49 protein-coding genes and 1 riboswitch (1 of these 50 cut by a window edge) are annotated in these 46,532 nt (G+C 36.9%); of the genes, 21 read left to right on the plus strand and 28 right to left on the minus strand.

Annotated elements, in window-relative coordinates; all coding sequences use genetic code 11:
• Nucleotides 1-865, minus strand: the 5' portion of a protein-coding gene (locus PH210_RS02905; protein ID WP_289982859.1) for an ABC transporter permease. 359 nt of this gene lie to the left of the window's left edge; only the first 865 of its 1,224 coding nucleotides appear in the window; the start codon lies at nucleotides 863-865; its stop codon lies off the left edge, out of view.
• A complete protein-coding gene (locus PH210_RS02910) occupies nucleotides 858-1,598 on the minus strand; it encodes an ABC transporter ATP-binding protein (RefSeq protein ID WP_289982860.1) in 741 nt (246 codons plus the stop codon). Before PH210_RS02910 ends, PH210_RS02905 begins: the two co-directional genes overlap by 8 nt.
• Nucleotides 1,599-2,193: 595 nt before the next feature.
• On the opposite strand from PH210_RS02910, the gene PH210_RS02915 reads away from it, so the two are divergent.
• Together PH210_RS02915 and PH210_RS02920 are read left to right on the plus strand one after the other, a co-directional pair.
• Entirely contained in the window at nucleotides 2,194-2,613 is a 420-nt protein-coding gene (locus PH210_RS02915; RefSeq protein ID WP_289982863.1) for an HIT family protein, read from the plus strand.
• Nucleotides 2,614-2,749: 136 nt separating this feature from the next.
• Entirely contained in the window at nucleotides 2,750-3,277 is a 528-nt protein-coding gene (locus tag PH210_RS02920; protein WP_289982864.1) for a tryptophan transporter, read from the plus strand.
• 68 nt (nucleotides 3,278-3,345) lie between these two features.
• Here PH210_RS02920 and yhzF read toward each other — a convergent pair whose 3' ends face one another.
• Nucleotides 3,346-3,537, minus strand: coding sequence for a membrane protein YhzF (gene yhzF, locus PH210_RS02925; RefSeq protein WP_289982866.1), 192 nt, complete (start codon nucleotides 3,535-3,537; stop codon nucleotides 3,346-3,348).
• Nucleotides 3,538-3,759: 222 nt separating this feature from the next.
• Here yhzF and PH210_RS02930 point away from each other — a divergent pair, with 222 nt between their 5' ends.
• Nucleotides 3,760-4,335, plus strand: coding sequence for an HTH-type transcriptional regulator Hpr (locus PH210_RS02930; protein ID WP_289982868.1), 576 nt, complete (start codon nucleotides 3,760-3,762; stop codon nucleotides 4,333-4,335).
• Here PH210_RS02930 and PH210_RS02935 read toward each other — a convergent pair.
• Nucleotides 4,332-4,670: a DUF1878 family protein gene (locus tag PH210_RS02935; RefSeq protein ID WP_289982870.1), complete on the minus strand. Its 339-nt coding sequence runs from the start codon at nucleotides 4,668-4,670 to the stop codon at nucleotides 4,332-4,334. The genes PH210_RS02930 and PH210_RS02935 overlap by 4 nt on opposite strands.
• Before the next feature lie 209 nt (nucleotides 4,671-4,879).
• Between PH210_RS02935 and PH210_RS02940 the strand changes: the two genes are divergently transcribed.
• Nucleotides 4,880-5,059, plus strand: a complete 180-nt coding sequence (locus PH210_RS02940) for a hypothetical protein (protein ID WP_213116688.1) — start codon at nucleotides 4,880-4,882, stop codon at nucleotides 5,057-5,059.
• A 106-nt stretch (nucleotides 5,060-5,165) separates the two neighbouring features.
• Here the strand turns inward: PH210_RS02940 and PH210_RS02945 are convergent, their stop codons facing one another.
• Both PH210_RS02945 and PH210_RS02950 read right to left on the minus strand, forming a co-directional pair.
• The gene (locus tag PH210_RS02945) at nucleotides 5,166-5,258 is read right to left on the minus strand and encodes a YjcZ family sporulation protein (protein ID WP_223592945.1); all 93 of its coding nucleotides are present in this window, start codon (nucleotides 5,256-5,258) and stop codon (nucleotides 5,166-5,168) included.
• A 60-nt stretch (nucleotides 5,259-5,318) separates the two neighbouring features.
• Entirely contained in the window at nucleotides 5,319-5,405 is an 87-nt protein-coding gene (locus tag PH210_RS02950) for a YjcZ family sporulation protein (protein ID WP_223593141.1), read from the minus strand.
• Between the two features lie 207 nt (nucleotides 5,406-5,612).
• Between PH210_RS02950 and PH210_RS02955 the strand changes: the two genes are divergently transcribed.
• The gene (locus PH210_RS02955) at nucleotides 5,613-6,485 is read left to right on the plus strand and encodes a peptidylprolyl isomerase (protein ID WP_289982874.1); all 873 of its coding nucleotides are present in this window, start codon (nucleotides 5,613-5,615) and stop codon (nucleotides 6,483-6,485) included.
• 41 nt (nucleotides 6,486-6,526) lie between these two features.
• Here PH210_RS02955 and PH210_RS02960 read toward each other — a convergent pair whose 3' ends face one another.
• The 6 genes from PH210_RS02960 to PH210_RS02985 form a co-directional block, all read right to left on the minus strand.
• A complete protein-coding gene (locus PH210_RS02960; RefSeq protein WP_289982875.1) occupies nucleotides 6,527-6,721 on the minus strand; it encodes a sporulation YhaL family protein in 195 nt (64 codons plus the stop codon).
• An 83-nt stretch (nucleotides 6,722-6,804) separates the two neighbouring features.
• Nucleotides 6,805-7,749 carry a 3'-5' exoribonuclease YhaM gene (yhaM, locus tag PH210_RS02965; protein ID WP_289982974.1) on the minus strand — a complete coding sequence of 315 codons (945 nt, stop codon included), beginning with the start codon at nucleotides 7,747-7,749 and terminating at the stop codon, nucleotides 6,805-6,807.
• A 51-nt stretch (nucleotides 7,750-7,800) separates the two neighbouring features.
• Complete coding sequence (locus tag PH210_RS02970) at nucleotides 7,801-10,803, minus strand: ATP-binding protein (RefSeq protein WP_289982877.1); 3,003 nt, start codon at nucleotides 10,801-10,803, stop codon at nucleotides 7,801-7,803.
• Between the two features lie 20 nt (nucleotides 10,804-10,823).
• The gene (locus PH210_RS02975) at nucleotides 10,824-12,044 is read right to left on the minus strand and encodes a metallophosphoesterase family protein (RefSeq protein ID WP_289982879.1); all 1,221 of its coding nucleotides are present in this window, start codon (nucleotides 12,042-12,044) and stop codon (nucleotides 10,824-10,826) included.
• 117 nt (nucleotides 12,045-12,161) lie between these two features.
• Entirely contained in the window at nucleotides 12,162-13,415 is a 1,254-nt protein-coding gene (locus tag PH210_RS02980; protein ID WP_289982880.1) for an ABC transporter permease, read from the minus strand.
• Nucleotides 13,408-14,307, minus strand: a complete 900-nt coding sequence (locus tag PH210_RS02985) for an ABC transporter ATP-binding protein (protein ID WP_289982881.1) — start codon at nucleotides 14,305-14,307, stop codon at nucleotides 13,408-13,410. Before PH210_RS02985 ends, PH210_RS02980 begins: the two co-directional genes overlap by 8 nt.
• A gap of 123 nt (nucleotides 14,308-14,430) precedes the next feature.
• Here PH210_RS02985 and PH210_RS02990 point away from each other — a divergent pair, with 123 nt between their 5' ends.
• A complete protein-coding gene (locus tag PH210_RS02990) occupies nucleotides 14,431-14,616 on the plus strand; it encodes a YhzD family protein (RefSeq protein WP_289982882.1) in 186 nt (61 codons plus the stop codon).
• A gap of 38 nt (nucleotides 14,617-14,654) precedes the next feature.
• Here the strand turns inward: PH210_RS02990 and PH210_RS02995 are convergent, their stop codons facing one another.
• From PH210_RS02995 to PH210_RS03015, 5 genes are all read right to left on the minus strand, one after another.
• Nucleotides 14,655-15,446, minus strand: a complete 792-nt coding sequence (locus PH210_RS02995; protein WP_289982883.1) for an enoyl-CoA hydratase — start codon at nucleotides 15,444-15,446, stop codon at nucleotides 14,655-14,657.
• A gap of 146 nt (nucleotides 15,447-15,592) precedes the next feature.
• Nucleotides 15,593-17,212, minus strand: a complete 1,620-nt coding sequence (locus PH210_RS03000) for a long-chain fatty acid--CoA ligase (protein WP_289982884.1) — start codon at nucleotides 17,210-17,212, stop codon at nucleotides 15,593-15,595.
• A 152-nt stretch (nucleotides 17,213-17,364) separates the two neighbouring features.
• Nucleotides 17,365-18,858, minus strand: coding sequence for a coproporphyrinogen III oxidase (locus PH210_RS03005; protein WP_289982885.1), 1,494 nt, complete (start codon nucleotides 18,856-18,858; stop codon nucleotides 17,365-17,367).
• Nucleotides 18,859-18,987: 129 nt separating this feature from the next.
• Nucleotides 18,988-19,857 (minus strand): Cof-type HAD-IIB family hydrolase, encoded by an 870-nt coding sequence (locus tag PH210_RS03010; RefSeq protein ID WP_289982886.1) that lies wholly within the window; start codon nucleotides 19,855-19,857, stop codon nucleotides 18,988-18,990.
• A 127-nt stretch (nucleotides 19,858-19,984) separates the two neighbouring features.
• Nucleotides 19,985-20,335 (minus strand): YlbF/YmcA family competence regulator, encoded by a 351-nt coding sequence (locus PH210_RS03015; protein WP_289982887.1) that lies wholly within the window; start codon nucleotides 20,333-20,335, stop codon nucleotides 19,985-19,987.
• Between the two features lie 348 nt (nucleotides 20,336-20,683).
• Here PH210_RS03015 and PH210_RS03020 point away from each other — a divergent pair, with 348 nt between their 5' ends.
• The 8 genes from PH210_RS03020 (at nucleotide 20,684) to PH210_RS03055 (ending at nucleotide 28,313) form a co-directional block, all read left to right on the plus strand.
• Nucleotides 20,684-22,063 (plus strand): YheC/YheD family endospore coat-associated protein, encoded by a 1,380-nt coding sequence (locus tag PH210_RS03020; RefSeq protein ID WP_289982888.1) that lies wholly within the window; start codon nucleotides 20,684-20,686, stop codon nucleotides 22,061-22,063.
• A gap of 1 nt (nucleotide 22,064) precedes the next feature.
• Nucleotides 22,065-23,168 carry a YheC/YheD family endospore coat-associated protein gene (locus tag PH210_RS03025; protein WP_289982890.1) on the plus strand — a complete coding sequence of 368 codons (1,104 nt, stop codon included), beginning with the start codon at nucleotides 22,065-22,067 and terminating at the stop codon, nucleotides 23,166-23,168.
• On the plus strand, nucleotides 23,146-24,510 hold the full coding sequence (locus tag PH210_RS03030; RefSeq protein WP_289982894.1) for a YheC/YheD family endospore coat-associated protein: 1,365 nt from the start codon (nucleotides 23,146-23,148) through the stop codon (nucleotides 24,508-24,510). The genes PH210_RS03025 and PH210_RS03030 overlap by 23 nt, the downstream gene beginning before the upstream one ends.
• Entirely contained in the window at nucleotides 24,507-25,553 is a 1,047-nt protein-coding gene (locus PH210_RS03035) for a YheC/YheD family endospore coat-associated protein (RefSeq protein ID WP_289982896.1), read from the plus strand. The genes PH210_RS03030 and PH210_RS03035 overlap by 4 nt, the downstream gene beginning before the upstream one ends.
• A 75-nt stretch (nucleotides 25,554-25,628) precedes the next feature.
• Nucleotides 25,629-25,838, plus strand: a complete 210-nt coding sequence (locus tag PH210_RS03040) for a YheE family protein (RefSeq protein ID WP_289982899.1) — start codon at nucleotides 25,629-25,631, stop codon at nucleotides 25,836-25,838.
• A 53-nt stretch (nucleotides 25,839-25,891) separates the two neighbouring features.
• A complete protein-coding gene (locus PH210_RS03045) occupies nucleotides 25,892-26,083 on the plus strand; it encodes a hypothetical protein (protein WP_289982901.1) in 192 nt (63 codons plus the stop codon).
• Nucleotides 26,084-26,199: 116 nt separating this feature from the next.
• Nucleotides 26,200-27,105, plus strand: a complete 906-nt coding sequence (locus tag PH210_RS03050) for a PucR family transcriptional regulator (protein WP_289982902.1) — start codon at nucleotides 26,200-26,202, stop codon at nucleotides 27,103-27,105.
• Between the two features lie 107 nt (nucleotides 27,106-27,212).
• A complete protein-coding gene (locus tag PH210_RS03055) occupies nucleotides 27,213-28,313 on the plus strand; it encodes an ABC transporter ATP-binding protein (RefSeq protein WP_289982904.1) in 1,101 nt (366 codons plus the stop codon).
• A gap of 41 nt (nucleotides 28,314-28,354) precedes the next feature.
• Here PH210_RS03055 and PH210_RS03060 read toward each other — a convergent pair whose 3' ends face one another.
• Entirely contained in the window at nucleotides 28,355-28,597 is a 243-nt protein-coding gene (locus PH210_RS03060; RefSeq protein WP_223592971.1) for a hypothetical protein, read from the minus strand.
• 332 nt (nucleotides 28,598-28,929) lie between these two features.
• On the opposite strand from PH210_RS03060, the gene PH210_RS03065 reads away from it, so the two are divergent.
• Nucleotides 28,930-29,136 carry an alpha/beta-type small acid-soluble spore protein gene (locus PH210_RS03065; protein ID WP_289982906.1) on the plus strand — a complete coding sequence of 69 codons (207 nt, stop codon included), beginning with the start codon at nucleotides 28,930-28,932 and terminating at the stop codon, nucleotides 29,134-29,136.
• A gap of 80 nt (nucleotides 29,137-29,216) precedes the next feature.
• On the opposite strand, the gene fumC is transcribed toward PH210_RS03065, so the two are convergent.
• A complete protein-coding gene (gene fumC / locus PH210_RS03070; protein ID WP_289982908.1) occupies nucleotides 29,217-30,596 on the minus strand; it encodes a class II fumarate hydratase in 1,380 nt (459 codons plus the stop codon).
• 297 nt (nucleotides 30,597-30,893) lie between these two features.
• Between fumC and PH210_RS03075 the strand changes: the two genes are divergently transcribed.
• Nucleotides 30,894-31,514: an NAD(P)-dependent oxidoreductase gene (locus tag PH210_RS03075; protein ID WP_289982909.1), complete on the plus strand. Its 621-nt coding sequence runs from the start codon at nucleotides 30,894-30,896 to the stop codon at nucleotides 31,512-31,514.
• 38 nt (nucleotides 31,515-31,552) lie between these two features.
• On the opposite strand, the gene PH210_RS03080 is transcribed toward PH210_RS03075, so the two are convergent.
• From PH210_RS03080 to thiT, 9 genes are all read right to left on the minus strand, one after another.
• The gene (locus tag PH210_RS03080; RefSeq protein WP_289982910.1) at nucleotides 31,553-33,568 is read right to left on the minus strand and encodes an ABC transporter ATP-binding protein; all 2,016 of its coding nucleotides are present in this window, start codon (nucleotides 33,566-33,568) and stop codon (nucleotides 31,553-31,555) included.
• The gene (locus PH210_RS03085; protein WP_289982912.1) at nucleotides 33,565-35,322 is read right to left on the minus strand and encodes an ABC transporter ATP-binding protein; all 1,758 of its coding nucleotides are present in this window, start codon (nucleotides 35,320-35,322) and stop codon (nucleotides 33,565-33,567) included. Before PH210_RS03085 ends, PH210_RS03080 begins: the two co-directional genes overlap by 4 nt.
• 408 nt (nucleotides 35,323-35,730) lie before the next feature.
• Nucleotides 35,731-36,045, minus strand: a complete 315-nt coding sequence (locus PH210_RS03090; RefSeq protein WP_289982914.1) for a YbjQ family protein — start codon at nucleotides 36,043-36,045, stop codon at nucleotides 35,731-35,733.
• Nucleotides 36,026-36,262 carry a sigma-Y antisigma factor component gene (locus PH210_RS03095; protein ID WP_289982916.1) on the minus strand — a complete coding sequence of 79 codons (237 nt, stop codon included), beginning with the start codon at nucleotides 36,260-36,262 and terminating at the stop codon, nucleotides 36,026-36,028. The genes PH210_RS03090 and PH210_RS03095 overlap by 20 nt, the downstream gene beginning before the upstream one ends.
• The gene (locus PH210_RS03100; protein ID WP_289982917.1) at nucleotides 36,259-36,606 is read right to left on the minus strand and encodes a YxlC family protein; all 348 of its coding nucleotides are present in this window, start codon (nucleotides 36,604-36,606) and stop codon (nucleotides 36,259-36,261) included. The genes PH210_RS03095 and PH210_RS03100 overlap by 4 nt, the downstream gene beginning before the upstream one ends.
• On the minus strand, nucleotides 36,560-37,117 hold the full coding sequence (sigY, locus tag PH210_RS03105) for an RNA polymerase sigma factor SigY (protein WP_289982919.1): 558 nt from the start codon (nucleotides 37,115-37,117) through the stop codon (nucleotides 36,560-36,562). Before sigY ends, PH210_RS03100 begins: the two co-directional genes overlap by 47 nt.
• A 149-nt stretch (nucleotides 37,118-37,266) precedes the next feature.
• A complete protein-coding gene (locus PH210_RS03110) occupies nucleotides 37,267-39,261 on the minus strand; it encodes a transglycosylase domain-containing protein (RefSeq protein WP_289982921.1) in 1,995 nt (664 codons plus the stop codon).
• 60 nt (nucleotides 39,262-39,321) lie between these two features.
• Nucleotides 39,322-39,777 (minus strand): helix-turn-helix transcriptional regulator, encoded by a 456-nt coding sequence (locus tag PH210_RS03115; protein ID WP_223592984.1) that lies wholly within the window; start codon nucleotides 39,775-39,777, stop codon nucleotides 39,322-39,324.
• Nucleotides 39,778-39,899: 122 nt separating this feature from the next.
• On the minus strand, nucleotides 39,900-40,493 hold the full coding sequence (gene thiT / locus PH210_RS03120) for an energy-coupled thiamine transporter ThiT (protein ID WP_289982924.1): 594 nt from the start codon (nucleotides 40,491-40,493) through the stop codon (nucleotides 39,900-39,902).
• Between the two features lie 72 nt (nucleotides 40,494-40,565).
• Nucleotides 40,566-40,670, minus strand: a riboswitch (TPP riboswitch).
• 198 nt (nucleotides 40,671-40,868) lie between these two features.
• Between thiT and PH210_RS03125 the strand changes: the two genes are divergently transcribed.
• The 5 genes from PH210_RS03125 to PH210_RS03145 all read left to right on the plus strand — a co-directional run bounded on the left by PH210_RS03125 (nucleotide 40,869) and on the right by PH210_RS03145 (nucleotide 46,308).
• Entirely contained in the window at nucleotides 40,869-42,029 is a 1,161-nt protein-coding gene (locus PH210_RS03125; RefSeq protein WP_289982926.1) for a histidine kinase N-terminal domain-containing protein, read from the plus strand.
• Between the two features lie 104 nt (nucleotides 42,030-42,133).
• Nucleotides 42,134-42,700: a GNAT family N-acetyltransferase gene (locus tag PH210_RS03130; RefSeq protein WP_289982928.1), complete on the plus strand. Its 567-nt coding sequence runs from the start codon at nucleotides 42,134-42,136 to the stop codon at nucleotides 42,698-42,700.
• Nucleotides 42,701-42,995: 295 nt separating this feature from the next.
• Nucleotides 42,996-44,303 carry a hemolysin family protein gene (locus PH210_RS03135; protein WP_289982930.1) on the plus strand — a complete coding sequence of 436 codons (1,308 nt, stop codon included), beginning with the start codon at nucleotides 42,996-42,998 and terminating at the stop codon, nucleotides 44,301-44,303.
• Nucleotides 44,304-44,462: 159 nt separating this feature from the next.
• Complete coding sequence (locus PH210_RS03140) at nucleotides 44,463-44,894, plus strand: MerR family transcriptional regulator (RefSeq protein WP_289982975.1); 432 nt, start codon at nucleotides 44,463-44,465, stop codon at nucleotides 44,892-44,894.
• A 61-nt stretch (nucleotides 44,895-44,955) separates the two neighbouring features.
• On the plus strand, nucleotides 44,956-46,308 hold the full coding sequence (locus PH210_RS03145) for a hemolysin family protein (RefSeq protein ID WP_289982931.1): 1,353 nt from the start codon (nucleotides 44,956-44,958) through the stop codon (nucleotides 46,306-46,308).
• The last annotated feature ends 224 nt before the right edge of the window (nucleotides 46,309-46,532 follow it).

A 46,532-nucleotide genomic window follows, 5' to 3' on the forward strand; every position in this document is an offset into this window, starting at 1 on the left:
TAAAAAGACCAAGGTAATCAGACGATCGCAGGAACGTTCTTGAAAACAAATAAAGATACGTTTTGTCTTGCGAAAAGCTTATTCCATTAATAATGAAATCAAGCCATTTTCTTCTTTTAACCGTATCCTTTAACTTAGGAACATCGGTAAAAAGATTAGCCAGCCGATAAAATGAAGCCATTCTTTTTTCTTCACCATCAATCAATAAATCCCACTTCAGACCCATTCTTTTTGTTCTCGTATAAAAGGAGTAATAATAAAAGGCCATGATTAAAACGATAAAGAAAAGGAGCAAAACGTTTGCCTGTTTAAATAATAAATAGGTAAAGACCGCATTCAAAAAATAACGGACAAGCCAATCCCATCTATGCACAGACGATTGAACATAATAGTCGATTCTCCAGCTTAAAGCAAGATTCCATGCCTTTAAAGCTAACAAGACCACGAAAAACAGGAAAAAGCGGTGGAATCCGTTGCTGCTTATATGTGCATACATTGGCATTAATATGGAAAGAGCCATTAAAAGAATATATCCTTGAAAAAAAAGACTGGTTATTCCTGAGCGAAAAAAATATCCTTTTAATTTGCTTTCAAGCGGTATTAAAAACACTTTATCCGCTTCCAATAAAAAATTATAAACCGGACTGTAGTTTAAGAATCCACCCAAAATTATGGCCATGATGATTTCTCCCGGAAATCCAGAAGAAAGCCCCTCAATCCATTTTTGATAATAAAAGGCTGCCGTACCAATAAGAAATAACAAAACAATAACAAGATGCCCATTAAAAATATATCTAAGATACCTGCCTAAATCTTTTACTCGAACCCCTGCCCGATCCTTCCAAAGACTTTTTTCATCAAACATATTTTTCTTCCTTCGTTAATTGGATATATAAATCATCTAAGGAAGCGGCAGGCATTGAAAATTGTTCCCTTAATTCCTCTAATGTTCCCTTTGCTCTAATTTTTCCTTCATGGAGGATTACAAAACGATCACAATATTTTTCAGCAGTTGCCAAAATGTGGGTTGACATTAAAATACCTGCACCGCGTTCCTTCATTTTTTTCATTAAATCAAGCAAGGATTGGATTCCGAGGGGGTCTAGCCCGACAAAAGGTTCATCAACAATATAAAGAGCTGGCTGTACTAAGAAGGCGCACATGATCATTACCTTTTGTTTCATACCTTTTGAAAAATGGGCTGGAAACCAGTTCAGGCGTTTTTCCATTCGAAATTCAGATAACAAAGGCGCAACTCTTGATTTATACGTTGATTCATCCATTCCATAGGCCATAGCTGTTAATTTCAAATGCTCGTCCAATGTAAGCTCCTCATATAAAACAGGAGTTTCGGGAACGAAGGTGAACAAATGGCGATATGCCTCTTTATCCTCAGTAAAAGATTTTCCATTAATTTTTATGTACCCCTTGTGCGGTTCCATTAATCCGATGATATGTTTTATGGTTGTACTTTTTCCGGCTCCATTTAGTCCGATGAGACCAACCAATTCTTTTTCTTTTACTTCAAAAGAAACATCCTTTAAAACCGGGTTTCTAGTGTATCCCCCGACAAGATTTTCGATTGTTAATAAAGACATTTTTTAACGTCCTTCCATAGCATGATTAAGGTTTATTTTATCAAAATGCGTTCAATAAAAATAGGAATTCAATTTTTCAATATTTTTTTGTATATTTCTTTCAAAACCGGACATCATAATATTCGAAGGGGAAACAACTTACTTCGGTGAAGCAATTCATCAAAATTTGAAATGAGGTGTCTGTTAAAGACATTTTCCATTCAAACAAGTGAGCTTCTCAATCGTATCAGATAAGGGGATGGTTGTTTTGTACAATGTGCATGGTAACCATTTAGAGTTCAAGTAACACCACTGTTTATCTTAAAAAAATAAACGGCAAATGAGGTGTTTACCGCAGATCGCCACCTGTTTTTATAAGTTGGGAAAACATATAAAAACACATATAGGGGATGGTCAGCTTGAACAATGATGTCTCTTTATAAAAAACACTCTACGAAAAATGAGGTGTTTATCAAAGAACACTCCTAATTGAACGTCAATTGAAGCAGGTCCCCTTCGAGAGGGCAGGATTCCATGCGAATCCTGTTCTTTTCTTTTTTATCAGTCTGTATTATGGTAAAATAAGACAAACATTTTATGAAGGGCTGTGAAATAGGTGAGTGAATGTATTTTTTGTAAAATTGTCAATGGAGATATTCCTGCAGCAAAAGTATTTGAAAATGAACATGTTTTGGCTTTCTTGGATATTAGCCAAGTGACAAAAGGACATACGCTGGTTATTCCGAAAGTACATAAGGAAAATTTATTTGAATTAACACCTGAGATTGCCAGAAATCTTTTTGAGGTTGTCCCTTCTATTGCCAACGCTTTAAAACGTGAATATGAACCAATCGGACTTAACTCGATCAACAATAATGGTGAGCATGCTGGCCAATCCGTGTTTCATTACCATATGCACTTAATTCCGCGCTATGGTAAAGGTGATGGCTTTGGCGCTGTCTGGAAGAACAATCAAAGTGATTATTCGCCGCAGCTATTGCAGGAAATGGCAGCAAAAATTTCAAAACAGCTTTAATTTTTAAATTATCAGAAAATTATTTCTTTATTAATATTATATTATTATGTTATAATGAATTTAAGTTTTTCGCTGCAGGCAATGAGTGCACTGCAGGAGAAACAAATAGCTTAGAAGAGCAGAGGAGAGATGAGAAATGAATACAAAAAATCTTGTTGTTTTAGCATTATTAGCGGGGATTGGGGTAGTTTTACACACGGTAATGCCATCATTCTTTGGAATTAAGCCTGACATGATGCTGGCCATGATGTTTTTAGGAATCGTCCTTATTCCAGAATTAAAAAGTGTCATGCTATTAGCTATTGTTACTGGTGTGCTGTCTGCATTAACAACTGGTTTTCCGGGCGGCCAAATTCCAAATATTATCGATAAACCTATTACTGCATTAATATTTTTTGGTTTATTTTTGGCCTTAAAAAAATACCGAAATTCTGTTGTGAGTGTTGCTGTCTTAACAGCAGTGGGTACAGTTGTTTCAGGGACTGTCTTTCTAACAGCGGCGTATTTCATTGTCGGCTTACCTAATTCATTCGCACTGCTATTCTCGGCAGGTGTATTACCCGCGATCGCACTAAATGCCATCACTATGTTTATTTTGTATCCAGTGGCTCTTTCAATTGTTAAAAGAACTAAATTATCTACAGCTTCCGTCATTCAAAAATAATGGTCGGGATCCTTTTTAAGAAAAGAACCCAACAGGGTTCTTTTCTTAAATTCAAATATTACCAGATTTTATAAAAAATAAGAAAGCATGGAAGCAACGAGAAGGCAGATTCCACACCCTCCAGCTAATGCCGTTATTCTTTTCTTTAAAATTTGTTTCGGTGGATAAACACCAGGTCTTTTATAAGCTAATAAATGTTTAACTGTGCCCGAAAAAAGGATGGCACTAAGGATAAAGAAAATTACAGTTGCACTCTTCATTTTTTGCCCCCTTTAATTATTTAAAATTTTCGCATTATTCTTGTAACTATTTATATGATTGATCGTCCATTCCTATGAACAAGGCATGTTTTTTGCATAAAAATGAAATTTCAAGATAAAATTTTCATAATTTCTAAAAATTTTGTGAATTTATATCTTTATTAATTTTTATTTTATTGGCATAATGATAATAGAGAAATAATAAAGTAGGTGAAAATGGGGATGACAGAGAAACATTATTCAATGAAGGAAGCTTTCTTTTTTAGTCAACGAATTGCTCAATTAAGTAAAGCGCTATGGAAATCGATTGAGAAAGATTGGCAGCAATGGATTAAACCGTTTGATTTAAATATTAACGAACATCATATTCTATGGATTGCCCATCATTTAAATGGTGCTTCTATCTCGGATGTGGCAAAGTTCGGTGTGATGCATGTTTCTACAGCTTTTAATTTTTCAAAAAAGTTAGAAGAAAGAGGTTTGCTTCAATTTTCTAAAAAAGAAAATGATAAGCGGAACACCTACATTCAACTAACTGAAAAAGGCGAAGACATTTTACTGCAATTAATGGAAACCTATGAACCGGATAGCAATTCTGCTTTTTCTGGTGCTCTTCCACTAAGAGAGCTATATGGAAAATTCCCAGATTTTATTGAAACGATGGCAATTGTCCGAAATATTTATGGGGCGGATTTTATGGAGATTTTCGAACGTTCCTTCCATAACATAGAAAGTGAATTTACCGAAGAAAATGGTAAACTTCGTAAGGCTGAGAAGCCCGAACAAGAACTAGCTTAAATATATTTAATGAACTCCAGAAATAATGTCTTGAAAAGATCCTGCTTTATGCAGGCATTAAGAACTTCTTTTATATCAAGTCCACCAGGCAAAGAAGCAGTTAATTCGTCAAAAAGCGGATGAAAGTATACATACCCTTCCGCTTTTTGTTCTTCCAATTTTATGCTCATTTCATCACATAATTGAAAGAAATTTATTACTTCCTGTTTAGATATTCCCCTTTCAATTATGAGCTTATAAAATTCAAGCTTTGGATTGTTAAGGAGTTCTAAAAGCAGCTTTTGATGGTATTCAAGCAGGTTAATTTTTTGTAATAGCAATTCGTAATCTGTCATAATCAAGCCCTCATTTCGGAACTTTAAAGTTAGCATATTAACATTATTCACCTTTTTTAAATAAGGGTAAACCCTTTTTTAAGCATCTGTCTGAAATTTAATGCAAATGAATAAAAAAGTCTAATATTCTCCCACTCTTTTTGACTATCTTTTTTTCGTAATTTTTGATAATGTAAGTATCATAATGAACAACAAGGAGGGAATCGTTGATGATCTCCATTTTTATTGTCTTCGCTATTTTTATCTTGTTTTATGTAAATAAAATGACCAGTTCCCTTTGTATTCAAAAAGAAATTCCTGAAGAACGCCAGCATAAGGTTTTTCGCACCATTAATGTTCTAGTCACTATCCTTCTGATTTCTTCATATTTGGAAATTTTATATACATAATCCAACTGTTATCGTATTGCGGGACAAAGGATATGTAATGGACCATAAACATTAAAAAATAGAAGCGATGAGGAAATCTCATCGCTTTTAGTTTACCATTTTGAAATTAATAAACCCAAGATGCTCCGATAATAATTAATAAAATGAAAAGGACAACGACTAACGCAAATCCTCCACCATATCCACCTGCACCAGACATATCTTTACCTCCTTTCAGCAAACTTTAGATTTTTTAATCAATACAGGAAGCTCCAATTTTTTAGTAAATCCAGGAAGCTCCAACAATAATCAATAGTATGAAAAGTACTACAATTAGAGCGAAGCCAGCTCCATATCCACCACTCATCGTAATACCTCCTTTTTCATTTGCTACCATATACTATTCAACCGGTATTCATTTCGTTTAGGCATTTGCCAAAATTTTTTGGAAAAGTCTAGAGTGGATTTGTGCAATATTCAAAAAACAAACATAGTTTATATTTTTGCAGTAGTTGCCATTTATGTTATAGTAGAATTTGTGGACAAGAATAAACTGTTTAGGAGAGATTTCAACATGAAAAAATGGATATTAGCCCTTTCTTTAGCAAGTGGGGTACTTGCGTTAAGTGCTTGTAATCAAAGCGGATCTGATACAGTTGCAGAGAGTAAGGTTGGTAATGTTACCCAAGAAGATCTTTACAATTCCATGAAGACAAAGTATGGTGAACAAGCCCTTCAGCAACTTGTTTATGAAAAGGTTCTTTCTAAGAAGTACAAGGTAACCGATAAAGAATTAAATGACAAAATTGACCAATTAAAATCAGATCTGGGCGCAAACTTTGAAACTACCCTTGCTCAATATGGGTACAAAAGTGAAGCCGACTTAAAGAAAACGATGAAGCTTGGCATGCTTCAAGAAAAAGCTGCGCTGAAGGATGTCAAAGCAACAGAAAAAGAAATGAAGGACTACTATAATAACTATAAGCCAGAAATTAAGGCACGCCACATTCTTGTTGCTGATGAAAAAACGGCAAATGAAGTAAAGAAAAAGCTTGATGGCGGTGCAAAGTTTGAAGATGTTGCTAAAGAATATTCAACAGATACAGCATCAGCGCAAAACGGCGGTGATTTAGGCTGGTTTGGTACCGGAAAAATGGATCCTGATTTTGAAAAAGCAGCCTATGCATTAAAAGTGAATGAAATTAGTGCTCCAGTGAAAACACAATTTGGCTATCATATTATCCAGGTTACCGACAAAAAAGAGAAAAAATCTTACGCTGACATGAAGAAAGAAATTGAATATCAAGTAAAATCATCTAAATTAACTAGTGATGAGATTAACAAAGCTATGGAGCGCGAGCTTAAAGCTGCAAACGTAAAAATAAATGATAAAGACCTTAAAGATGCACTGAAACCAAAAGCTTCAGCAGCAGCTGCTGGACAATAATAAAAAAAGCGGAAACGCCAAATTTTGGCGTTTCCGCTTTTTTATTCACCTGTGGCCTTTAGTTCTTCCCTCATTTCTTTTTCGCGTTCAAGACGTTTTATATAGATTTCCCCTTCTTGCTCAATGTTTTCTAGTTCAAGCCTTCGCTCTTCTTTGCCTGTTTTAATGGCCATGAGTGCACTTACTACAATTCCAACCACAACTGCATAAATCCAAATAGGAATAGTCAATATCATTTGCTCCTTTCATTAGTGGCTGTCCACGTTTTATTAACAACATATTCATTACAATAAAAAAAAATAACCCATGATGGGTTATTTTATTTATGAAAAACTGGCTTATAGAATGACCGATTATCCAATGCAAAAATTCGCTCCGAAAATTCACCAGGCTTTACTCTTTCGAGAGCTCGGTCTAGCATATTCATTTTTGCATCGAGGTTATCAATATAATGAAGAATCTCCGCCTCTTTAATTAATGGCGGTTTCGGGCTGCCCCATTCAGCTTTACCATGATGGCTTAGAACCAAATGCTGAAGTATAAGCACTTCCTCACCTGTAATTCCCAGTTCTTCGGCTGCTTTGCCGATTTCATTGATCATAATGGTAATGTGCCCTAGTAAATTACCTTGGATTGTATAGACGGTCGAAATGGGTCCAGATAACTCCATTACTTTTCCCATATCATGCAAGATCACTCCTGCATAGAGTAAGTCTTTATCGAGACTAGGGTACAAGGATGCAATTGCCTTCGCCAGGTCCAGCATGCTAACGACATGATAGGCTAACCCTGATACAAACTCATGATGGTTTTTTGTTGCTGCTGGGTATTCCAAGAACGCCTTTTGATGTTTTTTAATTAAATGGCGGGTAATTCGTTGGATGTTTGGATTTTTCATTTCAAAAATATATGAGGTCAGCTTGCTGACCATCTCATCTTGACTAAGCGGAGCTGTTTCGAGAAAGTCATCCAATTTAACGCCATCTGATGGTCCAGATCGTCTAATCTGACGAATTTTCAATTGGCTCTTCCCGCGATAATTTTGTAAATCCCCTTGAATTTTGACAATATTTTGGGCTGCATAGGTTTTTTCTTCCTCTTCACCAACATCCCAGAGCTTTGCCTCTATCTCACCGCTTTGATCCTGAAGGATTAATGTCAAAAACGGCTTGCCATTACTCGCAATTCCTTTTGTTGAACTTTTTATTAATAAAAATAATTCAACCTGTTCCCCAATCTCATAATGTAATACACCTTTAGCCAACATATCCACGCTCCTTCTTATAGTACGAGTATAACATACCTGGCTATAACTCTATGAAATAATCTGAACAGCACCTTTTTCCAACCGAAGAACATTTTCCTTTTTAAAAAAATGAAGGATATGACTATGACACGTGAAAAATAAAATCTGATTCCCATCCAATTGATTAAGAAGCTGAATAACTTTTTCAGTCCTGCCGGCATCAAAATTTACAAAACTATCGTCAATAATGATTGGGAAATGGTAGTTTTCATAAAGTGTAGTTGCCAAGGCAAGCCGAACTGCTAAATAAAGCTGTTCTGTTGTCGCTTGACTTAGTTCATTCGCTTCAAATAAAGTATGGTCTTCCCTTTCAACTAAAAAGCCAGTACCTGATTTTTGCAGATGAATCTTTTGATAGCTGCCATTTGTTAGAAAAGATAGATATCCTTCTGCCTTTGATATCATCCTTGGTAGATGAATATTCTTGTACCTTTCAATTGTACTTACAAGAATATCCTGTGCCAAACTATAAACCGACCACTCTTTGGCTGTCTCTTCTAATTCAAATTTTTTCTGTTTATAGTGATGTAGAATATCAGAATACAAGCCGCCTTCTTCAAGTGCCTGGATTTCGTATTTTATTGATGCCAGTTCCTCTTGGCAGTTCTTTAATTTTGCTTGTAAACCTTGTATTTGGCGATTACATTCAATTAATAATTCCTCACCATTTTGAAGTTGTAAATAGCTGTCTCTTTCCGGCTCTGAAAGTATGGAGAAATGCAGTTGGCTTTGAATGGATTCAAGACGTTCAAGAAGCTTGCCCTGCTTTGCTGCTTTTTCACCAAGTTCATAGTATTTTTGCTCTGAATCTACCTCAGCCTCATCTATGAGCTTTTGGTATTCAAGCTGAAGATGACCTTGTTCTTGCTTTTTTTGCTGCAGTTCAGCTTTAAGGTCGGCTAATTTTGAAACTCTTTCTTGACTCTTGATCTGTTTTTCATGCTCTTCCTTAAGCTTATTTCGCACTAAATAAGCTGTTTTTTGTAATTCCACACTCTTCTCCGGCAAATACCTATTTGCAATTATATTAAGGTCTTTCACAATTTTAGCTTGCTGTTGATTAATGTGTTCAAGTCTTTCAAGTATTTGTTTTTTCTCACGTAATACTGATTTATATTGTTCAATTAAATGGAAGGCTTCCTGCAAAAAAGTATTGGCAATATACTCAGGAATCTTTAATTCACTGCTTATGGAAAACAGCTGTTCCTTATTTTGTGCCGCTTCTAGTTCCCATTCCTCAAACTTAGTAATTACCTTTTCATAATGCTTTTGCTGTTGTTCTAACTTAATTTTTGATTTTTGCAACTGCTCATGGCGGAGATTATCCAGCCTTAATTGTTCCTCCAACTGTGAAAAATCTTTAATTTCAGCTGATTGTAATTTTTGAAGGATTGCTTTTTCCTTTTCTTTTAATTCGGTTAGCATTGGATCAGGAGTCTTTTGTTTGGAATTATTAAGGCCTCTAATTATGAAAAAGGTGATTATCAAGCATCCAAGACACCCAAATGCTAATAAATTAACCTGTTTGGTTAACAATCCATATATAGCTATTGCTAGTAATATTAGATCAAAAATAATAAATTGAAACCTTCTCTGCTTAACAAACCTTGCCTTTTCATTCTTTTCCCGTTCAAGTGCCATTTGGTAAAATTCAAATTTATCTTGTATTGACTTTAATTCTGTCTCTAAACTTTTTTTATCATTTCCTTGGTTAACTTGTTCAACAAGTAGTTCTCTTTTTTGCTTTGGTAAACAAACGGATTCTGTTAAGCGGATTTCTTTTTCAATTTCCTGCAAATTGTTTTTTTCGTCTCTAAATTGCGCCTCCAGGTCTTCTTTCGCTTCCTCTAGTTTTTGCTGTTTTCGCGAGACCCTTTCGACCTGATTTTTCATATAAATATTAGTATTAATCGAGAGAATTTCTTCTTCATTAATATTCAAATGAAGTCTTTCTTTAATGGCCGCAAGCTTCTCTTCAATTTCTAGCAATTTTGTTTCACACTGTTTCTTTTCAAGTTTCAATTGATCATGCAGCGGCACTTGATCCAGTGATGATAAAATTGCTGCTTCATTTTCCAATATAGAATGCTCAGGCTGAATATTTTCTAATTCATTTTTTATTTGAATAATTCTTTCTTCTAGGCTGGCAATTTGGGCATTATAAGGATGAATGAGCTGAGTTAATTTTTCTATTCTTTCTATTCCACGGGTAGGAAAGGCTATTTCTCCTAGTTCACCGAGATCTTTTTTCGTCCATTTTTCCTCTTTTACGATTGCCTCAATTCTTTTCCATTCAGATAGTTTTTCTACCTCTTCATGCATTTCCACAAGAGAATGATTTACATTTTCCATTTCCTGCTGGAGCTTTTCTTTTTTATCGACAAGTAGTTCGTAGTCCTTATTTTTTGCAGCCGCTTTTTTTAATTCTGCACTAATTTCATGAAGTTCTTGAAGTTTTTCATTTATTATAGGTTTCTTTCCTGAGGGTTTAAAGCGGAAATCTAATTCTTTTTGCAAAATGGATTCAGTTTTCGCTAATTTTTCCGTCCCTAAGGTCCCTGCGGAAAATAAAAACCTTCCAATTTCTTCACCCTTCATTTGATGAATATTCTGCAGTCCTTGTAAACTAAAGGAAAAAATCGCTTGAAATAAACCCTTATCGAAATTTAAAAGTATTTCTTTCAGCAGTTCCTCGCCGCCAACCTTCCCATTGTCAATGAGAACCGTTACGTCTCCTGCTGCTTTGCCCTTTACTCGTTCAATGACTGCATATCCGTATTCTTCATGATAAACTTTTATTTTTCCCCCATATTTATGGTGATGTTTTGGCTCGTAGCGAAGTTCAGTTTGTTGTTTCGTAGGGAATCCAAACAAGACACCATGAATAAATGCCATTATCGTCGATTTTCCGGCTTCGTTTTCACCAAAAAAAACTTGGAATTCGGATATGTCATTGATTTTTACATTCTCAAGTTGACCATAGCCATAAATCTGTAGCTCGACAATTTTCAATATGTATACACTCCCTTCTTTTAAGATTGATAAAGTAATTCGATTAATAGTTTTTCAGCTTGTTTGATTAGATTATCTTGCTCTTCCTCTGTTAACTGGGATAAATATTTCCTCCCTAATGGATGATTATATAATGGAGTAATGGCCTGGTTTATTTCTTGGTAATTTTCAATCGTCTCAAAAAGCTCGGCATAAAAATTTGCTTCCGTTTTTAAGTGTTCTTTGTCAATTTGCTGTGACGACATCATCATTAACTCGAAAGTCCATACAAATGATTCTTCTTCTCGTTCATCCTCAATAAGCAGTTCTAATAGTTCTTCGTTTAACCCCCTTTTTTCCTGTTCATCTTGCAAATAAACATTTTCTAAATGAAGAGTTAAAAGCGTTCCTGTTTTTTCTTGTCGGATGTCATTTATTTTTGCATGACACAGCTTTAGGATTTCATCAAAAGTATTTGCCTGTGCAGCATCTAGGAACGCTTCCTGCCACACAATATCAGAGGTTTCTATAAACTTCATATTGACATCCGATTCTGAAAGCTCTACTAAATAGCAGCCTTTTGTTCCTGTTTCCTTCTTATTTTTCCCCTGAATATTTCCCGGATAAATAATAGGCGGGGATTCCGATAAAACTGCCCGCTTATGGATATGTCCTAGAGCCCAATAATCAAAACATTTTTCATTTAGTTCTTGGATGGAGAAAGGCGCGTAGTTATCGTGCTCCGTGCCAGAACTCTCATTGCCATGAAGAATACCGATATGGAAATCGGCCTCTTCTACTTTCATATATTCATCTATTTTTCTATCGAACACGTGTCTGGTTGGATAACTAAACCCATATAGGTGAACCTTTTCACCACTTCTTGTATTTAACTCCTTAACCTCAACCTCACTATCAAAAATATGGACATTTGCCGGCATATCCAAATGAACCCATGAACCATTTAAGTGATCGTGGTTTCCATGAATAACAAAAACAGGAATATTATGCACTAAAAGCTTCTGCATTTCAGTTCGAAACCGTGACTGAGCACGCAGGCTGCGGTCCTCGCCATCAAATAAATCACCGGCTATAATGACAAAATCCACTTGATGGCAGATAGCTGCAGCTGTAAGCTTTTTTAATGCCGTGAAGGTACTTTCTTTAATTCTTGAAAAGATGTCTGGGGGCAAATGTTTTAATCCAACCATTGGGCTATCTAAATGCAGATCCGCTGCATGAATAAACGTTATCTTTTTCATCAACAAAATATTCCTTTCTTCCTCTTTTCCTTCATTTTAACACCTTTAAAATACGAATGCACGTTCTGTAATAAAAATAATAATAAGCCTTACCAAAAACGGTAAGGCTTAAACCTTCTATTTATTCTTAGTTAATTGTAACGCTTTTTTAATATCTTTATAGGAATTTGACTGCCCATACATTAACACTCCACCGCGATATACACGGGCACCAAATACGGCTAAAGCAGCAATTGTGATTACAAGGATGGATATTCCTAATATCGCCTCCCACACTGGAATGGTCAGCATCCCAACACGCAAAAACATAATCATTGGTGTAAAAAATGGAATATAGGATGTAGCCGTAATAAACGCGGCGTCCGGATTTCCAAGCCCAAACATGGCAATCATAAAACCGGCCACCACTAGCAGTGTCATTGGGGTAATCATCTGCTGGACATCTTCAATTCTGCTGACGAGAGAACCTAAAAAGGCCGCGAGTGTAGCATAAAGGAAATAACCAAGAATAAAGAAGATGACAGCATACATAATCGTTACCCCTGGTATATCTTTAAAGCCGTAAACCCCAAAAAAGCCGTCTTTTAATGAATCCATATTCTTGGTTAATGAGTAATAACCCACGATTAAAAATACTGCCAGCTGTGTCAGGCTTAATAAACCGATGCCAATAATTTTGGCAAACATTTGCTTAATTGGCGAAACGCTTGATATTAAGATTTCCATGACCCTTGAGGATTTTTCGGTCGCAACCTCCATCGCAATCATATTGGCATACATAATAACGCTAAAATAAATGATAAAAAGAAGAACATAGACAAGGCCTCTTGCTTGATTCAATTCCTCTTCGGTTTTCGCATTTTTTTCTAGTGCAAATTTTTCAAAAGACACTGGTTCATATAGCTTTTCAAGTTGAGTGGGAGTCAAATTTATTTGCGTAGCGGCAAGCATGGTTTTTACCTGCTGCAAACTAGTCTGCAAGTCCGTATACAAGGACGAATCTGCAATGCTCCTTGCTTTATAGGTTGCTTCCGGAAGCTTTTCATCATTAAAGCGCAATTGAATAAGTCCTTTAAATTCGCCTTTTCCGATAGCTATTTCCGCTTCTTTTTCTGTTCCATTAAATTTAGTAAGTTTTATATCTTTATTTATTGAAGCAGCTTGTTGTTTGAAAGGGTCATAAAGCTTTCCTGTTTCATCGAGCACGGCTACAGTTTCTTTACCGCCATTTTTATCAAATATAGAAATGATATTATTTAAATTTGTGAGGGCAAGCACAATCACAACGGTTAAAAGGGTCGTGACAATAAACGATTTGCTTTTTAGTTTGTTAAGATAAGTATGAAATAAGATAATCCAAAAATTATTCATAGGAATTACCTACTTTCTCTATAAAAATATCATTTAAAGAAGGTTCTTCAAGGGCAAATTTTCGGATGAATCCTTTCCCTACTATTTCTTTTAATATTTTTTCTGCAACTGGCTCCCCTTCAATCTGCAAATGAACTCCTTCCATTGTTGATTTCGCCCTTACAACTCCATGGAAATTTTTTAACTGGTCTAATTCAAAATCAGCATGGATTACAAGATTCTTTTTGCCGAATGCCCGCTTGATTTCTTTTAATGAACCATGTACGACTGGACTTCCCTTATGCAAAATGCAGAGGTGCTCACACATTTCTTCCACATGCTCCATCCTGTGGCTTGAAAACACAATGGTCGCCCCATTTTCCTTTAAAGTCAGAACGGCTTCCTTTAACATTTCCACATTAACAGGATCTAGGCCGCTGAAGGGTTCATCGAGAATTAATAATTTTGGCTTATGTAGAACTGCAGCAATAAATTGGATTTTCTGCTGATTCCCTTTGGAAAGCTCCTCCACCTTCTTATTCTCATACTCTGGTATTTTAAATCGCTCTAGCCATGATTTTAATTCAATTAGAGCCTCATTTTTTTGCATCCCTCTTAATCTAGCTAAATAAACGAGTTGGTCGCGGACTTTCAGTTTTGGGTACAAGCCTCTTTCCTCAGGAAGATAACCAACTAAGTGGCTCGCAGAATAATCAATCGCCTTTCCATCCCATGTGATTCTCCCGCCGGTCGAATCCAAAAGTCCTAGAATCATACGGAAGGTCGTGGTTTTGCCCGCCCCGTTGGCTCCTAAGAAGCCAAACATTTCTCTTTCGGGAATTTCTAAAGATAATTGATCGACAGCCGTAAATTGCCCAAAACGCTTCGTCACACCTTCAAGTTTGAGTACCATGTAAATCACTCCTTCCGATTTCATACGTACCAATCAGGAAAAAGTTTCAAATTTTTCCTTTGAAAAATATTAAGAATTATGTGAAAATAATAGTGATTATTTTTTATTAAAGGGGTATGTACGATGAAAACTTATAAACTAACAGCCTTTGAAGCAAATGGAGAAAAGCTTTTAGATGAAGCCTTTCAGGCAGAAAATGATGATGATGCTAAGAAGCAAGGTGAAAAACTATTATCAGAAAAAAACCTATTAGAAAAAACACATCGCTGCATCTCACCAAGCGGAAAGTTATTGTTATTCCATTCTTAAAAAAACCAAAGAAGCTCGTGAGCTTCTTTGGTTTTTTATTACTTGCCGATAAAATTTGGCTTCCTTTTCTCAATAAAGGCCTTAATGCCTTCTTTATGGTCCAAGGTTTCCCGCATTTTCTGCTGGCCGTATTTTTCTAATTCCAAAATTTTCAATAATTGCGGCCGGTTCTTTTCTGCTAAAATCTTTTTCGTTTTAATCATTGCTTGAACAGGGCGGCCGAGCCAGTCGGTAATTCGTATATGTAATGTTTCATGAAGATCTTCTTCAGCTAATTCTTGAACAAGCCCCAGCTGATATGCTTCTTCCGCACTCATCATTTTACCGTCCCAAATCACTTGCTTTGCCTTCGTTTCACCTAATCTCTTTTCTAAAAAGAAATGCCCGCCGCCATCAGGAATAAGGCCAATTCCAATAAAATTCATTGCCAGTTTGCTTGCCTTGTCTGCGATAATATAGTCGGTTGCTAAGGCTAAACTGAAACCTAATCCGGCAGCAGCACCTGATACAGCACTGATCGTTAATTTTGGGATGCTATAAAGCGTGATAATCAATTCACTAATGTAATCCATAAGTGGCAAGAAATCGCTCTCATTCATGTTGGAGAGCATGGTTTTAATATCTCCGCCAGCCGAAAAGGCTCGCCCCTTGCCTGTCAGGACAACGATATCAATATCATCAGATTCGCTAATTTCCTTTAGTTTATAGATAAGCCCTTTAATAACGTCTATATCCATTGCGTTCATTGATTCTGGACGATTCATTTCTACCGTTGCCACGCGGCCTTCTATTTTTACATTGACCTTATCGGAAACAAAATTCATTGCCAATTTAAACTCCCCCCTAATAGTTTATTCAGTTCCATTATAGCTGGAAATGGAAGGAATAAAAACAAACTTTCTTAATATATTGAATTTTCATCAAGAATTTTTCTGCACAGCAAAAGGACAAAAGGCTGAACCCTTTGCCCTTAATTCTATTTTTTTGGAAGAATATCTTTTTGGACTTGTTCCCTTAATGCCATTTTCAGAAATTTTCCAACTGAAGTTTTTGGAATTTCCGAGACAAATAGGATATCATCTGGAATCCACCATTTAGCAAACTGTGGTCTTAAAAACTCAAATAGCTCATCCTTCGTTGTTTTTCCTTTAAAGCCATCTTTTAAAACAACACAGGCAACTGGACGCTCTTGCCACCTTTCATGAGGAATAGCGACAACGGCTGCTTCAAACACAGCCTCATGTGCCATCAAGGCATTTTCTAAGTCAACAGAGGAGATCCATTCCCCGCCGCTCTTGATTAGATCTTTTGTCCGGTCTACGATTTTCACAAAGCCTTCTTCATCAATTGTCACTACATCTCCTGTATGGAGCCAGCCATCCCTGAATGCATCCAAAGTCCGTTCATCGCGATAATATTCGGAGGCAATCCATGGTCCTCTAATGCATAGTTCTCCCATTTCATTTCCATCCCAGGCTACTTCGCCATCCTTGCCGACAATTTTCATTTCCAAACCTGGAACAAGGGTCCCTTGCTTCGCTCTAATATTTAGTTTCTCTTCAGGATCTAAGTCCTTTTGGTAGCTTTTTAAATTAGAAATAACTACTAGCGGGCTTGTTTCTGTCATCCCATAGGCATGCACGAAAGGAATTTTATGGCGCTGCTCATATGCCTTAATCATGCCTTTTGGTGCAGCAGATCCTCCACATAAAACCCCTCTTAAACTACTTAAATCATAAGAGCCTTCATCCAGTTCTTTTAATAATCCCAGCCAGATTGTAGGGACCCCTGCTGTAATCGTTACCCTTTCTTGTTCGATAAGCTCAGCCAGCAATTTTGGTGTAAAATTTGACCCTGGTAAAACTAGAGAAGCACCAAACCAAACGGCGGCAAATGGAAGTCCCCAAGCGTTCGCATGAAACATTGGTACCACAGGAAGGGCGATGTCCTTTTCACTTATGGCCTCGGTATCCGCAAGACCTAGAGCCATGCTATGCAGATAGATGCCGCGATGCGAATAGACCACACCTTTTGGATTTCCAGTGGTTGCGGATGTATAGCACATGCCTGCTGGAGCATTCTCATCGATATCATTTGGGTATTGGTAAGCAGGATTTGCTTCAGCTAATAGGTCCTCATAGTGAAAGACTGGAGAGAGCTTTGTTTCCGGAAGGACTTTTTCATCGGTCATGACGACATAAGCTTTAACATTTGGTAATTCATACGCACATTTTTCGAGTAATGGCAGGATGTCTGCGTCAACTAGCAGGACTTTGTCCTCTGCATGATTAATGATGTAGGAAATATGCTGGGGGGCAAGACGAATATTGATAGTATGTAGGACCGCTCCCATACATGGTATGGCAAAATAAGCTTCCAAATGGCGGTGATGGTTCCAGGCTAAAGTTCCTACTCTATCACCTTTAGTAACGCCTAACGTATTTAAGGCGTCGGCGAGCCTTCTAGTTCTTTCTGCAATTTGTTTATAGGTAAATCTATTGATGCCGCTTGCCGTTCTTGAAACTACTTGTTTCTTCGGAAAATACCTTTCTGCTCTTTCAATCATTTGCGTTATCGTTAAAGGTGTTTGCATCATAAATGTATCCCCTCCACTAATGAAAGCGTTTTAATTTTATAGTATTCTATGAAGAATATCCTATGAAATATTCGACATTCTAGTTAAATAAACCTTTATTAAGAACAAAGTCAAAAAAAAATTCTCCCGCTTCATTAAGCAGGAGACCCTTTTCACGAGAATAATTCATCTAAAATTTTGATTTTCTCTTTTGTATAAGCTTCAAAACCGTCATTGTAAGATTTTGGATCCTTCGGATTGGCAAAGTGTGTAATTTTCCCAGTCAAAGGATCAACAAATTTACTTGCTGCACCACAGCCAAGACCAATTATGGTCTGAACTTCTTCCATAATCATTATATTATAAATACTTTCTTGACTTGGCAAAGAGTAACCAACGTTTTCCAGATTGCCTAGGATGTTCTTTTGTCTGTATAAATAATAGGGTACATAGCCATGGCTAGATGTCCAGCCCTCAGCGAGCTCCATCATTTTTTCCACTTCGCTGCGGTCTGCGACCTTATATTTCTCTTTATTCTTAGTCATTTCAGAAGCACGCTTAAACGATAAAGTATGAACGGTTAAAGATTCAGGCATCAGTTTTTCAGTTTCATTCAAGGAGTGGGTAAATTCAGGAATCCCTTCACCTGGCAAGCCTATTATTAAGTCCATATTAATATTGTTCATGCCCATCTGTCTTGCAAGATGATATTTTTCAATAGTTTCTGTTACCGTATGATGTCTTCCGATTGCTTTTAAGGTTTCTTGTATATATGACTGTGGATTAATACTGATACGATCAATCTTCCATTTTTTTAATACTTCCAATTTTTCAGCACTGATTGTATCTGGACGGCCAGCTTCAACCGTAATTTCGCGAATCTTATCAACTTCCGGGAAGGATGTGTACATTTCTTCGTAAAGCATGTCCATCTCTTCAGCGGTAATACTTGTTGGCGTTCCGCCTCCATAATAGACGGTTGTAATCCTGATTCCTTTTTCCTTTAACCATGCACCGATTTTCTTCATTTCGTAATGAAGACCTCCTAAGAAAGAGTCAACGGAGCCTTGACGTCCGTTTATCGCATAGGCTGGGAAGGTGCAATAAGCACATTTTGTAGGACAGAAAGGGATACCGATATAAATACTCACTTCTTTTTGCAGTGAATATAGGTCGGGAACTACTGTCAATTGACGATCAACAATTTGCTGCATAAGTTCGATTTTTTCATCTGTAATTAAGTAATCTGCCTTTAATTGCTGATGTGCAGCTTCTAATGGAATCCCTTCCTGCACTTTTTTGTGAAGCAGTTTTGTCGGTCTAACACCTGTTAAAATTCCCCATTTTTGGGTAATGTTTGTGTAATCCTGCAAAACTGTTAAATATACGTGGGAAACAGCATTTTTTATCTGCTTAAAACGCTCTTTTTCTGAATCTGTTATTTGAATTTCTCTTTGATAATCTGAGGCAAAGACTTTTTCGTCTTTACTTATCAATTTAGCTGAAACCTGTATATTATCCTGAACCTGCAAGTTAAAAATTATTTGTATATCTGCTTCTTCAGCGGCTGACTTGAAAATCTTAGATTCTTCAAAAAATAAATTAGCAATCAGCTGGAGAGGCCGATTGAATCTTTCATCCTCTAACCCTATTATTGAAATTCGCAAGTATATCACCTTTCAAATTAAACTTCCTTAAGTGTACAAAATCAGTAATCTAAGGTCAATATAATGGAAATTATTCCATAAAAACAAAAAAAGATATCAATGGCTTCCGCCGATGATATCTTTGTATGGTCAATTTTTTATGATTTTCATTTTCCGTAAAAACTCAATGGGCTGTTGTTTTCTAAAGTGTTCTTTAACCATATAGGCTACACCCTGTTCATTTTGCGACCTCGTGACCCAATCTGAGGCTTTTTTTACAGCAAAATCAGCATTCCACATCGCGACACCTAATCCGGCTGCTTCAATTAATGGTATATCATCTAGTCCGTCACCTATATAAACCACTTCTCTCGCTTTAAGCCCAAGCTGATTTGCAAGGCTGGTTAATCCGGCAAGTTTGGAAACACCAGAAGGGACAATATCTAATCTTAATGAATCTAGTTCAATAATTTCTATCTCAGTAAACATTTTACTAAGTGCTTTTTTAGCATCAATTAAATCGCTTTTTTCTTCAAAATATACCTCAATCTTTGGCGGGGTTACAGGCTGATCATGTAAATGTTCACTTAAGGAAGAAACAAACTGCTGTGAATAAAAGATAGGGTCCCCTGAGGTAAAAACTGTTTTCGCTAATAAATTATTTTGGAGCTTGAATTTATTTGCCAGCGAATACTGTTCATGTACCAGCCTTATTTGGCACGGGATGCCCTCTAGGAATCGTACTGTATCGTAAGTAATATCCTCATTTATCCGTTTAACATAAATCGGCTTTTCTATTTCGCTTGCAATTAAAGCACCCTGATGTGTAATAAGCGGTAATTTTATCTTTAATGCCTTAGCCACCTTTTTCGCTGATGGAAAACTTCTTGAAGTAACAAGAGTAACATAAATCCCTTTTTGCTGAACATATTCTATGGCATCCTTCGTTGACTTATGAATTTTTCCATTCGTCTGTAATAGTGTTCCATCAATATTTAAAGCAAGCAAACGATAAATCATTTTGTTGCCTCCTGTTCTTGGTGAAATTACCCTTATATCACTTTTATGACTGTTTATCCATTTATATGACTAACCCAAGAACAAGAAAAAAGCCTTCGGTTTTGGCACCGAAGGTTTGAATGTAATGTTATTGCATTTTCCCGTAAAGCTCTTCTAATGGTTTCATAATAATTTGGTTAAGTTCCCCAATAATCATGCTCATCCGTTGTTCGGCTTGCATAAGATTGGCAATTTTTGCATTCTGTTGAACTTGGGCGACCGTTGCCTGAGCCTGTTGCACTTCTTGATCAGAAATATTCTGTCCCATCATTTGTTTTTGCTGCAAGTTCATTTGCATTTGTCGGAACTGGTCAAACATCTTTTTTGCTGCAGGATCTGCATTTACTTCATTGTAAGCATTTTTTAATGCTGTATACTCATCGCTTTGACGAATAGCTGTTTCAAGTGCATAGGCGGAATCAAATAAATTAACTGCCATTTAAAATCACTCCCGTTATTTATTGGCTGTGTTAAACTAGCCTGTTGATTTCCGCTCCAGGCGCTTCGCTTTCCGCGGGCGGGTTCGGGGAGCCTCCTCGGCGCTTTAGCGCCTGCGGGGTCTCCCCTGTCCCGTACTCCCGCAGGAGTCTCGCCCCTTCCGCTCCAATCAACAGGGTTAAAAAATCAACAGTAACCTTTAACACAGCCTATTGATAAACAATTCCAATCAACTATAACAAACTATTCTAATAAATGCGAGAATGTTCAATTCACAATCCATAACGTTATAACATACGATACCTATATCAACTAATGCCCATTTTTGAAAAATAAATGAGGAGTGATTATGTCTTTTTCATTTTCAACCATTTCAATTATTCCAATAGTGTCTTCAAAACAACATGACCGCTTCATACAAATGTCCCGCCAAATGTTTCAACAATTAAAACTTAATAACGATCAGGAATTAAATGTTACTATTGGCAGGTCATCTAAAAAGGTAAACATACAAATTGTAGAGATGGACACCAACGTAGTGCAAATACCTGATTCTATCATGACTGCATTAGATTTACCTTCCATAAAAATAAAGTTACAGGCCTTTTACCGTCGTGACAATCAAACACTTCAGCTCGGTCCAGTCGTAGGACTGCTAACTGATTTCGCGACTGATGAAATAAACGAACCGCATTTTCGTTCTATCCATGGTTTTTGTGAAGAACTTCATCAAGGAATTTCTGAAAATGGTGGTTTATTTTATGTGTTTTCATTAGAGCAATTTTCATCACAAGGATATTACTTTAACGCAGGAAAATGGAGTCCTGCGAAGCTTCCTTTACCTGATGTCATCTATAACCGCATTCATTCCCGCCTACTCGAACAAAAAAATCAATTTCAGGATTTCCGTAACAGAATTGAAAAGCTGAACATCCCGTTGTTTAATGACCGTTTTCTCTCTAAATGGGAAGTGTATAAACATATTAGAGAGGAGAACCACTTAATCCCCTATACACCGGAGACTAAAATTTATTCAAAGGAAAGTCTTTTTGACTTTGTTCAAAAATATCCAACAGTTTATATAAAACCTATTCATGGAAGTCAAGGAAAAAACATTATCAAAATAGTAAGGGAAAAGGAAAACCTATATCGTTTTCAAACATCGTTTACCACAGATACTGCCAAAATTGAAAGTATTTATTCGCTAGAGGAAATCTATCAACGAATTAAACCTCTGCTAACCAATCGAATCTTTCTTATTCAGCAAGGAATTTGCTTAATTACCCAAGACTCCCGTTCTATAGATTTTCGGGTGTTATGCCATAGAAATGAAAATGACGCTTGGGGTGTGACTTCTATGGTAGCAAGAGTCGCAAATGAACAAGAATTCGTTTCCAATTTAGCTAGAGGCGGAACATTACTTCGGCCGCTCCAGGCCTTATTAAGATGGATGGATCGAAGGAATGCTCTTCAAACTCTCTCCCTTATGAAGGAATTATCAATTGAAATTGCAGAAAACATAGGACGACGCTCAACGGGTATAACCGGAGAGCTTGGAATTGACATTGGGGTTGACGAAGGAGGAAAACCTTGGCTAATAGAAGTAAACTCAAAACCTTCCAAACTATTTGAAGACAATCCCGGAAAAATTAGACCGTCAGCAAAAGCGATTATCCAATTTTGTACAAAGCTGGCCAAAGACGTTATTTCTGAAAAGGAGGTTGAATAAATTGATTTCATTTGGAATCATGTCCCTAAAGCTGGATAGTGAAGATTCTTATATTAACGATATCGCTAAACTTGCGGAATCGTGCGAAATGGAGTGTTACCGCTTTATCCCCACTGAAATTAATCCCCATTCACTTCAGGTACGAGGTAAAAAATTTGATGCAAAAACTACTCAGTGGATAGATTTAGAGTTTCCAATTCCACCCATTATATATGATCGTTGTTTTTATGGTGATGATGAACATTCCAAGCTTTGCCTGCCAATTGTTTCCTGGCTTAAAAGCAGAAACGATATTACTTTTTTAGGCTATGGATTACCCAACAAGCTCGAACTTTACCATTCACTAAAAAACACTGCATTATCTGCCTATTTACCCCCAACAAAATTTGCAGATGATTCAAAGATCATCTTAAAAGAACTGAATAAGTTAAAGAAAATTATTATAAAGCCAGTTAATGGGTCTCAAGGATTTGGCATTTATTCATTGAAGAAAAATGACAAGACCTTTCATGTCAAAACAGAGAAACAAAAAAAGATTATTTCGCGAATTTTTCCAAATGAGTCCAAGCTTATCAAGTGGCTGGATCCATTGATAACTAACCGCCATTACCTGATCCAGCCGTTTCTGGAATTATCAAATGATGAACTTCAGCCATTTGATATTCGTGTTCTCCTGCAAAAGAATATTCAGGGAGTCTGGGGTGAACTTGGCAGAGGTATTCGCTTAGGTAATTCTGGTGGCATCTTATCCAATTTAAGTGCCGGAGGATCCGTTATTACCTTTTCAGATTGGACATCATCATTGCAGCCGGCAAAAGGAAAGTATATCCGAGAGGAGTTAGAGTATATCCTTTCCCAGCTCCCCCTTCTACTTGAAAAAGAATTTTTGCCATTATTTGAGCTTGGTGTCGATATAGGTATCGCTAAAAACGGATCTATTTGGATTCTAGACATTAATTCCAAGCCAGGGAGAAAGGTTATTTTAGAAACCCAGCCAACTTTAAAAGAAACGCTTTACTTAACTCCTCTTCTTTATGGAAAACATTTATTTCAAACCGGTCAATCAGAAAGGAAGAGCTTTCATGAGAAAACGTTATCTCATTGAAATTGCCCCAAATCATCAATTGATCGTTTTTTGTCCGCCTCAACTTATTAAAGAAAAGACTATAAAAAGAATTGCCTTCGGGTCAAAATCGATGGAAGTTGATTTCCGCCCCCATCCAGACAAAAATGACCGAATTGTGATTAGTAAAGCAATTCAAAAGGCTATACATTTCCCGTCCTTTAGTATTCCGCTCCATATTTTTTTAGAAAAAGAAATACTTTATATTGGGCCGCTCGTTGGAATCTTCACTGCCGGATTTACACAAATTCAGGAACAGCCCATTGGAGAAAGAACGTTATTCTTTTCGAAACTTTTATCAGTAAATAAAGAGGTTGGGGCAATTGCCTATCTTTTTGGAGAGCAGCATATTGATTGGGAACGCGGGATAATTGAGGGGGTCTTTTATTATGATTCCTCTTGGCATCATTTTGAAGTGCCCTTTCCAAATGTTATTTACGACCGTCTGCCAAATCGAAGAAGTGAAGGAAATCCAAAATTAATCAAAGTGAAGAACAGATTACAAAAGGACTGCCTTATTCCCTGGTATAATCCCGGCTTCTTTAATAAGCTGGATATATACGAGAGACTGCAGCAGGATGGTTCAGTCGAAGCCTATCTTCCTGAAACCCATTCGTTTACATCTTTTTCCTTAGTTGAAAGGATGCTTTCAAATTATGGGCATGTGTATATTAAACCTAAAAACGGAAGCCTTGGATTAGGTGTACACCAAATTATCTATGATAAATCTACATCTGAATATTTTTGCCGTTACCAAGACGACGAAGGCATTAACCGCTTGCGCAAATTTTCAAGCTTAGAAAGATTATTTCATTCCATTTTTAGTAATCAGTCACTTGAAAAAATGCTGGTACAACAAGGCATTCACTTGCAAAGGCATGACAGTCGGTCCATTGATTTTCGTATTCATACGAATAAGGACGATTCAGGTCTTTGGCATGTAACCGCCATTGCAGCCAAAATTGCTGGTGCAGGCAGTGTTACAACACATACTAGAAGCGGTGGAGCGATAAAAACGATAGAAGAGATTTTTCCGAAGGAAGAATGCGAATTATTTACTAAAAAACTATCGAATGCTGCCCTCTTATTAAGCAAGGCTATTGATAAAAATATATCGGGCATTATTGGCGAGATTGGTTTTGATTTGGGCATCGACCGAAACGGTGAGGTATGGCTCTTCGAAGCGAATTCTAAGCCAGGAAGATCCATCTTCAGTCATCCAGAACTAAAACCATTTGATTTATTAACTCGAAGATTATCTCTAGCCTTTGCAGTATTTCTGACAGAACAATCCCTATTCCACCCAGAGGAACTTTTCAAATGAAGGATGATAAAAAGACTCTCCTCGTTGGTATTATGACGGCACGTAAATCTAATGGGGCAATTACAGGCAATGGCCCGCTTTTTATAGAATTGCAAAAAAAGCTTATTTCCCTTAGCGGAATGAGCTTTATTTTTACAATTGAAGGGGTAGAGCAGGATACAATTAAAGGATATTCCTTTTCACCGAATGAAAATCGATGGATACAAAAAACATTTCCATATCCTGACCTTGTTTATAATCGAATCCCTTTTCGCAAATCAGAACAAGATGAACGATGCAAACACTTTTTTTCCCACTTACATGAAAAAAGGATTCCTTTTTTTAACCCTTGTTTTATTGATAAATATGATTTGTTTAATTTGTTAAAAAATCATTCGAGCCTTCAACGTTACTTACCACAAACCATTCTTGTCGAAACAAAAAATGAGTTTTTTTTATTTCTAAAAAAGCATAAGAATGTTTATTTAAAACCAAGTCAAGCCTCAAAAGGAAAAGGCATATACCGCTTACGAATCATGAATTCAAGGGAAATTGAGATGGAGGGAGTAATAGAAAAGAAAACCTATACCTCCTTTCATCTTTTTTGGGAAGACTGGAACAAAGAGCTGAAGGATAAAAATTATATTGCACAAGAAGAAATATCCTCAGCCAAATATAATGGAGCACGTTTTGATTTTAGAATACTAGCTCATGCATATGAAGATGACTTTAACCTTACAGGGATTGGCATTCGTTCATCACAGGAACAAGAAATTACGACCCATATTCCATCAGGCGGGAGGCTTCTCCCCTACAAACTTCTGCAAACGACTGCACATGACCAATTCATTCAAACAATCGTCCCTCAAATAGGAAAGGCATTATCGGAACAGTTTGGCTTTTTTGGAGAATTTTCGATTGATGCTGCGGTAAGTGAGTCAGGAAAATATTATATTTTCGAAGTAAACTCCAAACCCATGAGCTTTGACGAAACTGAAATCGAAGATAAGAAAATCGAGCAGCTTTGCCGTTTATTCGTCCAGCTGGCAAATGATAAAAAGTAACATTATATCTATTTAAATAATCTCCAAAACAAGGTAAGCTAAAAATATCCTGAGAAATCAAAGGGGGATTATCAAATGCTTATGCACTTTCAGTTTAAGCCATTATTTGAAAATAAAAATATACCAGGCTGGAGTTTTTCCTTTTATTATAAAAAGCAAAGATTCACCGGAATTTACCACCAAACTGGAAAAATTGAATGGACAACAAATACTCCTGAACAAGAAGATATTGAAGAGTTAACCAGTCAGATTCATGAATTAATGCTCTATCATGTTTATGAATGAAAATTTATCCTATCCCACACAATAAAGATATAAAAGGGAAAGGATGGATAATAATGGAAAAAGGTAAAGATCAGTTAACAAATCAAGGCTCCGCACATGAGGGCAGAGACAAGGTGTTTATGGATGTTGACCGCATGATTAATGAAGGAATGTCAGGCGGTTCTGTGCACGCCCGACATGATTCAACCAATATTGAAGAGGCACGAGATTTGGTTGAAGAGCAACCACCATATGAGTGTGATTAATATCTCTGCATAGAATGGCAGGCTGGACCTTAAAAGGCTCAGCCTTTTTTAATTTCATGCTGCAGGACTCAACTGTTATAATAGAACCATTAAATTTTAATGACGGGGAAGGTACGATGCTTAGAAAATTATTATCAATATATAAGAATTCCACTTTATTTCCCGGTCGGCCCACTCACCCTTCCGAGTTAGTTTATATGTTTTATGATGAGATTGAGAACGAATGGATTGGCATACCGAAAGCAGAATTAGGAGAAAAAGAATTAACTCTTCTTAAAACGCTTTATGAATTAGTCGAAATACAGCCAGTCTCCTTTTCGAGAATAGGTAAAACTTGGTCTGAATTTCTATTATCTGATGGCACTCCCCCTATATACAAGGACGATACACCATTACGATTTATTCATTTTAATATTACTGGTGATAATCATCATCAAGAAGAAATGGAATCTGCCTTAAAGGGGTTCTTTTCTGAAGAGATCATCATTATTTGGGAAAGCAAAAATAGGGGTATCGTCATAGAAGAAAAAAAACAAATTTTTCTTTCAGATGAAGAATTATTGTCGATGGCGGAAACTTTGGAAAGTGATTTTTACGTTAAAATTTCTTTTTTTATTGGAAAACTAAATCTGTTTTCTATTCAACTTCGGTCTAAATTTAAGCAAGAGCAAGAATACTTTTCATTTGCCATTGCTTATCTTGGATTTTCTAATATACTTTCGTTTGAACGAGTATTTCCGTCTTATTTAGCCCGTCATTTGCCGGATGAATTACAACAAAAGATAAACCAGGAAATATTTGAGCTATTTTTGAATGATACAGAAATGTTTTCCACAATTAAGTTTTTTTTAGAACAAAACTTAAATGCAAGTATGACCGCTAAAAAATTATATATCCACCGAAATACTCTGCAATATCGAATTGACAAATTTACCGAAAAAACCGGGATTGGCTTAAAGGATTTTTACGGAGCCTTTACCGTGTTTTTAGCCTGTCTTCTGTTTGAACAGCAAAAAAAATAACAATATGCCCAAAAAAGCGTTTTCATTCTTTGTGCAGACTGTCCATATAAATTTTAATCCCTCCCCTGTAAACTAAAGTTACAAAATGATATTGGGAGGAATAAAAAATGGCAGAATTAAAATTAGATCATATTTATAAAATTTACGATAATAAAGTAACCGCTGTACAAGACTTCAATTTGCATATTGAAGATAAAGAATTTATCGTCTTTGTAGGGCCCTCTGGATGCGGGAAATCTACTACACTTCGAATGGTCGCAGGCCTTGAGGATATTTCAAAAGGTGATTTCTACATTGACGGCAAAAGAGTCAACGATGTAGCTCCAAAAGATCGTGATATAGCGATGGTTTTCCAAAATTATGCCCTCTATCCTCACATGACTGTTTACGATAATATGGCGTTTGGATTAAAGCTTCGCAAATTTCCAAAAGATGAAATCGACCGTCGTGTAAAGGAAGCCGCAAAAATTTTAGGATTAGATGCATATTTAACTCGTAAACCAAAGGCTCTTTCAGGTGGACAACGCCAGCGTGTTGCTTTGGGTCGTGCCATCGTTCGTGATGCAAAGGTATTCCTTATGGATGAACCTTTGTCTAACCTGGATGCTAAGCTTCGCGTGGCGATGCGTGCAGAAATTGCCAAGCTTCATCGCCGCTTAAATACAACAACTATCTATGTTACCCATGACCAAACAGAAGCAATGACAATGGCTTCCCGTTTAGTTGTTATGAAAGATGGTATCATTCAACAGGTGGGTACACCAAAAGAAGTTTATGAAAAACCAGAAAATGTGTTTGTTGGCGGCTTCATCGGGTCACCAGCGATGAACTTTTTTAATGGAAAACTAGAAGACGGCAAGTTTATCATTGGAAAATCTTCAATTGCTGTCCCAGAAGGAAAAATGAAGTATTTGCGTGAACAAGGGTATATTGGTAAAGCAATTATTCTAGGCGTACGCCCAGAAGACATTCATGATGAACCAGTCTTCATCGAGGCATCTGCAGGTACTAAGATTACTGCCAACATTGATGTTGCTGAATTAACTGGAGCAGAAATGATGGTATATTCAAGCCTTGGAGAACAAGATTTTGTTGCCCGCTTAGATTCACGTGCAGATGTTAAACCAGGTGATAAATTAGAGCTTGCGTTCGACTTAAATAAAGCACACTTCTTTGATGCTGAAACAGAATCAAGAATCCGCCAATAAAAGTGAATTACTGAAAAGTCCCGTTTTTTAATCGACGGGGCTTATTCTTTTATAAAAATAATTTCATCTTTTTGACAAGTTGGACAGCGGTAAAGATGTGGACACTTCTCTCCTGAATTTGTGTCTGGAAAACCATCCTCCATTTTCATTAAATCAATTTCCATATATGGACTATAATCATCATAAAAATCCATTAGTCTGCCGCTCTCTATCATTGAATCTCCGCAGTTTGAACACATTAAATACGCTTCGCGCAAACCATTACAAACTGGACATATCGCCATATTCTTCACCCTTTTGAAAAGTAGATACCATTAGTTTGTGTTACTTCCCCTACCCTAGTAATGGAATAAATTACTAATCAATTCTTCCGAATAAGTCTTTACTTTTTAATCATAATAAAATTACAAGCAACACATTACATCGATGGATGAAACCAACAAGGGTAGAAGCCGGTGCAACTCCGGATCATCCAACCAAATTTAATTTCTCCGATACTAATAATTTTTATCAAACGAATATTGATAATACGGGTTAGGCCATGGTGGCAATGGTTTTCCATTATGGTTCAATACCATACTAACCCCAAATTTATTAAGAGGAGTGTTATTCAACTATGGCAAGTAACAACAACTCTAATCAACTTTTAGTACCAGGCGTAGAGCAAGCACTTAATCAAATGAAGTATGAAATTGCAACTGAGTTTGGAGTAAATCTTGGTGCAGACACTACTTCACGTGCCAACGGTTCTGTAGGTGGAGAAATTACCAAGCGTCTTGTTGCAATGGCAGAATCCCAACTTGGCGGCGGCTTCCAACGTTAATTTTTTAGCAAACCCTTAAATACCAATTAAATAATATGGCTAAAGCCCCCTCCACTACTGGAGGGGGCTTTCATTTTAATTTAAATCATATTTTCTGGTTTGATCCATTGGTCAAATTGTTCTTCTGAAACATAACCAGTTTTGATTGCTGCTTCTTTCAAAGTGCTATTTTCTTTGAACGCCAATTTGGCAATCTCTGCTGCTTTTTCATAGCCAATATGAGGATTTAGGGCTGTAACTAACATTAAGGATCGTGCCACATGTTCCTTAATGACTTGCTCATTTGCTTCTATTCCATAGGCACAATTTCCATTAAATGAACGAATACCATCTGTCAGAAGTCTGATGGATTGGATTAGATTATAAATAATAACTGGTTTAAAGACATTTAACTCAAAATTCCCTTGACTTGCTGCCATACAGATGCTTGTGTCATTACCAAAGACCTGGCATACAATCATCGTCAATGCTTCACTTTGAGTAGGATTTACCTTCCCAGGCATGATAGAGCTACCAGGCTCATTAGCAGGAATGCTAATTTCTCCTATGCCGCTTCTAGGCCCGCTTGCTAGCCAGCGAATATCATTTGCAATTTTCATTAGGTCAGCCGCTAATGCTTTTAGAGCACCATGTGTATAAACAATTTCATCGTGGCTTGTCAGGGCATGAAATTTATTTTCTGAAGATCTAAATGTAAAACCAGTAAGCTTTGAAAGCTGTTCAGCCATCTTTTTTCCAAATTCAGTGCCTGCATTAATGCCTGTGCCTACAGCGGTCCCTCCAATGGCTAAATCAAGCAAATAATTGCTTGCTTCTGAGATCATTTTTTCATTCTTATCGAGCATAAACCGCCATCCGCTAATTTCCTGCCCAAGTGTTAATGGGGTTGCATCCTGCAGGTGGGTTCTTCCGATTTTAACAATTTTTGAAAAAGAATTTTCTTTTTCTAGAAGGGTGCTTTTTAACTCCTGTATGGCTGGAAGCAGGTTTTTAGTTATTTTAATATATGCAGCAATATGCATTGCGGTTGGAAACGTATCATTCGAGCTTTGGGACATATTGACATCATCATTTGGATGAACAAATTGATCGCTGCCTTGCTCTCTTAACCATTCATTGGCCCGATTTGCAATCACTTCATTAACATTCATATTGGATTGCGTGCCGCTGCCTGTCTGCCATACGATTAAAGGAAAGTGGTTATCAAAATCTCCATTTAGAAGCTGACCGCATACATGGTTAATTGCATTCATTTTTAATTCACTTAACTTTCCTACTTGGAAATTTACGGTTGCGGCTGCTTTTTTTATAAATGCTAAACCATAAATTAGTTCAATCGGCATTTTCTCGGTTCCAATTTTAAAATTTTCTTTGCTGCGCTGTGTTTGTGCCCCCCAAAATTTATCTGCCGGTACTTTCACCTCACCCAGCGTGTCTTTTTCGACTCTAAAATTCTCCAAGGATTCCACCTCACTTTTTTTACATTACTTCAATATATATTCCCATTTTGAAGGCAATTCTTTCCAAAATTTAAAAAAACTGCAGATGCTTCTCTGCAGTTTATGCTTTATAGATCGTATATCCTATATAATAAGAAAGGATTAAGAAACTGCCGATTAATAGGACAATTGAATAATCTGACATTATACTATACCACCCCAATTAGATAAAATTGTTAAACAATTTTAATCTATCATGAGCGGGTTTATTTACCTGTGATAATCATTACACTTGGGTGTCAAAGGAGTGAATTTTTTGTGAACATTTGCCTTTTCGGAGCAACCGGGAGAGTAGGCTCTGTGATTTTAGAAAATGCGTTATCCAATCAAATTTCTGTACAAGCGCTGGTGAGGGATTTGGAAAAACTAAATATGGATTCGGGCGGACTTAAAGTAATGACAGGGAACGTTTTAAATGAAGAGGACATTGCACAGACAATGAAGGGGACTGACATTGTAATAAGCGCATTAAATACGGGTGGAAACAGCACACTTTCTCAATCTATGCCTTTAATTATCAATAATATGAAAAGGGAAGGAATCAAAAGGATTATTACTATTGGAACAGCCGGAATCTTACAGGCTCGTTCTGCCCCGCATTTATATCGCTTCCAATCGTCTGAGTCGAAAAGAAAAAGTACACGTGATGCCGAGGAGCATTTAAAGGCTTATTTGTTGTTAAAGGCTTCTGGGCTAGATTGGACTGTCGTATGTCCCACCTACTTACCAGTTGGAGAAAGACTGGGGCAATATCGATACGAAAAAGATATACTTCCCGAAAATCCTTCTTCTATTTCAATCTATGATACAGGGGATTTTGCATTTCAACAGCTTTTCAGCAATAAATTTATTGGCTCAAGGGTTGGACTTACCTATTAAAAAAATGTGGCCCTTCTGAAAAGAAGGGCCTCCTTTATCTAACCAGCCAGTTCACTGCCACCTTGCTGCAGCTGATACATCTGATAATATTTGCCCTTACAGGCCATTAACTCGTCATGTGTTCCTCTCTCCACAATCGTTCCCCGATCTAGGACAAGAATTTGATCCGCATTTCGGATGGTTGATAAGCGGTGGGCAATAATAAATGTTGTTCTTCCTTTCTTTAACACTTCCATTGCTTCTTGAATAACAGCTTCCGTTTCGGTATCAATACTGGAGGTTGCTTCATCGAGAATAAGAATTGCCGGATTAAATGCTAGCGCCCGTGCAAACGAAATCAGCTGCCTTTGTCCGCTTGAAAGGGTGCTTCCCTTCTCAATAACCGGTTCGTCATAACCATTCTCTAAATTTCTAAACACCTTATCTGCGCCAACATCCTTCAAGGCTTTTTCCACCTTATCTCTCGTAATCGAAGGATCATTTAGACTGACATTCGAAGCAATTGTCCCTGAAAACAAATAAGGATCCTGCAGGACAATCCCCATATGATTGCGGACAGTTTGCCGCGGCAAACTTTCTACATCTTTTTCATCAATGGTAATTTTCCCTTTTTGACAGTCATAAAAACGGAACAGTAAATTCATAATTGAACTTTTCCCAGAACCAGTATGGCCTACAAGGGCGACAGTTTCACCCTGTCTTGCCTGAAAATCGATATTCTTTAGGACATACTCACCATCTTTATATCCAAAAGATACATTATCAAAAGATACATTTCCTTTAAACCTTGATATTCGTTCAGTACTGACATTTTCACCTTGTTCATCCATTAGTTTAAACACGCGCTCACCCGCAACCAGAGCCTGCTCCAAATTGGCTAATTGATTTACAATACCCTGAATTGGCTGAAAGAGACGATTTATATAATCCACAAAGGCATAGAGCATTCCAAGTGAAATAATATTTGCAGGCAGAAGCGACTGGGCCCCAAAATACCAAATAAAAGCCACAAATATTAGGTTTCTTAATATCCCAACGAGGTTATGGGATGTTAAAGAATTTAAGCTTAACAATTTGTTTTGATAAGTAAAATGATCATGATTAAGCTTTTCAAACTCCTCTTTCGTCTCCTCTTCCCTGCTAAACGCCTGAATAATCGTCATTCCCTGAATGGATTCATTAATCATAGCATTGATGTCACTATTGCGTGATCGAATAAAACGATTATATTTAGATGCATACTTACGGTAAACCAACATCCAAATATACAGGATTGGCAGCAATACTAAACAAATCCCGGCTAACTTCACGTTCAAAATAAACAAGGCAATATAAATACCTGTAATATAAATTACGCTCGTAAAAAAAGCAGCAAGGACGGTAACGTAAAGTTCACGGATCGCTTCTGTATCATTCGTAATTCTCGCCACAACTTTTCCTGCAGGAAGATTATCGAAATATTGAATTGGAAGTCGCTGGATATGACCAAAAATTTCCCCACGCATTTTTTGAATAATTCGATTTGCCGACTTTTTCAGAAGATAGTGTTCGCCAAATTGAAAAATGGCTGAAACCACTAATAAGCCGAAATAAATGATCAATAATTGAATAATCGACGGAATTTCCGGCTGATAAAATTTAAGGAGTTCTCCGCCCTTTAGAATTTTCACCGGATAAACTGCTTTTTTTCCCCCTTTTTCAATAACTAAGGACCCTTTAGCAATCGTCCTTTTTCCATCAAAATCCAATTTCCTATCAAGGAAAATAAATTTTGAACCTACTTGCAAAATCCTGATTTGCTGCCCTTTTTGTTCACCATCTACAAAATACTTTCCTCTTTTGTAAAATTGGCCATTATACTCTACCGCATTTGCGTCCTTCTTGGATATATACCATTTTGACTCAATCCCTAAAATATGCTGGTCAATCACATTTTTGGCAATAAAGGGGCCTGCTAGATCTGTTATAACCGAGATGGTGAGCATAACCAATGCAGCTATAATAATCTTTTTATATGCTAATGCATATCCAAATAATCGTCTGCCCGTGGTCATGCTGACACCTCCTCTTCAACGGTTCCCTCAATTTGCTGTCGTAAAAATTGTTCTTTATACCACCCGTCTACCTCTATGAGCTGTTTATGTGTCCCTTCTTCAATAATTCTTCCTTCATCAAGGACAATAATATGATCAGCATGCTGAACAGCCGACATTCGGTGAGTGGTGATAATCGTAGTTTTGTTGTTTCTCACTTGACGTATATTCTCAATAATTCTTTTTTCTGTTTTGGCATCAACCGCTGATAATGAATCGTCAAGAATGAGAATTTCCGGATTTTTAATGAGCGCACGTGCAATCGAAATTCTCTGTTTTTGTCCTCCGGAAAGAGCCACCCCTTTTTCACCCACCATTGTACTTATCCCTTCCGGAAGCATCTCAAGATCCTTCCGAAGTGCTGCAATATCGATAGCATTCTCTAACTCTTGATCGCTGGCATCCTTTCTGCCAAAGAGAATATTCTCCTTTACACTTCTTGAAAATAAAACATGATCCTGGGGTACATAGCCAATCCAATTTCGAATCTTCTCCAGCTTCTGCTCTTCGATTGGAACCCCAGTAATGGATAGTTCCCCGGTTCCAAGCGGGTACTGCCTTAATAATTGTTTAATAAAGGTTGTTTTTCCGCTTCCTGTTTTCCCTACAATCCCCAGTGTTTGACCTTGAAATAATTGGACATTCACATTTTCCAAATTATTATTTTTAGAGGAGGGATAGCGAAAGGTTACCTTCTTGTATTTTATATTTTCTGGAGCATTGACTGCTACCGGACTACTTGGATTTTCAACCTCTTCCTGATAGGCTAATGTTTCGTTAACACGGTCTAATGAAGCATTTCCCCGCTGCATCACATTGATTAACTCCCCAATTGCAAACATGGGCCATATCAACATCCCTAAATAAACATTGAAGGATACAAGATTGCCTAAAGTAATCGATTGATGAAAAACTAAATAGGCACCATAGCCAAGCCCGATTAAATAACTGATTCCAACCAGAATCTTAATCGTTGGATCAAATAAAGAATCTATCCTCGCCACTTTTAGGTTTTTTTGATATAAGTCCTCTGTTAATAGATGGAACCTATTCTGATCAGCCTCTTCTTGGACATAGGCACGAATGACCCTGACTCCTGCAACTGATTCCAGAACCCGGTCATTTAACTCACCGAATGCATCCTGTGCTTCCATAAAACGAGTGTGAATTCTCTTACCATAAATCTGCATCAGGATTGCCATAACCGGCAAGGGAATAATAGCTGCTAACGTTAGCTTCCAGCTAATAAATAATCCCATAGTCACCAATAGCGTCAGCATCCAAACACTGGAATCGACCAGCGTTAAAATACCGAACCCAGCGGTTATCGAAATGGCTTTTAAATCATTAGTAGCTCGGGCCATTAAATCTCCTGTTCGATTTTTTTCATAAAAAGCAGGCGTCATCTTTAAAAGGTGGTGCATAAATCGTGAGCGAAGTTTTCTTTCAACAAGGAAAGCGCCGCCAAACAATTTAAACATCCACACATAGGTAATTAGATAGGATGAAAACATGATTAATAATAGAACACTTAAATAGTGAAAGATTTTATTTTTACTCATCTCCCCAAAGTGAATATTATCGATTGCCATACCAATCAATTTTGGCGGCAGGACATCTAATATTCCTACCAAAATCAATAAACTAACCGCAATAGCATATCTTTGCCAGTTTTCTTTGAAAAACCAGCTTAATTTTTTTAATACCGAAAACATGATTTGTTCCTCCCCCTTTTGTTTTACTACTATCCGCCTTCTTTCTCTTCAGCTAAATGAATAAGTCTAACCTCAACAATTTGTAACATCACATGTTCCTCCCCCTGTTCAAGTAAAATGATAAAAAAAGAGACATACCGCAGTATAAGTGCAGTATGCCTCTGGAAAAAAGAGACAAAAAAACACACATTACGCATCACTAAAGAACGCAACCTGTGTTTTGTCATTTATTAAATGTACGTTAAAGGAATTAAAGAGAATTCTCTTTTGGACAGGTTGCATTTAAATATTTAGTTTTAAAATTAACTTTTCTTCTTCTAATCATGACGCAACCCTCCATTTCCTATTTTTTCTTCCTTTGTTAGATTATCACCAGTTGTTGTAAAAGTCAATTCGCATTTTTCAGAATTATTCTGCTCTTACTGCCGTTCCATAAGCGATTAATTCTGATGCCCCCTGCATGACCGAACTGGATTGTAATCTCATGGCGATGATGGCATCTGCCCCTAACTGCCTGGCTTCTTCTGCCATTCTTTCAATTGCCTTTTTTCTCGCTTCATTTAACATATCGGTATATTCCTTTATTTCTCCGCCTACAATGGTCTTTAGCCCAGCCAATAAGTCCTTGCCAATATGCTTGGATTGGACTGTACTTCCCTTCACCAAACCAAGCACCTCTTTAATTTCCCTGCCCGGCAGGTAATCAGTCGTAACAATCATCATAATTTGAATTCGCCTCACTTCTTCTCTTTTTACCAAAAATTTTTCTCACAAAAATCAAATAAAACAATGTCGGCATTGGCGCTTGAATAAGGCCGACAATTCCCCAAAGCCAATAATTATGATTATGTTTACGGGCATCTAAAAATAAATATATGCTTTGCACTAATAAAATAGCAGCCACAATGATGATGACGGTTAACGAATTCTCTCCCTTCATCCGATTTTCACCTTCTTCAATAAACGTGTTCCACTATAAAATGCAATAAAAATAGTTGTGGCAATCTGTAGAAATATAAAAACTGCCGGCATTTGAAATAAGGAAATCATAATCCCGCACAAAATGATGATCGCTACGATAAAAAATATAGACAAATCCCTAATCAGTTTTTTCCTGATTATCTTTTTTTCCGCTAAAACCATTTGTTCAAACCATTGGAGGTCCGGTGAATAGACTGGAAACTGCTCCATTTTGTTTAAACCTTCTTGTATCTCAGAAATAGCTAAAATGTCCTGTTTATTTTGTTGTTCGCCGTCCAAAACGATGACTCTCTGTTTCTTCACTTAGGTTCAGCTCCTTTCTGACTGACTTGATTCCATTATGCACTCTTGATTTCACCGTTCCAGGAGATATTTTCATCCATTCTCCTATTTCTTCGTAAGAATAACCATAATAATGCTTTAAAACTATGGGAATACGGACGTCCTCTGGGAGTCTCCCGAGTGCCTCAAGAGCATCATTCCAGTCTTCATTTCTGCTTTCGAAATGCCACTTCAGTTTTCGGTAAATTTCCTCTTGTCCCTGCCAGTTCTTTTCTCTTTTTTTCTTTCGGCACTGGTCAATATATGTATTTGTCGCAATCGAAACGAGCCACGTGGAAAATTTGCTTTGCCCATTATAAAGGTGAATCTTTTGAATACATTTTGCCATTGTCTCTTGTGCTAATTCTTCAGCTGTATCGGGATTCATTGTAATTTTCATTAAATATTTTACAAGGAATGGATAATGGTCTTTAAACAACATGGCAAAAGCAAGATGGTCCCCTTTTTTAGCATTTTTTATTAATGCATCCATTTAGCTATAACCCTCTCTTTCCCCCATATTCCTTGTTTTTTCTCTCTTTATTTATGACGAACAAAAAACAACTTTCGTTCATTCTATATTTATTTTACAATTTTACAATTTTACAATAGAAACAAAAAGGAACGGATTCCTCCGTGCCCTTAATCACCTTTACCATGCCCCTTATTTTTTCCTCTCTTTTTCCATCTCTCTATTTGCTTGTTCCATTTTTCTTCCCACTTTTGGATTTCATTATTAAATTCCTCTTGAAAATTAAATCGATTTTTTTCTTTCAAAGCGGAAATATGCGTCACATTAAATTTTTGTTTTGGTTTACTTTTTAATGCTTCCGACATGACTTCTCGAAAAATAACAGCAGAACCTGTTTTGCTGGTTGGCGTGATATAATGTTCCGCATCTGTTTTATCATAACCGACCCAGATGGCTCCCACTAGCTGCGGTGTATAGCCAACAAACCACTGGTCTTTCAGACCATTAATTCCTTTAATCGGTACTTGGGTGGAGCCAGTTTTCCCTGCCGTTTCACGGCCAGGTATTTTGGCTGCTTTTCCTGTTCCTTGTTCTACAACGCCTAGCAGCATTGTTGTCATATCATCCGTCACTGCTTTCGTCGTAACTCGCTCCTTTTTGACTTTCCATTCGGCAACCACATTGCCATTTGCCTCGACGATTTTTTGGATTACATGCGCCTTCACTTTGACACCATTATTCGGAAATACGGAAAAAGCTTCTGCCATGTTTAGCGGAGAGACTCCTTTATGCAGGCCTCCAAGGGCAACGGATAAATTCCGGTCAGCTTTATCCAAGGAAATACCGAATCGTTTAACTGAATCCAGCCCCTTTTCAATTCCAATTTCATTTAAGAGCCATACTGCTGAAACATTTTTCGATTCCTTAACCGCGTCATACATCGGGACTTCTCCCATATATTGATGATCGAAATTACTAGGCTGATAATTTCCAAATTTCATCGGTTCATCTTTTAGCATATCCGTGATTTTCCAGCCCTCTTCTAGCGCAGGGGTGTAGACAGCCAATGGCTTAAATGAAGAACCGGGCTGTGCTTTTAATTGGGACGCCCTATTATAGCCTCTAAAAGTGTGTTCTCCCCTTCCACCTGCAAGGGCTCGGACCCCGCCTGTTTTCGGGTCTACTAAGACCCCGCCGCTTTGAACCAGACGGTCTTTTCCTTTTGGAAATATACTGTTGTTTTGATAGGTTGTTTCCATCACCGATTGCATGTTGGGGTCAAGCTCTGTATAAATTTGATAGCCTCCCGTAAGCAAATCATCTTGCGATAACCCATACTGATGAATTGCTTCATCTAATACCTGATCGACATAGTAAGGGAATTTACCGCGGAACGGGTCGCCGCCTTTATCATCTAAAACCACTTTTTCCTCCTTGGCTTTTTCATATAGTTCATTTGTTATATAGCCTTGATTTTTCATTTGCAGTAAGACAAGATTTCGCCGTTTAACTGCCTCTTTCATATGGTCATATGGATTCAGGGCAGATGGAGCTTTAATTAATCCGGCTAGCAGAGCGGATTCACTAATCGAAAGCTTCTTTACCTCTTTAGCAAAATATTTGCCTGCCGCTTGTTTAATCCCATATGCCCCATTTCCAAAATAAATTTGGTTTAAATACATTTGCAGAATTTCTTGTTTCGAATATTCCCGCTCAACCGCCAATGCTAAAAAGACCTCTTCCATTTTTCTTTTAAGCGTTTTTTCGGATGTCAGGATCGTATTTTTCGTCAATTGCTGTGTGATGGTGCTGCCGCCTTCTACCATCCCACCTGCCTTTAAGTCACGGAATAGCGCCCTTGACGTTCCAATTAGATCAACACCTCCATGTTGATAAAATCGATGATCCTCGATGGCAATTACGGCATTCTTCATTGATTCAGGGACTTCCTTAATTGGAACTCCTTCATTTTTATTCGCCGAAACCTTGCTCGCTATCTTTCCGTTTACATCATAGAAAACAGTTGGCTGGGGTAGTTCATTTTTAAGTTCTGATATATTGGCAGTCTTGGAAAAAAAATAAATTGCACCAAAGAAGCCTAAAATGATAATTAAGCCGCTTAATACCACGATTTGGACTACATGCCATTTTTTCAAGTTTTTCATAGATGCCTCCTATTTGGAAGAGAAAAAAAAGACAGGAGAACCCTATCTTATGTTTAGATATTATTCACTTTTCGTCAATTCTTTAAAACGCTGTTTGGAAAGCTTCTCATCAAAGCTGCTAAAAATCCGATAATTTCCTTCATCCAATATCCTAAAATGTTTACTTAGGATATTTTGTTGTAGGATAAAGCCGCTTTTCTTTGATATTGCTCTCCACCAGATTCGGCCGCCTAATGTTTTCGTTTTGCGGTAATCAATTCCTTCACGAGCTACCGTTTCCAAAACCTCTAGTGGCTCATTACCAAATAAAAATTGTACTGTTTCCGTTTCCCGGAAAAGAGCACAAATAGCAACGACTGTTGACCAGTTAGCAAGGACTCTTCCTTTTTCAATTTGAACAAGTGTTTTCTTTGATACACCAATGATTTCAGCCATTCTATCCTGGGTATAGCCTGCTTCAGTCCGAATCAAGCGAAGCTTTTCAGACACTTTCAATATGATTTCATCTCTGGTCATTTTAAGCCCTTCCTTCAATAGCCTATGGTGTAATTTTACACAAGTTCCGGTAATCATTCAAATTTTATCATAAAAAAAACTGCTATCAATTCTTCGAAAGCAGTTGAATGAACAAATATATGTTAAAACAGATTTTTTTCGCGTACTAGCATTCTCTTTGGCATTGCGCTGATAACAAGAATGACAATGATAGCACTGATTACAAAGCTAGGAAGCATGTATGTCCCATTATAAAGCAAGGAATAAATCATAACCGGCTGGCCCTTTGGAGCATACTCTCCAAAGAAAACAAACCCTGAAACGAAATGGCATAGATAACGAAGCAAGCTTCCAATGAATGCTCCAAATATTACATAGCTAATCCATTTGCCTTTTTTCCCTTCATTAAGCATTTTACTTATTTGACGGGCAAAAATGCCGGCAAAGCCTACCACTGTAAATGCTATAAAGTAATCGATGATTCCTTGAATAATTGTATATACTTGAGCAAAGCCAAGAATGAATTGTAATAATCCTAATAAAAATCCAGTTAAAAGACCGCCTTTAAGTCCCCAGCGGAAGGCCATTAAAAAAATCGGTACCATTGCGATTGAAACCGAGCCTCCCTGCGGCCATATTTTAAACGAAAGAATATTTCCCAAATAATCCAATAAATACGCGAGCGCAGTAAAAACAGCAACCTCGGTAATAAATAAAGTATTACTTCTTTTAGTCATTTCAATTTCTCCCTCCATATTGGTGAACAAAAAAATAGCAATGCAAGACATAAGGATTGTCTGCATTGCTATATATCTGGCAAACCACATCCCTACGCTAGTGTTAACTAACAGGTTCATAGGGTCAGAACTCAAGTTCACTCTCAGCTGCCATTTGCAGCTCCCCCTGTGGAACTATACAATTAATTCATTAAGAATATACTACTATTTCAAAATGAATACAAGAGGAAATTCAACCTATTTTCAAGAGAAGATTTTATGACAAATTAACTATGTAAATATTAGGAAAATAATTTTAACATGTTTTTAAGAGGTTTTTTTGTCATTATCAGCGAATTAAGATGGTAAGGCGGAATGTGTTTCGGGAGGGACAATATGTTTAAAAATGATCAAACAGATTTAATTGCTTTCTTTGATAAACATAAAGATCAATTACTTCTTGATTGGGAAAATTCATATATTATTTCTAAAGAAGATCCATTTATAGAAAAAATAAGCGAAAATGCTAAAGCACTTTTTCATGTTATCTTAAATATGCATAAGTTGACCGAAGAGGAGCTTTTATTAGTAATCGAAAAGATTGCAAAAGAAATATCGGAAGAAAGAGTCATTGCCAATATTAACATTGGGGATTTTGTTTATAATGTAAATCTTGGCAGAACGATTATGTACAGTTATTTAAGCAAAACGGGGATATCATGGGGGGAAATGCAAGATTCGATTAATCGGATCAATTTCTGTTTTGACAAGTTTTTATACTATGCAGTATCCCATTATACAGAAGCCAAAAACAAAATTATTGAGGAAAAGACTATGTTCATCGACTCAACCCATCAGGATCGGCTAACCCTTTTGGGGCAAATGACATCCAGCTTTATTCATGAATTTAGAAACCCGCTTACATCTGTACAAGGGTTTATCCAATTGCTTAAAGCTGATTTTCCAAATATGAGATATCTAGATATTATTTCAAGTGAACTAGATCAGTTAAATTTTAGAATTTCTCAGTTTCTGTTATTATCCAAGAAAGAATTGATTGGCAAGGAAAAAGATTATTTTAAACTAAATAAATTGATAGACGAAGTTTTGAATTTTCTCTACCCAAGCATACTAGATGGCAAAGTGAAAGTAATCAAAAAATTGTGCGAGGAAATAACGCTGCACGGTTATGCTGATGAAATTAGACAAGTTTTTATCAATATAATATTTAATGCAATTGATGTTTTAAATCATCATGCAAATCCACAGCCCACAATTGAAATTAACAGTACTTTAGAAGACAACCAATACATTATTGTTACCATTTCTAATAATGGACCTGCGATTCCAACTGAATTGCAAAAAACAATTTTTGAACCGTTCTTCACGACAAAAAAACTTGGTACTGGTCTAGGTCTTTTCGTTTGTAAAGAAATTATTGAAAAGCACAAGGGGAAATTAGCCTGTAATTCCACACCGAATAAAACCACATTCTCGATCCATTTACCGATTGCATTAAATTTAGAACCTGAACATTTAATATCTGATAGAAATTAATCCCACTTTAAAAAAGTCGGGATTTTTTTATTGTGGACACTTCTTCCGACTTCTCCCTATCTTGCATAGGATATAGGAAAAAATTTAAGCAGGAGAAAAGTCCAATGTTTACATTAAAAGTCGATAATGAAATTGAGCTTCAATTGTTCGAGAGGCATCATGCCTTTAAGCTTTTTCAACTGGTTGAGGACAATCGTAATCATTTACGGAAGTGGCTGCCCTGGGTTGACAGCATGACGTCTCCCTATCAATTTGAGACGATTATCCCTGTTTGGCTTAATCAATTCGCAGAGAGTACCGGATTTAATGTTGGGATTCTTTATAAAGGAGAACTTGTCGGCTCGATTGGCTTACACCAAATGGACTGGCATAATAGCATGACAAGCATTGGCTATTATCTTGCTAGAAATGCAGAAGGACACGGGGTTATGACTCGCGCTGTCCAAGCATTACTTAACTATGCTTTTAATCAATTGGGGTTAAATCGAGTAGAAATTCGCTGTGGAGTAAAAAATAAGAAAAGCCGAGCCATTCCGGAAAGATTAGGATTTACCAAGGAAGGTTTAATTAGAGATGGCGAAAAATTAAATGGCCACTTCCATGACTTAATTGTTTATAGCATGCTAGCTCGTGAGTGGAATACTCTGGGATTAATAAATAAGAACCTCTAAAACTGCTTTTATTAGCAGTTTTTTTGTTAAGGTTCTTTTCGTAAACTTTGTTGCTCTTGGAACTAATTAAGAGTCATTTATAAAGTTTTAGGCAATTTTCGCAAATGCTCTTACGAAAAGATGCCACGAAGAATCTTGTTATACGGGTTGATGAACTTATACGTAAAAGAACAATATTTGCGAAAATAGCCTATGTAAAACTGGCTTTTTTGCTTTTTAAGACCTGTTTTGAAATAATGATACATAATGAGTAATTTAAGTGAGGTGGCATACCTTACGAATGGTAAGGTGTTAAATGATTTTAATGAACATATTTATAATTGCTATTTTAATTACTCTTACCGCTTTTTTTGTTGCATCTGAATTTGCAATTGTAAGAGTCCGGACAACAAGAATTGACCAGCTAGTGTCGGAAGGAAACAACAAAGCGGAGGCAGCTAAAAAAGTAATCTCAAATTTAGATGGTTACCTATCCGCAACACAAGTTGGAATCACTATTATTTCCTTAATCTTAGGCTGGCTGGGCGAACCAACCATCCGAAATATTTTACAGCCTGTTTTTAAATTCATACACATTCCACCGGCTATAGAACACATTATCTCTGTAATTATTTCTTTTATCGCCATTACCTTTATTCATGTTGTCATTGGTGAATTATCTCCAAAGACGTTTGCAATCCAAAAAGCGGAAGAAATCATTTTACTTTTTGCTGGTCCGCTCATCTTATTTTATAAGGTCATGTATCCCTTTATTTGGGCCCTTAACCGCTCTGCACGGTTTGTTACGGGGCTTTTTGGAATCCAGCCTGCATCCGAACATGATATTAGCTTATCGGAAGAGGAATTACGGATGATTCTTTCCCAAAGCTATGAAAGCGGTGAAATTAATCAATCTGAATACAAATACATGAATCGAATCTTTGAATTTGATGACAGGATAGCTAAAGAGATCATGGTACCCAGGACAGAGGTAATTTCGCTCTCTAAAACTGCAACCATGGAAGAGATTCTTGAAATTGTAAAGGAGGAAAAATACACTCGGTATCCCCTCATTGAAGGAGACAAGGACAATATCTTAGGAATTGTTAATATCAAAGAAGTATTAACAGATTGCATTCAGCAAAAATGTAACGGTGATGAACCGCTTATGCCTTATTTAAAACCTGTCATTCATGTAATTGAAACGATTCCGATTCAGGAACTTTTAGTAAAGCTCCAAAAAAACAGATCCCATATGGCCGTGTTATCCGATGAATATGGCGGAACAGCCGGGATTGTAACTGTTGAGGATATTTTGGAAGAAATTGTCGGTGAAATTCGTGATGAATTTGATGTGGACGAATTGCCACTAATACAGAAAAAAGACGATAATCATTATATTTTAGATGGGAAAGTCCTTATTAGCGAGGTAAACGATCTTCTCGGTACTACTCTCGAGGAAGAAGATGTAGACACGATCGGAGGATGGTTTTTAACCCAAAAATTTGATGTGCATAAGGGCGATAAGCTAGAAATGGATGGTTTCATATTTCAAATCAAGGAAATCGAAGGTCATCATATTCTCTACATAGAGGTAAAAAAAACACAAGCGTCTCCAGAATAAGGAGACGCTTTTTATGATTATATTTTTAGAATATTTTGTTTTTACCATTCATACTAATGACGATTTTCCCATAAAATGTAGATAACAATGACTACTATAACCAGAACGTTTGACTGTACGGTTTAAATTCTTTATAATTATTGTTAATTTTATAAATTGTTGAGGTGGTATGATGGGGCTGTCTATCGAATTGGCGAAATAGCAGAAATAGCGCATGTGTCGAAACGAACGATTGACTATTATACGTCAATTGGCTTACTAAGGGCAGAACGTTCTAAGTCAAATTACCGCATTTATACAGATGAAGCATTAAATGATTTAAAGTTTATCGAAGAATGCAAGAGTTTGCACTTTCCTTTAGACGAGATTAGAAGAAAACTAGAAATGCGGAAAGCGGGTAATCTCCGCCTATCCGAAGTAGATAAACATGTATGTGCGGTAACACAGCAGATGAAGCAGCTGCATAGTGATTTATTTGACCTGCTGCCAATTTTAGAAAAACTGGATGAACAACAAAAGGAAAAGCTGATTAATAATTTTAGTCTGCTAAGATCTGCTTTAAAAAAATCGCTCGTAAGTGTAACGAGCTAATTTTTGTATAATACTGGGAGGTGACTCCTTACTCGTCTAACAACGAGCTAAGGGAATTTATTTGGACATATTTAACTTGGTTTTAATAGCCATTTTAATTGCATTGACTGCCTTTTTTGTAACTTCAGAGTTTGCTATTGTTAAGATTAGAAGTTCAAGAATTGATCAGTTAATTGAAGAAGGAAATTCGAAGGCTGTTTCAGCAAAAAAAGTGATTTCGAATCTGGATGAATACCTATCTGCCTGTCAGCTTGGGATAACCATAACGGCCTTGGGCCTAGGTTGGATTGGGGAATCGACTATAGAGCATTTGCTCGGTCCTGTTTTCCTAAAACTTAACATTCCTGAGGGAGCAACGGAAATATTATCAATTGCGATTGCATTTGCTTCGATTACATTTTTACATGTAGTTGTTGGTGAGCTTGCTCCAAAAACACTGGCGATTCAAAAAGCTGAGTTCATAACCCTCACGGTAGCACGTCCGCTAATCATCTTTTATAAGATTATGTACCCGTTTATTTGGGTATTAAATGGTTCAGCGCGTATTGTATCCAGTATTTTTGGCTTAAAGCCTGTTTCCGAAAACGAAATCGCTCATACAGAGGAAGAGCTTCGAATTATCCTATCTGAAAGCTATAAAAGTGGTGAGATTAACCAATCAGAGTTTAAGTATGTAAATAAAATTTTTGAATTTGATAATCGAATTGCAAAGGAAATTATGGTTCCTAGAACGGAAATTGTTTCTTTATCGAAGGATGAAACGTTAGAGACCTTTCTTGAGGTAACACGTGAGGAAAAATTCACAAGATATCCAATTATAGATGGGGATAAGGACCATATCATTGGGCTTGTGAATATTAAGGAAATGGTGACAGATTTAATTGGAAATGAGAATTTATCAAAACAAACATTAGAAGGCTATACTCGTCCGATTATTAGAGTAATAGAAACAATTCCAATTCATGATCTGCTGGTAAAGATGCAAAAAGACAGGATGCACATGGCTGTATTAATGGATGAATACGGCGGTACATCAGGTCTTGTAACTGTTGAAGATATTCTTGAAGAAATTGTTGGCGAAATTCGCGACGAATTTGATATGGATGAGATTCCGATGATCCGCAAGATAAAAGAAAACCATTATATCATTGATTCAAAAGTATTAGTCAGCGAAGTGAATGATTTATTGGGCGTTGAAATCGACGATGAAGATGTTGATACAATTGGCGGCTGGATTTTAACTGAAAATTATGAGGCAAAAGAAGGCGACGTCATGATTCACGAATCCTATACTTTTAAAATCCTTGATATGGAAGAGCATCATATTAAATATATTGAAGTGATGAAAAATGCACATAATGGCGAAGCTACCATACAGCAAATCGCCGTCTCCAAGTCGGAAGTATTATCCTAAATAAATGTTATTAAAAAAAGACCAAAATTGATATTATCCCCTTTAAGTAGACAGTGTAAAAAAGCCCGCTAATTTGGCGGGAATGATACACTACTACTTGGAGGGGATTTTTAATGGCTAAAAAGGGGACCAAATTTCAATCCTATACAGAGGAATTCAGGCGTTTAGCAGTTGAAAGATATTTAAATGGTGATGGTAGCTATCTGACTCTCTCTAAGGAGTTA

This window comes from Paenibacillus sp. BSR1-1, from assembly GCF_030403775.1.
Lineage (GTDB): Bacteria > Bacillota > Bacilli > Bacillales > Cytobacillaceae > Neobacillus.

Bases quoted from the DNA above. Each gene is read 5' to 3' on its own strand.
- PH210_RS03010 (WP_289982886.1), bottom strand. From the start codon at position 19,857: ATGATTTATCGTTTGCTTGCTTTAAATATTGATGGAACACTATTACAG.
- PH210_RS03050 (WP_289982902.1), top strand. From the start codon at position 26,200: ATGCTTAGAAAATTATTATCAATATATAAGAATTCCACTTTATTTCCC.
- PH210_RS03080 (WP_289982910.1), bottom strand. From the start codon at position 33,568: ATGACCACGGGCAGACGATTATTTGGATATGCATTAGCATATAAAAAG.
- sigY (WP_289982919.1), bottom strand. From the start codon at position 37,117: ATGGATGCATTAATAAAAAATGCTAAAAAAGGGGACCATCTTGCTTTT.
- PH210_RS03130 (WP_289982928.1), top strand. From the start codon at position 42,134: ATGTTTACATTAAAAGTCGATAATGAAATTGAGCTTCAATTGTTCGAG.
- PH210_RS03125 (WP_289982926.1), top strand. From the start codon at position 40,869: ATGTTTAAAAATGATCAAACAGATTTAATTGCTTTCTTTGATAAACAT.
- PH210_RS02935 (WP_289982870.1), bottom strand. From the start codon at position 4,670: ATGACAGATTACGAATTGCTATTACAAAAAATTAACCTGCTTGAATAC.
- PH210_RS02920 (WP_289982864.1), top strand. From the start codon at position 2,750: ATGAATACAAAAAATCTTGTTGTTTTAGCATTATTAGCGGGGATTGGG.
- PH210_RS03115 (WP_223592984.1), bottom strand. From the start codon at position 39,777: ATGACCAGAGATGAAATCATATTGAAAGTGTCTGAAAAGCTTCGCTTG.
- PH210_RS03060 (WP_223592971.1), bottom strand. From the start codon at position 28,597: ATGGCGATATGTCCAGTTTGTAATGGTTTGCGCGAAGCGTATTTAATG.
- PH210_RS03000 (WP_289982884.1), bottom strand. From the start codon at position 17,212: ATGATGCAAACACCTTTAACGATAACGCAAATGATTGAAAGAGCAGAA.
- PH210_RS03085 (WP_289982912.1), bottom strand. From the start codon at position 35,322: ATGTTTTCGGTATTAAAAAAATTAAGCTGGTTTTTCAAAGAAAACTGG.
- PH210_RS03095 (WP_289982916.1), bottom strand. From the start codon at position 36,262: ATGAAGGGAGAGAATTCGTTAACCGTCATCATCATTGTGGCTGCTATT.
- PH210_RS03015 (WP_289982887.1), bottom strand. From the start codon at position 20,335: ATGGCAGTTAATTTATTTGATTCCGCCTATGCACTTGAAACAGCTATT.
- PH210_RS03020 (WP_289982888.1), top strand. From the start codon at position 20,684: ATGTCTTTTTCATTTTCAACCATTTCAATTATTCCAATAGTGTCTTCA.
- yhzF (WP_289982866.1), bottom strand. From the start codon at position 3,537: ATGAAGAGTGCAACTGTAATTTTCTTTATCCTTAGTGCCATCCTTTTT.
- PH210_RS03135 (WP_289982930.1), top strand. From the start codon at position 42,996: ATGATTTTAATGAACATATTTATAATTGCTATTTTAATTACTCTTACC.
- PH210_RS02950 (WP_223593141.1), bottom strand. From the start codon at position 5,405: ATGAGTGGTGGATATGGAGCTGGCTTCGCTCTAATTGTAGTACTTTTC.
- PH210_RS02930 (WP_289982868.1), top strand. From the start codon at position 3,760: ATGACAGAGAAACATTATTCAATGAAGGAAGCTTTCTTTTTTAGTCAA.
- PH210_RS02955 (WP_289982874.1), top strand. From the start codon at position 5,613: ATGAAAAAATGGATATTAGCCCTTTCTTTAGCAAGTGGGGTACTTGCG.
- PH210_RS02980 (WP_289982880.1), bottom strand. From the start codon at position 13,415: ATGAATAATTTTTGGATTATCTTATTTCATACTTATCTTAACAAACTA.
- PH210_RS03065 (WP_289982906.1), top strand. From the start codon at position 28,930: ATGGCAAGTAACAACAACTCTAATCAACTTTTAGTACCAGGCGTAGAG.
- PH210_RS03040 (WP_289982899.1), top strand. From the start codon at position 25,629: ATGCTTATGCACTTTCAGTTTAAGCCATTATTTGAAAATAAAAATATA.
- PH210_RS03030 (WP_289982894.1), top strand. From the start codon at position 23,146: ATGAGAAAACGTTATCTCATTGAAATTGCCCCAAATCATCAATTGATC.
- PH210_RS03035 (WP_289982896.1), top strand. From the start codon at position 24,507: ATGAAGGATGATAAAAAGACTCTCCTCGTTGGTATTATGACGGCACGT.
- thiT (WP_289982924.1), bottom strand. From the start codon at position 40,493: ATGACTAAAAGAAGTAATACTTTATTTATTACCGAGGTTGCTGTTTTT.
- PH210_RS03045 (WP_289982901.1), top strand. From the start codon at position 25,892: ATGGAAAAAGGTAAAGATCAGTTAACAAATCAAGGCTCCGCACATGAG.
- PH210_RS02940 (WP_213116688.1), top strand. From the start codon at position 4,880: ATGATCTCCATTTTTATTGTCTTCGCTATTTTTATCTTGTTTTATGTA.
- PH210_RS02945 (WP_223592945.1), bottom strand. From the start codon at position 5,258: ATGTCTGGTGCAGGTGGATATGGTGGAGGATTTGCGTTAGTCGTTGTC.
- PH210_RS02975 (WP_289982879.1), bottom strand. From the start codon at position 12,044: ATGAAAAAGATAACGTTTATTCATGCAGCGGATCTGCATTTAGATAGC.
- PH210_RS02960 (WP_289982875.1), bottom strand. From the start codon at position 6,721: ATGATATTGACTATTCCTATTTGGATTTATGCAGTTGTGGTTGGAATT.
- PH210_RS03055 (WP_289982904.1), top strand. From the start codon at position 27,213: ATGGCAGAATTAAAATTAGATCATATTTATAAAATTTACGATAATAAA.
- PH210_RS03110 (WP_289982921.1), bottom strand. From the start codon at position 39,261: ATGAAAAACTTGAAAAAATGGCATGTAGTCCAAATCGTGGTATTAAGC.
- PH210_RS03090 (WP_289982914.1), bottom strand. From the start codon at position 36,045: ATGATGATTGTTACGACTGATTACCTGCCGGGCAGGGAAATTAAAGAG.
- PH210_RS02990 (WP_289982882.1), top strand. From the start codon at position 14,431: ATGAAAACTTATAAACTAACAGCCTTTGAAGCAAATGGAGAAAAGCTT.
- PH210_RS02985 (WP_289982881.1), bottom strand. From the start codon at position 14,307: ATGGTACTCAAACTTGAAGGTGTGACGAAGCGTTTTGGGCAATTTACG.
- PH210_RS02910 (WP_289982860.1), bottom strand. From the start codon at position 1,598: ATGTCTTTATTAACAATCGAAAATCTTGTCGGGGGATACACTAGAAAC.